This window comes from Gluconobacter sp. GP1 (genome assembly GCF_032913585.1).
Lineage (GTDB): Bacteria > Pseudomonadota > Alphaproteobacteria > Acetobacterales > Acetobacteraceae > Gluconobacter > Gluconobacter cerinus.
In genome coordinates this window covers 1-57671 of the sequence record NZ_JASGXC010000006.1, presented here as the reverse complement: position 1 = coordinate 57671, position 57671 = coordinate 1, and the positions used below count along the sequence as shown (strand labels likewise).

At 57.0% G+C, this 57671-nt stretch carries 48 protein-coding genes, 3 tRNA genes and 1 pseudogene (1 of these 52 running past the window's edge); 36 read left to right on the top strand and 16 right to left on the bottom strand.

Annotated elements, in window-relative coordinates; translation table 11 throughout:
• The 3 genes from R5H23_RS13485 to R5H23_RS13475 all read left to right on the top strand — a co-directional run.
• On the top strand, positions 1 to 554 hold the 3' portion of the coding sequence (locus R5H23_RS13485; protein ID WP_064274299.1) for a hypothetical protein. Its footprint begins 34 nt before the window's first position; only the last 554 of its 588 coding nucleotides appear in the window; its start codon lies off the left edge, out of view; it ends in the stop codon at positions 552 to 554.
• On the top strand, positions 551 to 1276 hold the full coding sequence (locus R5H23_RS13480; RefSeq protein ID WP_211501481.1) for an NADPH-dependent F420 reductase: 726 nt from the start codon (positions 551 to 553) through the stop codon (positions 1274 to 1276). The genes R5H23_RS13485 and R5H23_RS13480 overlap by 4 nt, the downstream gene beginning before the upstream one ends.
• A gap of 163 nt (positions 1277 to 1439) precedes the next feature.
• On the top strand, positions 1440 to 3524 hold the full coding sequence (locus R5H23_RS13475; protein WP_408874357.1) for a ComEC/Rec2 family competence protein: 2085 nt from the start codon (positions 1440 to 1442) through the stop codon (positions 3522 to 3524).
• A 6-nt stretch (positions 3525 to 3530) separates the two neighbouring features.
• Here the strand turns inward: R5H23_RS13475 and nth are convergent, their stop codons facing one another.
• Positions 3531 to 4211 carry an endonuclease III gene (gene nth, locus R5H23_RS13470; protein ID WP_215764454.1) on the bottom strand — a complete coding sequence of 227 codons (681 nt, stop codon included), beginning with the start codon at positions 4209 to 4211 and terminating at the stop codon, positions 3531 to 3533.
• Positions 4212 to 4332: 121 nt separating this feature from the next.
• Between nth and R5H23_RS13465 the strand changes: the two genes are divergently transcribed.
• The 3 genes from R5H23_RS13465 (at position 4333) to R5H23_RS13455 (ending at position 8355) form a co-directional block, all read left to right on the top strand.
• Positions 4333 to 6171, top strand: a complete 1839-nt coding sequence (locus R5H23_RS13465; protein WP_317215746.1) for an ABC transporter ATP-binding protein — start codon at positions 4333 to 4335, stop codon at positions 6169 to 6171.
• Positions 6172 to 6272: 101 nt separating this feature from the next.
• A complete protein-coding gene (locus R5H23_RS13460) occupies positions 6273 to 7658 on the top strand; it encodes an amidohydrolase family protein (protein WP_086633157.1) in 1386 nt (461 codons plus the stop codon).
• A gap of 235 nt (positions 7659 to 7893) precedes the next feature.
• Positions 7894 to 8355: a hypothetical protein gene (locus R5H23_RS13455; RefSeq protein WP_211503414.1), complete on the top strand. Its 462-nt coding sequence runs from the start codon at positions 7894 to 7896 to the stop codon at positions 8353 to 8355.
• On the opposite strand, the gene rdgB is transcribed toward R5H23_RS13455, so the two are convergent.
• Positions 8333 to 8932, bottom strand: a complete 600-nt coding sequence (gene rdgB, locus R5H23_RS13450) for an RdgB/HAM1 family non-canonical purine NTP pyrophosphatase (RefSeq protein WP_317215745.1) — start codon at positions 8930 to 8932, stop codon at positions 8333 to 8335. The genes R5H23_RS13455 and rdgB overlap by 23 nt on opposite strands.
• Positions 8932 to 9642, bottom strand: coding sequence for a ribonuclease PH (gene rph / locus R5H23_RS13445; RefSeq protein WP_317215744.1), 711 nt, complete (start codon positions 9640 to 9642; stop codon positions 8932 to 8934). Before rph ends, rdgB begins: the two co-directional genes overlap by 1 nt.
• Positions 9643 to 9725: 83 nt before the next feature.
• Between rph and hrcA the strand changes: the two genes are divergently transcribed.
• From hrcA to R5H23_RS13400, 9 genes are all read left to right on the top strand, one after another.
• A complete protein-coding gene (hrcA, locus tag R5H23_RS13440) occupies positions 9726 to 10796 on the top strand; it encodes a heat-inducible transcriptional repressor HrcA (RefSeq protein ID WP_046900246.1) in 1071 nt (356 codons plus the stop codon).
• Positions 10797 to 10858: 62 nt separating this feature from the next.
• A complete protein-coding gene (locus R5H23_RS13435; protein ID WP_086633116.1) occupies positions 10859 to 11749 on the top strand; it encodes an aldo/keto reductase in 891 nt (296 codons plus the stop codon).
• An 85-nt stretch (positions 11750 to 11834) separates the two neighbouring features.
• Entirely contained in the window at positions 11835 to 14453 is a 2619-nt protein-coding gene (locus R5H23_RS13430) for a PBP1A family penicillin-binding protein (RefSeq protein ID WP_317215743.1), read from the top strand.
• 39 nt (positions 14454 to 14492) lie between these two features.
• A protein-coding gene (prfB, locus tag R5H23_RS13425; RefSeq protein WP_099213300.1) for a peptide chain release factor 2 occupies positions 14493 to 15624 on the top strand; the annotation gives its coding sequence in 2 pieces (ribosomal slippage) (positions 14493 to 14561 and positions 14563 to 15624; 1131 coding nt in all).
• A 397-nt stretch (positions 15625 to 16021) separates the two neighbouring features.
• On the top strand, positions 16022 to 16687 hold the full coding sequence (locus tag R5H23_RS13420) for an energy transducer TonB (protein ID WP_046900242.1): 666 nt from the start codon (positions 16022 to 16024) through the stop codon (positions 16685 to 16687).
• Between the two features lie 141 nt (positions 16688 to 16828).
• Entirely contained in the window at positions 16829 to 17908 is a 1080-nt protein-coding gene (locus R5H23_RS13415) for a MotA/TolQ/ExbB proton channel family protein (protein ID WP_080951457.1), read from the top strand.
• 4 nt (positions 17909 to 17912) lie between these two features.
• Complete coding sequence (locus tag R5H23_RS13410; RefSeq protein ID WP_086633118.1) at positions 17913 to 18338, top strand: biopolymer transporter ExbD; 426 nt, start codon at positions 17913 to 17915, stop codon at positions 18336 to 18338.
• Between the two features lie 72 nt (positions 18339 to 18410).
• The gene (locus tag R5H23_RS13405; protein WP_046900240.1) at positions 18411 to 18845 is read left to right on the top strand and encodes a biopolymer transporter ExbD; all 435 of its coding nucleotides are present in this window, start codon (positions 18411 to 18413) and stop codon (positions 18843 to 18845) included.
• Between the two features lie 3 nt (positions 18846 to 18848).
• Positions 18849 to 20096: a hypothetical protein gene (locus R5H23_RS13400; RefSeq protein ID WP_317215742.1), complete on the top strand. Its 1248-nt coding sequence runs from the start codon at positions 18849 to 18851 to the stop codon at positions 20094 to 20096.
• A gap of 60 nt (positions 20097 to 20156) precedes the next feature.
• On the opposite strand, the gene flgH is transcribed toward R5H23_RS13400, so the two are convergent.
• The gene (gene flgH / locus R5H23_RS13395; protein WP_046900238.1) at positions 20157 to 20903 is read right to left on the bottom strand and encodes a flagellar basal body L-ring protein FlgH; all 747 of its coding nucleotides are present in this window, start codon (positions 20901 to 20903) and stop codon (positions 20157 to 20159) included.
• Between the two features lie 302 nt (positions 20904 to 21205).
• Between flgH and R5H23_RS13390 the strand changes: the two genes are divergently transcribed.
• From R5H23_RS13390 to R5H23_RS13380, 3 genes are all read left to right on the top strand, one after another.
• Positions 21206 to 22708: a carbohydrate porin gene (locus tag R5H23_RS13390; RefSeq protein ID WP_317215741.1), complete on the top strand. Its 1503-nt coding sequence runs from the start codon at positions 21206 to 21208 to the stop codon at positions 22706 to 22708.
• 78 nt (positions 22709 to 22786) lie between these two features.
• Positions 22787 to 22954 carry a hypothetical protein gene (locus tag R5H23_RS13385; RefSeq protein WP_167386170.1) on the top strand — a complete coding sequence of 56 codons (168 nt, stop codon included), beginning with the start codon at positions 22787 to 22789 and terminating at the stop codon, positions 22952 to 22954.
• Positions 22955 to 23159: 205 nt separating this feature from the next.
• Positions 23160 to 24065 (top strand): GDP-mannose 4,6-dehydratase, encoded by a 906-nt coding sequence (locus R5H23_RS13380; RefSeq protein WP_317215740.1) that lies wholly within the window; start codon positions 23160 to 23162, stop codon positions 24063 to 24065.
• 56 nt (positions 24066 to 24121) lie between these two features.
• On the opposite strand, the gene R5H23_RS13375 is transcribed toward R5H23_RS13380, so the two are convergent.
• Positions 24122 to 24766, bottom strand: a complete 645-nt coding sequence (locus R5H23_RS13375; RefSeq protein WP_211499079.1) for a D-sedoheptulose 7-phosphate isomerase — start codon at positions 24764 to 24766, stop codon at positions 24122 to 24124.
• Positions 24767 to 24973: 207 nt separating this feature from the next.
• Between R5H23_RS13375 and R5H23_RS13370 the strand changes: the two genes are divergently transcribed.
• Entirely contained in the window at positions 24974 to 26719 is a 1746-nt protein-coding gene (locus tag R5H23_RS13370) for an alpha-glucosidase (RefSeq protein WP_317215739.1), read from the top strand.
• A gap of 26 nt (positions 26720 to 26745) precedes the next feature.
• Here the strand turns inward: R5H23_RS13370 and nagA are convergent, their stop codons facing one another.
• From nagA to R5H23_RS13345, 5 genes are read right to left on the bottom strand one after another with little or no spacing between them, the layout of a single operon-like run.
• Positions 26746 to 27855 carry an N-acetylglucosamine-6-phosphate deacetylase gene (nagA, locus tag R5H23_RS13365; RefSeq protein WP_317215738.1) on the bottom strand — a complete coding sequence of 370 codons (1110 nt, stop codon included), beginning with the start codon at positions 27853 to 27855 and terminating at the stop codon, positions 26746 to 26748.
• On the bottom strand, positions 27852 to 29132 hold the full coding sequence (gene gluP / locus R5H23_RS13360; protein WP_317215737.1) for a glucose/galactose MFS transporter: 1281 nt from the start codon (positions 29130 to 29132) through the stop codon (positions 27852 to 27854). The genes nagA and gluP overlap by 4 nt, the downstream gene beginning before the upstream one ends.
• Positions 29129 to 30415, bottom strand: a complete 1287-nt coding sequence (locus R5H23_RS13355; protein ID WP_317215735.1) for a D-tagatose-bisphosphate aldolase, class II, non-catalytic subunit — start codon at positions 30413 to 30415, stop codon at positions 29129 to 29131. The genes gluP and R5H23_RS13355 overlap by 4 nt, the downstream gene beginning before the upstream one ends.
• A gap of 3 nt (positions 30416 to 30418) precedes the next feature.
• Positions 30419 to 31372: an SIS domain-containing protein gene (locus tag R5H23_RS13350; RefSeq protein ID WP_317215734.1), complete on the bottom strand. Its 954-nt coding sequence runs from the start codon at positions 31370 to 31372 to the stop codon at positions 30419 to 30421.
• Positions 31373 to 31383: 11 nt separating this feature from the next.
• Entirely contained in the window at positions 31384 to 32343 is a 960-nt protein-coding gene (locus R5H23_RS13345) for a BadF/BadG/BcrA/BcrD ATPase family protein (RefSeq protein ID WP_317215733.1), read from the bottom strand.
• Positions 32344 to 32403: 60 nt separating this feature from the next.
• Here R5H23_RS13345 and R5H23_RS13340 point away from each other — a divergent pair, with 60 nt between their 5' ends.
• The 4 genes from R5H23_RS13340 to R5H23_RS13325 are packed head-to-tail and all read left to right on the top strand — an operon-like array spanning position 32404 to position 35227.
• Positions 32404 to 33303, top strand: coding sequence for a DeoR/GlpR family DNA-binding transcription regulator (locus tag R5H23_RS13340; RefSeq protein ID WP_317215732.1), 900 nt, complete (start codon positions 32404 to 32406; stop codon positions 33301 to 33303).
• A gap of 1 nt (position 33304) precedes the next feature.
• A complete protein-coding gene (gene hpxZ / locus R5H23_RS13335) occupies positions 33305 to 33685 on the top strand; it encodes an oxalurate catabolism protein HpxZ (protein ID WP_064274221.1) in 381 nt (126 codons plus the stop codon).
• A 31-nt stretch (positions 33686 to 33716) separates the two neighbouring features.
• Positions 33717 to 33896, top strand: coding sequence for a DUF4089 domain-containing protein (locus tag R5H23_RS13330; protein WP_046900228.1), 180 nt, complete (start codon positions 33717 to 33719; stop codon positions 33894 to 33896).
• On the top strand, positions 33893 to 35227 hold the full coding sequence (locus R5H23_RS13325) for an AtzE family amidohydrolase (RefSeq protein ID WP_317215731.1): 1335 nt from the start codon (positions 33893 to 33895) through the stop codon (positions 35225 to 35227). The genes R5H23_RS13330 and R5H23_RS13325 overlap by 4 nt, the downstream gene beginning before the upstream one ends.
• A gap of 46 nt (positions 35228 to 35273) precedes the next feature.
• Here R5H23_RS13325 and R5H23_RS13320 read toward each other — a convergent pair whose 3' ends face one another.
• Both R5H23_RS13320 and R5H23_RS13315 read right to left on the bottom strand, forming a co-directional pair.
• The gene (locus R5H23_RS13320) at positions 35274 to 36839 is read right to left on the bottom strand and encodes a gamma-glutamyltransferase family protein (RefSeq protein ID WP_317215795.1); all 1566 of its coding nucleotides are present in this window, start codon (positions 36837 to 36839) and stop codon (positions 35274 to 35276) included.
• Between the two features lie 39 nt (positions 36840 to 36878).
• On the bottom strand, positions 36879 to 37760 hold the full coding sequence (locus R5H23_RS13315; RefSeq protein WP_099213289.1) for a LysR family transcriptional regulator: 882 nt from the start codon (positions 37758 to 37760) through the stop codon (positions 36879 to 36881).
• A gap of 101 nt (positions 37761 to 37861) precedes the next feature.
• On the opposite strand from R5H23_RS13315, the gene R5H23_RS13310 reads away from it, so the two are divergent.
• Complete coding sequence (locus tag R5H23_RS13310; protein WP_317215730.1) at positions 37862 to 39097, top strand: allantoate amidohydrolase; 1236 nt, start codon at positions 37862 to 37864, stop codon at positions 39095 to 39097.
• Entirely contained in the window at positions 39094 to 40320 is a 1227-nt protein-coding gene (locus tag R5H23_RS13305; RefSeq protein WP_211497141.1) for an alanine--glyoxylate aminotransferase family protein, read from the top strand. Before R5H23_RS13310 ends, R5H23_RS13305 begins: the two co-directional genes overlap by 4 nt.
• 49 nt (positions 40321 to 40369) lie before the next feature.
• Here R5H23_RS13305 and R5H23_RS13300 read toward each other — a convergent pair.
• Positions 40370 to 40537, bottom strand: a pseudogene (locus R5H23_RS13300) (plasmid stabilization protein); the annotation flags it as partial.
• A 174-nt stretch (positions 40538 to 40711) separates the two neighbouring features.
• Between R5H23_RS13300 and R5H23_RS13295 the strand changes: the two are divergent.
• The 4 genes from R5H23_RS13295 to R5H23_RS13280 all read left to right on the top strand — a co-directional run bounded on the left by R5H23_RS13295 (position 40712) and on the right by R5H23_RS13280 (position 44773).
• Positions 40712 to 40787 (top strand) — tRNA-Thr (locus tag R5H23_RS13295).
• A gap of 224 nt (positions 40788 to 41011) precedes the next feature.
• Positions 41012 to 42487, top strand: coding sequence for a paraquat-inducible protein A (locus R5H23_RS13290; protein WP_317215729.1), 1476 nt, complete (start codon positions 41012 to 41014; stop codon positions 42485 to 42487).
• Positions 42484 to 44154, top strand: coding sequence for an intermembrane transport protein PqiB (locus R5H23_RS13285; protein ID WP_046900221.1), 1671 nt, complete (start codon positions 42484 to 42486; stop codon positions 44152 to 44154). The genes R5H23_RS13290 and R5H23_RS13285 overlap by 4 nt, the downstream gene beginning before the upstream one ends.
• Positions 44155 to 44158: 4 nt before the next feature.
• On the top strand, positions 44159 to 44773 hold the full coding sequence (locus R5H23_RS13280) for a PqiC family protein (protein WP_317215728.1): 615 nt from the start codon (positions 44159 to 44161) through the stop codon (positions 44771 to 44773).
• A 74-nt stretch (positions 44774 to 44847) separates the two neighbouring features.
• Here R5H23_RS13280 and nusG read toward each other — a convergent pair whose 3' ends face one another.
• The 3 genes from nusG to R5H23_RS13265 form a co-directional block, all read right to left on the bottom strand.
• A complete protein-coding gene (gene nusG, locus R5H23_RS13275; protein ID WP_046900219.1) occupies positions 44848 to 45378 on the bottom strand; it encodes a transcription termination/antitermination protein NusG in 531 nt (176 codons plus the stop codon).
• A gap of 9 nt (positions 45379 to 45387) precedes the next feature.
• Complete coding sequence (gene secE / locus R5H23_RS13270; RefSeq protein WP_232309136.1) at positions 45388 to 45642, bottom strand: preprotein translocase subunit SecE; 255 nt, start codon at positions 45640 to 45642, stop codon at positions 45388 to 45390.
• Positions 45643 to 45704: 62 nt separating this feature from the next.
• Positions 45705 to 45781, bottom strand: a tRNA-Trp gene (locus R5H23_RS13265).
• A 174-nt stretch (positions 45782 to 45955) separates the two neighbouring features.
• Here R5H23_RS13265 and R5H23_RS13260 point away from each other — a divergent pair.
• The 7 genes from R5H23_RS13260 (at position 45956) to R5H23_RS13230 (ending at position 57582) form a co-directional block, all read left to right on the top strand.
• A tRNA-Gly gene (locus R5H23_RS13260) sits at positions 45956 to 46029 on the top strand.
• A gap of 504 nt (positions 46030 to 46533) precedes the next feature.
• Positions 46534 to 47106 (top strand): ATP synthase F1 subunit delta, encoded by a 573-nt coding sequence (gene atpH, locus R5H23_RS13255; RefSeq protein WP_064274294.1) that lies wholly within the window; start codon positions 46534 to 46536, stop codon positions 47104 to 47106.
• Positions 47106 to 48641 (top strand): F0F1 ATP synthase subunit alpha, encoded by a 1536-nt coding sequence (gene atpA / locus R5H23_RS13250; RefSeq protein WP_046900218.1) that lies wholly within the window; start codon positions 47106 to 47108, stop codon positions 48639 to 48641. Before atpH ends, atpA begins: the two co-directional genes overlap by 1 nt.
• A gap of 9 nt (positions 48642 to 48650) precedes the next feature.
• Positions 48651 to 49538 (top strand): F0F1 ATP synthase subunit gamma, encoded by an 888-nt coding sequence (locus R5H23_RS13245; RefSeq protein ID WP_046900217.1) that lies wholly within the window; start codon positions 48651 to 48653, stop codon positions 49536 to 49538.
• A 21-nt stretch (positions 49539 to 49559) separates the two neighbouring features.
• Positions 49560 to 51023, top strand: a complete 1464-nt coding sequence (atpD, locus tag R5H23_RS13240; RefSeq protein ID WP_099213283.1) for a F0F1 ATP synthase subunit beta — start codon at positions 49560 to 49562, stop codon at positions 51021 to 51023.
• Positions 51024 to 51028: 5 nt separating this feature from the next.
• Positions 51029 to 51445, top strand: coding sequence for an ATP synthase F1 subunit epsilon (gene atpC / locus R5H23_RS13235; protein WP_046900215.1), 417 nt, complete (start codon positions 51029 to 51031; stop codon positions 51443 to 51445).
• A gap of 125 nt (positions 51446 to 51570) precedes the next feature.
• Positions 51571 to 57582 (top strand): DUF4011 domain-containing protein, encoded by a 6012-nt coding sequence (locus tag R5H23_RS13230; RefSeq protein ID WP_317215725.1) that lies wholly within the window; start codon positions 51571 to 51573, stop codon positions 57580 to 57582.
• The last annotated feature ends 89 nt before the right edge of the window (positions 57583 to 57671 follow it).

Here is a 57671-nt window from a genome sequence, read left to right as displayed (position 1 = left end):
GGGTCGGGCTGACTCTGGGGAGTGGCCGCATCCGGAAGGCCGCTGCGTCTTCCGCACGGGTTGAGACCTTCATGCTCCGCTCCAATGGATGGGTGCCCAACAACCAGCATCTACCCGTCATTCTCTATCGGAATGTGCTCGAGAGCGGCGTGGGCCGTGAAGATGTCTATGAACACCTGTTCGGTCAGAACGGGTGGCCTGCGCGGTGGCGGAACGGGGTTTATTCCTTCCATCACTATCACAGTCTGGGCCATGAGGTTCTGGGGTTCTCTAACGGTTCTGCCCGATTGATTCTTGGTGGCCCTGAAGGGCGGGAAGTCGAAGTTCGCGGTGGCGATGTTGCACTGCTCCCGGCAGGAACCGGTCACTGTAACGTGGGCTCTACAGACGATTTCACAGTCATCGGGGCTTATCCGCCGAGCCAGTCTTTCGACATTCTGCGGAGCGCGCCGTCTGCGGAGCAACTGGCTCGGATCAACGCGCTCACTTTCCCTTCGATCGACCCCGTCCAGGGTAAGGGCGGTTCTCTGTCCCGAGAATGGCACCCTTCATGAAAAATTTTCCTCTCCGCAGACGCCCTTTCCTTGCCGCTGTTGCCGGACTGGCTGCCGTTGGCAGCGCAGCAATGGCCGAATCGAAGCGTGAACTCCCAAGAATCGGTATTATTGGTTCCGGGCAGGTTGGTAGAACGTTGGCAGCCCTGTGGGTACAGGCGGGTTACTGTGTCATGCTTTCCGCCCGTAATATAGCGGACGCCCAAGCTCTGGCGCAGACGCTCGGGCCCCTGGCGTCTGCTGGCACGCCGCTTCAGGCTGCTGCTTTCGGCAAAGTCGTGGTGCTTGCCGTGCCGTATGGCGCGATACCTGCTCTCGGGCGCGATCTGAACCGGACATTGACCGACAAGGTTATAATTGATCCTGCCAATCCCTATGTGGGCCGCGACGGATGGATTGCTGATGTTGCTCTCAGAGATGGCGCAGGCATCACCACGCAGCGATATTTTCCCTCTGCGCATGTCGTACGGGTTTTCAATTCCATCGACATGACCAGCCTGCGGGCCGAAGCACACCGGCCAGACCCACGTCTCGCCGTACCAATCGCGGGTGATGACACGGCGGCGGTGCTCAAGGTCAAGGATCTGGTTGAGGCTGCCGGTTTCGACCCTGTCGTGACGGGCGGGCTCGCCAGTGCTCGGCTCTTCCAGCCAGGAAGCGCGGGTTTCGAGCTGGAACGGGACGCTGCGGGCCTCAGAAGCGCGCTACACCTGCATAACTGACGGGCACCGGAATTACGGCAGAGCGTGATGGACTAAAATCCGTTACGCTCTGCCCGTGACCCGTCCGATATCTCCTGCCGATACTCTGTTGCTTGATGAGTTTGACACCTCTCCTGACGCGCCAGCCAGTGGTGGCTTCCGCCCGTCACTAATGGAGAGGATATTGGCAGAGCAGGGGCGGCGGCTGTTCTGCTGGCTCCCTGTCGCGGTTGCGTTGGGGGCCCTCACGTATCTGACACTCCGCTTCGAGCCTCCCCTTTGGCCTGCTTTCGGTATTTCGGGCTGCGTAGCGGTGGCCGTCTGGTTCTGGCGAAAGCGTCCAACCTTACTGTCTCTATTCCTGGTACTTTCAGGGTTTTTGATCGGCTTTCTGGACGCCTCATGGCAGACACGCCGACAGCCGCCCATGCCGTCTCTGCCAACGCGAGCCTCTGTCATCACAGGGCAGGTTATCGCGCTAGAGACACTGCCTCCCAGGCCAGGTAGCGATGAAGGCGGGAGACGGATTGTTCTGGCGCACGCGACGTTCGATACGCCTGTCGACGCAGGAATGGCGCCTCTCAAACGTACGTTGCGTTTGAAACTCCGTGATGATGATCCGGCATCCCCACTACCGGGCAGTACCGTCCAGATCAGGGCAATGTTGCGCTCTTCTTCGGCTCCGTCATGGCCGGGCGGTCGCGATCTGCAACGGGAAGCCTGGTTCTCTGGCTCAGCAGGGAGTGGGTATGCTTTGGGCACACTCCGGCACGTGGACAGTGCAGACACGACGGCAGGCCTGGAGGGACTGAGAGAAGCCATAGAAGCGCGCATCGAAAGCGTGCTCCCCGGCCAGACCGGCGCTATCGCCGCGACGTTGCTCGCAGGAGAGGCAGGCGGGATTGATGCCTCCACCCGTCAGGAATTCGCTGCCTCCGGGCTGGCGCATCTTCTGGCGGTCGCCGGACTGCATCTTGGGTTGGTCATGGCTGTCGTCACGGTTTCTGTTCGCGCGTTGCTGACCGCCTTCGAGCGTCTGGCTCTGTATTGGCCCTGTCGAGAAATCGCAGCAGTTTCAGGATTTTTTGCCGGTATTGGATATGTCCTGTTGACCGGTGCTCATCTGCCCAGCGTCCGCGCACTCGGTATGGCGACACTGGTCACGCTAGCTCTTGTTACAGGGCGGCGCGCACTGTCCATACGGTCACTTGCCCTGATTGCGCTCGTTATCCTGCTGGTTTCTCCGGTTTCTGTTCTGGACGTTTCTTTTCAGATGTCTTTTGCCGCCGTGATGGGGCTGATCGCCGGGTATGAAGTTCTGCGTGAACCGCTTGCACGACTTCGAGGCGAAGGTGGGGCAGGGCGCGTCATCCTGTCCCATCTGGCTGCCTTGTCCCTCACCAGCCTTCTTGCGGGGTTAGCGACCCTGCCGGTCAGCATGGCGCATTTTGGTGTCTTCCAGCCGTGGTTCGTGCTCGCCAACATGCTGGCCGTTCCTTTGGCCGCCGTCTGGATCATGCCCGCAGGTCTCCTGTCCCTGCTCCTGATGCCACTGCATGCCGCGGGTCTTCCGCTCATCGTCATGGGGTGGGGCATCCGGATTATTCAGATCATCGCGCACACAGTGGCGATATTCCCGTTTTCTTACGAACCTGTTCCAGCCATGCCAGGCTGGGGGCTTGCTGTCTTGCTTCTCGGGCTGTGCTGGTTGTGCCTCTGGAAGGGGTGGCCTCGCCTCGTTGGATTAGGGCCTATTGGTGTGGGAATTCTCTCCATCTGGATGGCGCCTCATCCGGACGTTCTGGTTTCCGCTGATGCAGGGTTGCTTGCCTTGAGGGACGACGGCGTTCTGATGGTTGGTCCTCATGGCAGTCTCGAAAACCTGGCGCTTCAGGACTGGGAACGGGCGCTGGCTCTGCCAACAGGCTCCCTGCCACCTGACTGCATGACGGGTCTCTGCCGTGTCTCACTTAAAGGCCAGACGGTGTTGCTGCGGGCCAAAGATAGCCTGGATGGTGTTCGTTTGCCGTCTGAGCAGGACTGTCAGGGAATTAGCCTGTTTGTGAGTGCATCTCCGGCCCGTAATGCCTGCCCCGGAGTTCCGTTTATTGATCGCTTTTCGGTCTGGAGAAATGGCGCCTATGCGGTCTATCTCCATCGAGGCGGTCCAGAACTTGTCGCGGACCGGAGCTGGCGTGGGAGTCGTCCCTGGGTGCCTGCCATAGGCTCCCACGGAATGCCCAATCTGCCCTTGGCTGAGGCAGAGTAGCTTCGATCAGGCAGCTTCTTTTGTGCGGGGTGGTGTGAGACGCTTGTCCGGATACAGACACCATTGTGTCGCCGGGCAGCGCCAGCATTCAGGCGCCCGGGCCTTACAAACATAACGCCCATGCAGGATCAGCCAGTGATGGGCTGGCCGCAGCATGTCTTTTGGGATGCGCGCCACCAGACCATCCTCAACCTGCCGGGTTGTTTTCCCCGGAGCCAGCCCGGTCCGGTTCCCGATGCGAAAAATATGCGTATCAACCGCCATGGTATCGGCGCCAAACGCGACATTCATCACCACGTTGGCCGTCTTCCGCCCGACGCCCGCCAGCGCCTCAAGAGACTTGCGATCAGCAGGGACTTCCCCGCCATGTCGTTCCAGAAGCTGCTCGCACAGCAGGGCCACGTTATGCGCCTTCGCGCGCCATAAGCCGATCGTCTTGATATATTGTGCGATCCCGGCTTCCCCAAGTTCCGCCATGCTTTTCGGATCAGGCGCGTGTTCAAACAGTCCTTTGGTTGCTTTGTTGACGGACTTGTCCGTGGCCTGAGCCGACAGAACCACGCTCACCAGAAGCTCAAACGTATTGCGGAAGATCAGCTCACTTTCCGCATCCGGGTTGGCTTCGGCCAGTGCTGTAATGAAAGCCTTGGCCGAGGCCTTGCTCATGGGTCTGGGGGCGTCTGTCATGGCTGAAACTCCGCGCGGGCTGTTGCGTCTGATCCGGACTGTCCGGCAAGATACGCGAAACATCTGAAAATTTCATGCCATCAGGCCGTTGTCCTTGAGGGACAAAACGGCGGAGCTCTTCGTGTCCGATACTTCTACGCAACTTACCGGCCAGAAACAGGAAGGCCGGAAAATCGACGTTTCCTTCACAGAAGTCCTGTCCTTTGTCTGCCGTCGCTGGCTGGCACATCCAGCGCTGCTGGCCTGGACACTGTCTGGTGTGGCGCTCGCCACACTGGCAGACGTCGTCACACCGATTCTGGCTGGTCGCCTCGTCTCGGATATTTCCAAACACGCTGCCGGGCCAACCATCCCGAAAACCGATGAGCTTCTGAGCCTGCGTAATGATGCGTTCCTCATGGTGGGAGGATTGATTGCGCTCGGCTTGATTGGGCTGTTCGGTCGTCGGTCGTCTTTTGTCGGGATTTCACATCTGACGCTGGCAATCATGCACAAGGTCCTCAATCAGGCCTTTGCCCGCGTGCAGCGATTCTCAACAGACTGGCACGCCAATACCTTTGCCGGGTCGACGGTTCGCCGCCTGACCCGAGGCATGTGGGCTATCGACACACTGGACGACACCTTACTGCTAATGATCGGGCCAGAGGTTCTGGTGCTCGGTGGCACTACGGCCGTCCTTATGTTCCGTTCTCCCCTGATGGGATCAGTCCTTGCGGTTTCGGTGGTGCTGTTTGCCTGGCTCTCAATTATCCTGACGCTTCGTTACGTTGCGCCCAGTGCCCGTGCATCCAATGAATGGGACACGAAAATGGGTGCAGCCATCGCGGATTCCGTCACCTGCAATCCGGTTGTCAAAGCGTTCGGCTCTGAAAAGCGGGAAGAGCAGCGGCTGGACACCATCGTCGAAGGCTGGCGCGGACGTACCCTGAGGACATGGCTGCGCGGCACCAATAGCGCCAATATTCAGGCGCTGGCCTCTCTCGTGATGCGGATGCTCATGATTGGGCTTGCCGTTATGCTGTGGTGGCAGGGCAAAGCCGGTCCGGGTGACGTCGCATACGTTCTGACAATGATGTTTCTTGTGCAGGGATACCTTAGGGATCTTGGCCAGCAGGTCAGTCAGGTGCAGCGTTCCGTCAATGAGATGGAAGAGCTGATCGCCATCTTCCGCCGGGATTCAGCTATTCAGGATGCACCAGACGCCCAGCCTGCACGGTTTACGAAGGGCGAAGTCCACTTCGATAACGTGACGTTCCAGTATCCGGGTCAGGACAAACCTCTTTATCAGGACCTCACAATCGATATCGCGCCGGGATCACGTGTGGCCCTCGTGGGGCCGAGTGGGTCTGGAAAGACGACCCTCACGAAGCTTCTGCAACGCCTGTATGATGTGAACAGTGGGCGCATCACGGTTGATGGGCAGGACATCGCGCATGTCACGCAGGATTCCCTGCGGTCGCATATTGCCATTGTTCCACAGGAACCCGTGCTGTTTCACCGGACGCTGGCTGAGAATATCGCCTATGCCCGGCCTTCGGCATCCATCGAAGACATCAAGGAAGCAGCGCGTCAGGCCAACGCAGCAGCCTTTATTGAGCGTCTGCCGGAAGGCTACAACACGATGGTCGGTGAACGTGGGGTCAAGCTCTCGGGCGGTGAGCGTCAGCGTGTCGCGATTGCCCGGGCATTCCTTGCAGATGCCCCCATTCTTATTTTCGATGAAGCAACATCCAGTCTGGATTCAGAATCTGAATCCCTGGTGCAGGAGGCAATGCGCCGCCTGATGCAGAACCGCACCGTCATCGTGGTGGCCCATCGCCTTTCCACGGTGATGGAGCTGGATCGGATTCTTGTCTTCAATCGGGGTGAGTTGAAGGAAGATGGCACTCATGCCGAGCTGGTGGCTCAGGAGGGCGGTATTTACCGTCGCCTGTTCGACCTTCAGTCTCTCGAAGGCTAAAAGTTCCAAGGGTCTTTTCACAATCGCGAGACTGTATTGGTCTTTTCCGCATGACAGAACGTTTCCCCTCAGCCTGAATGCTGCTGAGGGGAAATTCCATCATGACACTTCGTTCTGCTTTCGCTGGGCTTTTGCTGGCCGCTCCGGCGACGTTGATGGCCTGCACCGCGCAGGCAGAACCTGTAGCGTTCGATCATGCCCGCCTGATCGATGGAACAGGAGACCCTGTCCGTGAAAACGTTACAGTCGTCATTAACGATGGGCGAATTGTCTCTATCGGTGATCCGGCCCCATCAGGCGCCGAACATGTCGATCTCAGTGGCAAAACTCTGTTGCCCGCTCTGATCAGCGACCACAGCCATGTCGGTATCATCAAGGGAACGTCTGGCAGCAACGAGAACTATACCCGAGCCAATATTCTGGCGGCTCTGAAACAGTACAGTGATTATGGCGTCCTTACCGTGACTGCGCTGGGCCTGAACCGATCGCCGCTCTTCGATGATCTGCGGAGGGAGCAGCATGCGGGTAAAAATCCAGGCGCGGATCTGTTTGGCGTCGATCAGGGCATTGGTGCTCCCAATGGTGCACCGCCATCGGCCATGGTCAAAGGGTTAGGCCCGGATCAGGTTTATCGTCCGACCACGCCGCAGGAGGCACGTCAGGACGTAGACCGTATGGTTGCGGAGCACACGGATCTCGTGAAACTCTGGGTGGATGATTTCCGGAACGGTGTGCCGAATGGCAAGACGCTTCCGAAGATGTCTCCTGACATTTACCGGGCGGTCATAGACGAAGCCCATCAGCACAATACGCGCGTGGCGGTCCATATTCATGATCTGGATATTGCCAAAGCTGTCGTGGATGCTGGGGCCAATATCCTCGCGCATGGTGTGCGAGACCAGCCGGTTGATCAGGCTTTGATCGACGCCGTAAAGGCCCATGGTGTTTGGTACATCGCTACTCTGGGCTTGGACGAGGCGAATTACCTTTTTGCGGAGCATCCGGAGCTTCTGAATGTTCCCTTCGTTGCGGCTGCCATCGATCCTGCCCTGATGGCTCAGCTCTCAGATGCAGACTGGCGTAAACAGACACTTTCCAAGCCGCTTGTCGCGGCTTCGCACACCGCGCTTGCGATTAATCAGAAGAACCTTCTGACGCTTTATCGGGCAGGTGTGAAAGTGGGTTTTGGAACAGACTCAGGGGCTGCTCCAACGCGTTTGCCGGGGTTTGCGGAACATCGCGAACTTGCCTTGACCGTGGAAGCTGGCCTGACACCGCTTGAAGCCATTCATCTGGCGACTGGAAATGCCGCTGAACTGCTTGAGCTTGAAGATCGCGGCGTTCTGAAAACAGGGAAGCGGGCAGATCTTCTGATCGTTCGTGGCGCCCCAGACCAAAGCATCGCGGACATCGATCAGGTAGATCAGGTGTGGCAGCGGGGTATTCTCGTCAGTCACGGGCCTGTTGTTAGGCACCAGGGGCTCTGAAGGGAGTGCATCCTGACATTCATCATTTCGACAAAGTATCTATCGAACCGTTTTTCTCTGCAGAAGTCTGATTTTATACTGTTACCAGATCTGTTTATGACATAATATTTCTATGAAGCAGGCGGGAATGTAGTGTGGATGAGAGACTGCAGTCTGCTTCATGGAGCTGTCCATGGTCGGGAAAGTGCGTGCTCGACGATGGACAATAAAATCACTGCATACGGCAGGAAAACGCATGTCCTCTTTTGACTACCTTACAAATGATCCCGGCCTCCACCTTGCTTGTGATGATGGATATCTCATCCATCCAGCCCGCTGGCAGGGAAGTCATGCCCTTTTTATTCTTTCCACCCCCATAAAATCACTCTGGCTTCTCTCTCGCAGGCACAGTCAGTCTTGCCCCAGCGAAGAGCGCGGGGTCCTGATCCGGGACATCACTCTTTACGCCGTGAGAGGGGCTCACCGCCTCACATCACATCTTACATTTCCCGAAAGTATGGGATGGGCGTCGAGCGAAGGCGATGATGCTCGCTGGACAGAGGGGCGTGCTCACCTGGAGCTCGAAAATGTTCTGGGTAAGGAAACGGGCATGCTGTCTGTGGAGGTCTGTTCAAAAGGGCCCTATCACCTGGAACAGGAGAGTCCGCAGCTCTCCTGTTCGCCCAACGTAGAGTTCAGCCTTCCACACATTCAGTAAGGAAAAGGGTGAGCGCGCGGCCACGGTGACTGATCGCGTTTTTCTCGTGCTCGCCCATTTCTGCGAAGGTCCGGCTTTCGCCTTCTGGTGCAAACATCGGGTCATAGCCGTGACCATGATCCCCACGGGGAGGCCAGACTGTCTGGCCATGGCATTCCCCAACCACGGAATGTGTTTCGCCGTCTGGCCATGCCAGGCAGAGCGCCGCCACAAATGATGCTGCGTGGTTTGACGTTTCACCCATTTCGCGATGCACGCGCTCCATGGCAACGGTCATGTCTTTTGCAGGGCCGCCCCATCGTGCCGAATAAACGCCGGGCTGGCCGCCAAGTGCCGAGACACAAAAGCCGGAATCATCCGCCAGGGCCGGCAAACCAGATGCACGGGCCGCCGCCAGAGCCTTGATTTCAGCATTGCCCGTAAATGTGTCTGCCGTTTCGTCCGGTTCTGGCAGATTTAGCTCTCCTGCAGACACAACAGTGATGCCGCTTTCTGCAAGCAGGCTGGAGAATTCACGCAGTTTTCCGGCATTGTGGCTTGCCAGAACAATTTTTGACCCACGGGAAAGGCGGCGCATTACAATGTCTCCAGTGCGGAAGTCTGAGCTTTAAAGAGGGGGGCTGTGCCCAGCTTGGCCAGACGCAGCAGTTCAAAAAACTCAGTTTCCTGAAAGGGGGACGTTTCCGCCGTCCCCTGAATTTCGACGATGCCACCCTCTACGGTAAGAACAAAGTTTGTGTCGGCCTGCGCTGCACTGTCCTCAACGTAATCCAGGTCCAGCACGGCGCCAGCAGAGGTCAGGCCGCAGGAAACTGCCGCAATTTGTGCTGTCATGACTGAGGACAGATTGGCTTTTTTCAGAGCCATGGAGAGAGCAACCCAAGCGCCGGTAATGGAAGCGCAGCGTGTCCCGCCATCAGCGTTCAGGACATCACAGTCCAGCGTGATGGTCCGTTCTCCCAGCTTCTTCAGACTTACACAGGCCCGCAGGGATCTTGCAATCAGGCGCTGGATTTCCTGCGTCCGGCCAGACTGCTTGCCCTTAGAGGCTTCACGGTTGCCACGCTGATGGGTTGCGCGCGGAAGCATGCCATACTCGGCCGTAATCCAGCCCTGACCCTTGTTGCGCAAAAATGGCGGGACACGATTTTCGAGAGACGCCGTGCACAGAACTTCCGTTCCACCCACCCGGATAAGTGCTGAACCTTCCGCATGTCGGGCAAAGCCTGTTTCAATGGAAATGGCGCGACCTTCGTCACAGGCGCGTCCGGATGGGCGCTTTGTCATGCGAAAAAATCCTCTCTCAGAACCGAGCCCTGCCTCTACCGCGTTTGACGAGAAGCCTTCCAGCCCCGACATACAGTTTTACCATGATCAGACCTGACCCTTCCTTCTTCCGCATGCCGAACTCCTTTGCTTCCGGATTGGGAGAACGGGAAGCTGCGATCCTGCGGGAAATCGTTGAGGAATACGTTGAAACAGGGGAGCCAATCGGCAGTCGCACTCTGGCGCAGCGATTGAATCTGTCTCTGTCTCCCGCGACGATCCGCAACGTCATGGCAGATCTTGGCCGGGCCGGGCTGTTATTCAGCCCTCATGTGTCCGCAGGGCGTCTGCCGACCGAGAAGGGCGTTAAACTCTTCGTGGAAGGTCTTCTTCAATTCGGTGCCCTGACTGACGAAGATCGGGCCAGTATTGACAGCCGGCTGGAAATTCATGGCCGGTCCTATCAGGAGACCCTGGCGGAAGCATCGTCCATGCTGTCGGGTCTGTCATCCGCAGCAGGTCTGGTGCTGGCCCCTAAATCTGACGCGACGCTCAAACATATTGAGTTTGTTGCGCTCGGTCCGGGACGTGTTCTCGTGGTGCTGGTCAGTTCAGACGGCCAGGTGGAAAATCGCATCATCGAAACCCCGGCAGGACTGCCGCATTCTGCCCTTGTCGAGGCTGGAAACTATCTTAACGCCCACCTGGGGGATCTGACGCTTGGCACTCTGAAGGAGCGTGTCAGCAAGGAAATGGACGTCAACCGCCATGAACTTGATGCTCTGACCGCCAGCGTCATCGAAAGTGGTCTGGCCACGTGGGACGCTGATGGCGGAACGCTGTTCGTTCGGGGGCAGGGCAAGCTGCTGGCGGATATCACCGAGATCGAACGACTCACCACGATCCGTATGCTGTTCGATCACCTCGAAACGCAGGAGACCATGCTTCAGCTCCTGCAACTGGCAGACGCTTCGGAAGGTGTGCGAATCTATATCGGCAGTGAGAGCGGAATGTTTGGAATGTCGGGCGTGTCCATGATCGTCGCTCCAGCCCGCAATGAGGCTCAGAAAATCGTGGGCGCCATTGGTGTCATCGGGCCAACGCGCTTGAATTACGGGCGAATTGTACCCGTCGTGGATTACACGGCCCGGATGGTCGGGCGCCTGCTGGGATAGTGACTGCAACCCTTCCGCCGTTGCGCTGTTGAATCCTGCGTCCATCGGAAAGGAAAGAGTCCATGGCTACGATTGACGCAAAGAAATCCGGTACGTTTCTCATTGGTGGTGATCTCAAGGTCCACCGCCTCGGGTTTGGCGCGATGCGCATTACCGGCAAGGGCATCTGGGATGAACCTCCAGACCACGAAGAAGTGGTTCAGACCCTTGAAAGCCTCCCGAAGTTCGGGGTGGATTTTATTGATACAGCGGATTCCTACGGTCCGTTCGTTTCGGAAAATCTGATCCGTGAAGTGCTTTACCCTTACAAAAAGATGGTCATTGCGACGAAGGGCGGCCTGACACGGCATGGTCCAGACATCTGGAAGCCAGTCGGAAACCCGGACTATCTGAGGCAGTGCGTGTTGATGTCCATGCGACGGCTGGGCGTGGAGCACATTGATCTCTGGCAGCTGCATCGGATTGGACCAGACTGCCCGGCAGAGAAGCAGTTCGAGGCAATTGCGAAGTTCCGCGAAGAAGGGCTGATCCGCCACGTGGGTCTGTCGGAAGTAAGCGTAAAAGACATCAAGCTCGCGCAGAAATACTTCCCGGTCTCAACGGTTCAGAACCGCTTCAATCTTGTGGACCGTAAGTCCGAAGATGTTCTGGATTTCTGTACCAAGGAAAACATCGGCTTCATTCCCTGGGCGCCTCTGGCTGCCGGAGAACTGGCCAAGCCCGGTACGGACATGGACAAGATCGCGCATCGGCATCATGCAGATGCAGGGCAGATTGCTCTGGCGTGGCTTCTGAAAAGATCACCGGTCATGTTGCCCATTCCGGGTACCGGAAGCAGAGCTCATCTGGCCTCTAATGTTCGGGCAGCATCCCTGAATCTCAACGATGAAGAGTTTGCTACTCTGAATCGGCAGGGTGAAGAGGTGTGGAAGAAATCCGCCGCCGGATCATAACGATCACGAGCCGCCGTAAACTGTCACAAAATGACCCTTTTCAGTGGGGGCGACGAACGGCTCGTTTCAGTGCTATGCAGTTTGTATGACGCGCCGTTCCATTCGCTCCCGTAATCCGCAGGACCCCAGGGCCAGTGTGCCCCGCGGGCCCCGTTTCCGCCGTTTCCGTCAGTCTCTTGCCATCGTCGCCGGTGTCGGGCTGGTCGGTGTTGCGGGTGCGGGTATCTTGGGTTGGACCACCTACGCCAAACTCGTGGCTGATCTGCCAAGTGTGGACAGCCTGAGAGCCTATCAGCCCCCGACCGTCAGTCGCATCTATGCGTCTGATGATCGTCTGATGGCTCAGCTTGCCAATGAGCGGCGTATTTTCGTTCCGCTGGAAGCGATTCCGGATCGGGTAAAGCGCGCCTTCCTCGCAACGGAAGATCACAATTTCTACACCCATGGTGGTGTGGATGTGATGGCCATTGCCCGTGCAGGCGTAACGGACGTTTTCGCCCGCCATGGGCGCCGTGCTGTCGGTGCGTCCACCATTACGCAGCAGGTTGCGCGTGGGATGCTGCTTAACAGCAATGCCCGCACACTTGATCGTAAAATCAAGGAAGCCCTGCTTGCCGTAAAAATGGAGCAGGTGCTGTCCAAAGACAAGATTCTTGAGATCTATCTGAACTGGGCGGATCTGGGGAACGGCTCTTTTGGTGTCGCCGCCGCGGCCCAGACTTATTTCAACAAGCCTCTCGACCAGCTGAATGATGCAGAAGCCGCGTCACTGGCGGCCCTTCCGAAGTCCCCGACACACTACAATCCGTTCCTTCATCCTGACGCAGCCTTGATGCGCCGAAATCTTGTTCTGGATCTGATGGCTGATAACGGCGTCATTTCCCGCGAGCAGGCTCAGGAAGACAAGAAGGAGCCACTGGTCCCGCAGAAGAAGCAGCGGTTTGGACCTTTGCCGGATTCAGAATGGTTCGGGGCCGAGGTCCGGCGTCAGCTCATCAGCTTGTATGGTCAGGATCGCGCTCTTCAAGGCGGCCTTGAAGTTCATACCAGTCTGGATCAGCCCCTTCAGGTATCAGCGACGAAGCTGCTGCATGAAGGTCTGATGGATTACGATCGGAGCCGTGGCGGTTGGCGTGGCCCGGTCATTCATCTTGATGGCATTGACGCAGAAGGCTGGGAAGAAAGTCTCGATAAGGTCTCCGGTCCAGCCGGAATGCTAAGGGAGTGGCGTCTGGGCGTCATTCTTCCCGGCGGAACTCATGTCGGCTGGAATGAGGAAGGCCAAGCGAAGACTGGTCCTCTTCTGGCAACAGACATCGCATGGGCACGTCGGATGCACCCGCTTCGTGCTGGGGATGTCATCATGATTGAACCGCAGGAAAGTGGCTCCGTTGCCCTGCGTCAGATTCCGCAGGTTGAAGGCGCTGTCGTGACGATGGACGTCCATACAGGCCGTGTTCTGGCGATGGTTGGTGGATGGTCGTTCCACGAGAGTCAGTTCAACCGCGCAACGCAGGCGCTGCGTCAGCCGGGCTCTTCCTTCAAGCCGTTTGTGTATCTGGCGGCCATGGAGCAGGGTATTTCTCCGTCCGAGAAGTTTGATGACTCCCCTGTCTCATATGGCGACTGGCATCCCAAGAACTACGAACACGACAATTGGGGCCCGACCACTCTACACGATGCCCTGCGTGAAAGCCGGAACCTCGTGACAATCCGGGTGGCTGCCCATCTGGGCATGAAGGCCGTTGCAGATACTGCCATCAAGGCGGGGCTGGTGGATGAAATGCCGCATGTGTTGCCTGCTGCTCTTGGTGCCGTCGAGACAACGGTCCTCAAGGAAACAGCAGCCTACGCAACCATTGCAAACGGCGGTCATGTAGTGTCGCCGACTCTGGTGGATGACGTTCAGGATCGTCTGGGCAATATCATCTGGCGTGCGCCAGGTCTGGCGTTGGGAACAACGTTGCAGGCTCCCCCAGCTCCACCGGCGGCCGATCCTTCATCCCCCACGATTGCTCCAGTCACGCCTGAAGTTGGTGCAACGCCTACGCCGCCAGCAGCTCCCGTTGCCGGGAGCATTTCGGTTCCCTCCATTACAGACAGCCGTCCCGTGCTCGCCAGCGAAGCCAGCTCCTATCAGATCGTGGCCATGCTGAAAGACGTCATTGCGAACGGAACAGGTCGCATGGCAGGGGCTGGGATCGACCGTCCCATCGCGGGGAAGACCGGCACCAGTCAGGATTTCCATGATGCTTGGTTTGCTGGCTTTTCGCCGGATATCGTCACGATCGTCTGGGTCGGTTTCGATACGCCACAAACGCTCGGGCGGAACGCTGATGGTGCCCGCATTGCTGGTCCGATCTGGAACAAGATCATGAAGGTGGCGCTCGCCAACCGGCCGAAGCTGGATTTCCGTGTTCCGGCCGATATCACGCTGGCGTCCTACAACACCGGCCGTATCACTGCGACTGACGGCTTCAAGGCTGATCAGGTTCCGGGTGCGTCGGTGGCTCTGCATGGCTTCGGTGCTGGTACGGAAGCCCTGACAGCGGCAGATACCGGGGCGGATGCCGTTATTTCGGATTCCGAGAGCGATATGACAGACACCAGCGCGCCGAGTGTTGGGTCTTCCCCGAATGCCAAGCCTCAGGCCCAGAAACCTGCGGCATCGGATGGTGACATTGGTGTAGGCGGCCTGTACTGAGGGCAGCCAAACCACCTTTATATAAGTGGAGTATTTATAATGTCGGCTGAGACCGAAGCCCTCTCCGAACAGATCAAGCAGTCGGTGGCACTGCTGAGGAGGCATCTTTAACTGGGATGTCGCCACAACACGCCTCGCGGAACTGAACCACCGCGCGGAAGACCCAGACCTTTGGAATGATTCTGACGCTGCCCAGAAGCTGATGCGCGAGCGAACCATGCTCGCCAATCAGATTGAGGGCGTTGAACAGATCGAACAGGACGTTGAAGGCACGCTGGAACTTGTCGAGCTCGCAGAAATGGAGAACGACACGGACCTGGTGCAAGAAGCCATCGCGACGTTGCGTGGGCTGGCAGCCGACGTGCACAAGCGGGAAATCGAAAGCCTGTTGTCGGGCGAAGCAGACAGCAATGACTGCTACGTTGAAGTGAATGCCGGTGCAGGTGGAACGGAAGCCCAGGATTGGGCCGAGATGATCCTGCGCATGTACACCCGTTGGGCAGAACAGCACGGCTACAAGGTGACCTTCATTGAAAGCAGTGAAGGTGAGCAGGCGGGCATCAAGTCTGCCACCATCCAGATCAGTGGCCTCAACGCTTATGGCTGGATGAAAACGGAAGCTGGCGTGCATCGTCTCGTCCGCATCTCGCCCTTCGATGCTGCTGCCCGTCGTCAAACGTCCTTCGCGTCTGTCTGGGTGTATCCGGTGGTCGATGATTCCATTGAAGTGGAGATCAACGATTCGGATCTGCGTGTGGATACCTTCCGTGCTTCAGGCGCAGGCGGTCAGCATGTTAACAAGACCGATTCGGCCATTCGTATTACCCATATCCCGACAGGCATCGTTGTTGCTTGTCAGACGGACCGGTCACAGCACCGGAACCGCGCCAAAGCGATGGAAATGCTGAAGGCCCGGATGTACGAAGCGGAACTGCAGAAGCGTGAAGCTGCTGCTGCCCAGACGGAAGCTGCCAAGACGGATATCGGGTGGGGTCATCAGATCCGCTCTTACGTCCTGGCACCCTATCAGTTGGTCAAGGATCTGCGGACAGGCGTGGAAAAGGGAAATCCGGACGCTGTTCTGGACGGCGCCCTGGACGATTTCATGTCGGCTTCTCTGGCGCAGCGCGTTGGGGCAACACGATCGGAAGCCAGCGCCTCTGCTCAGTAAGAGTACTCTGGCGCATTAAAACGAAACTGGAAGGCCGGGGCGGCGTAATTAATACGCTGTCCCGGCCTTCTTGTTATAATTCTGTTACAGTTTTTGGAAATTTGATTTTCTGAAGGCAGAAAAAAAGCGGAAAAGTGTACTTTTTCGCCCGCTCTCCTGCGAATATTGGCGCCAGACGATCGAAAGATGAGAATTTTTCGTTTCGGGACAGGCAATAATCAGCTTGACACCATGGCCCGAAGGCTGCCCAATCAGCATATCGGGTATGTTCTCACGACATGAGACGAATCACACGTCCGTGAGGTGAGGGAACTCGATGCAAACACAAGGTCGAGATCTCGCACCGTACAGGTGTGGATCCATTGTCGGTGTCAGTGAGGGGTAAGAAGGTTTCGACATGAAGAGCTACGCCGCACAGCAGCGCAAGCCGACGGACTATATTGTCGCGATCGTCGTGGCCGTGCTGGCTATGGGCGCGGTAATCTATGCGCTCATGAGCGGTGCTGTGGGCAAACTCGTCCACGAAAAGCCGCCCATCAAGACGGAAGTGATCAAGGAGCAGCCTAAGCCGCCTCCGCCACCACCACCTCCGCCGCCGCCGCAGATGGAACAGCCGCCGCCGCCGTATATTCCGCCGCCGAAGATCAGTGTTCCGCCGCCACCCAAGGCGATCCAGCGGGTCACACACGCCAAGCCACCGCATCCGGTTCCGCCGAGCCCGACGCCTGCACCTGAGCCTGTTCCGGCTCCTCCGCAGGGTCCGCCAGCTCCGGCAGTGCCTGATCACACGGCTGGCGCGTCTCCGATCAACGGCGCCAAGCCGGAGTATCCGGAGGAAGCCCAGGAAGAGAACCGTGAAGGTAAAGTTACGGCTTCCTGCGACATTCTTCCGAACGGTCACACGGCAAACTGCGCGATTGTCAGCTCCACCGGTGGTCACGAGTTTGTGGAAAGTGCGCTCGACTTCCTTCGTCGAGCCCGGTACCAGCCCGCCGTCGTTAACGGCGCTCCGGTTACCGAGCATCACCACATTCTGCACGTTGACTTCACGATGGGCGACTAAGTGTCCGTCAGCCAGTAGTCCAATAAGATTGCCTCTTCGGATCAGGTGGTTCGGAGAGGTTCAGGAAAAGGGCCGGTCCCCATATGGCCGGCACCCCAGACAGCTCCTAAAACGGGCATCTCTAACGAGGATATGGAGTTCATGACCAGACTGTTCCGCCTTCCTGCTCTTGACGTTCCGACGAAGGCGCGCGCCGTCCGGGCCAGCGCCATGGCTCTGACGCTGGCCCTGGCTTCGGGTGCAATCGCACCGGCCGTCGCTTTCGCTCAGCCTGCACCGGCTGATCAGAGTGCTCCGGCTGCCGCTCCGGCCGACCCGTCGGCAGTGCCGCCGGCTCCGTCCTCGGACCCGTCTGCTGCACCTGCCGCTTCTGCACCGAATGATGCTGGCGCTCCGGCACCTGCCGCCGGTGATGCAGCTGCTCCTGCTGACCAGACGCCTGCTGCTGCTGCCACCCCTGGTGAAAGCGCAACAGCCGCTCCTGAAGCTCCGGCTCCGCAGGGTAACCCGTACGGTCTTGGCGCTCTGTGGGCCAATGGTGACGTGATCGCTCGTGGCGTTCTGATCATCATGGTTATCATGTCCGCTGGTACCTGGATCATCATGGTCATGAAGTTCCTGGAGCAGGGCCGTGTGTTCGCTGCTTCCAAGGAAGCTTCCCGTGAATTCTGGACGAAGCCGTCCGTTCAGGCTGGCGCTGCGTCCCTGAAGGCTTCTTCTCCGTTCCGTTACATCGCTGAAACCGGTATCGTTGCTGCAGAGCACCACGAAGGTTCCATGCGTGACGCGATCGACCTGCACTCCTGGACGGAAATGTCCATCGGCCGCTCCGTTGACACCATCAACACGCGTCTTCAGGGCGGCCTTGCGTTCCTCGGTACGGTGGGTTCCACTTCTCCGTTCGTCGGTCTGTTCGGTACGGTTTGGGGTATTTACCACGCTCTGACCGCCATCGGCATCGCAGGTCAGGCATCCATCGACAAGGTTGCTGGTCCGGTGGGTGAATCCCTCATCATGACGGCAATTGGTCTTGCAACCGCTGTTCCGGCCGTTCTGGGTTACAACCTGCTCGTTCGCCGTAACAAGGGCGCTATGGATCGCGTTCGTAACTTCGCTGCAGACGTCCAGTCTGTCCTGATCGGTGGCTTCCGTCACGGCGTGTCTCCGGAAGACGGCGGCATGTCAGCTCCGACCACCATCACCACCAGCCAGCGGGTCTGATACTATGGGAATGAACGTCGGAGGAGGCGGCGGTGACGACGAGGTGGTGTCGGCAATCAACACCACCCCCCTCGTCGACGTCATGCTGGTGCTGCTGATCATCTTTTTGATCACCATCCCAGTCGCCACGCATACTGTGAAGCTGAAGCTGCCGGTTGATGCAAATCAGCCGACCCAGACTAAGCCAAACAATGTTGTTCTGGCAGTGACTGCGAATGGCCAGGTTTTCTGGAACACCACCCTGGTCCCTACGCATCAGGATCTGCTGAACCGCCTCGTAGAGGTAGCCAAGCAGAAGCCTCAGCCACAGGTCCAGATCCGTGGTGACGGTGCTGCCAAGTATCTGGCAGTTGGCCAGGTGGTCGCTACAGCTCAGGAAGCTGGTATCGCTCACGTGGACTTCATCACCGAGCAGCCCCACACGAACTGAAGGTCTGCCGGGCCGTTATAGAAAAACGGTCCGGCAACCTCTTTCAAGTCACCCTTTTGGAGAACCGCCGTCATGGGCATGAGCGTCGGATCGGACAGCACGCACGAAGACGAAGGTATCGTCGATATCAACACCACGCCGTTGATCGACGTGATGCTGGTGCTGCTGATCATGCTGATCATCACCATCCCGCTGCAGACACATTCGGTGGCGATCGATCTGCCTCAGGGCAATCCTCCGCCGTCTACCGAACAGCCCAAGCTGGTGACTGTTAGCATCAACTACGACAACAGCATTTCGTGGAACAGCGAGCCGGTCAGCTCGGAAGCAGCACTCCAGGCCCATTTCCAGGCCGCTGCTGCTGAAGGGGATCAGCCTGAAGTCCACATTCATCCTGACCGTCTTGCCGATTATAAAACGGTTGCCCACGTCATGGCTGACGCTCAGCGTCTCGGCGTGACCAAGCTGGGTATCGTCGGTCTGGATCAGTTCATGGAAGGACAGTAATTCGTGTCTTTGTCCCTTAACCGCCGTCTGAGCGCCCGCTCCCTTCTGCTGGCTGGCGCTATTGGTGCAGCTCTTGTTGCTGGGCCCGCTGCCCATGCTGATGATGTGCTGGGCCAAGCTGTCGGCAAGGATCTTCAGCAGGCGCAGAGTGCTCTTGCCGCGAAGAGCTATGAAAAAGCCATGGCTGCGGTTGATGCCGCAGATGCGGTCAAGGGCAAGACGGATTACGAATCCTATACCATTGCCCAGATGCGTGCAGCGGTTGCCGCTCAGTCCGGTAACGTGGCTGCGGCAACTAAGGCGTATGATGTGCTTATCAACAGCTCTCGCACGCCGAAGGCTGCCAAGGGTCAAATGTTGATGGCTCAGGCCACCATGGCTTATGGCGCCAAAAACTATGCGGCTGCCATTCCGCCGACCGAGCGCTATCTGCATGAGCACGGGCCCGATCCGCGCATGCAGACCATGCTGATCCAGTGCTACTATCTTCAGGGTGACTGGAAGGGAACGGCCAAGGCTGCTCAGGAGCAGGTGGACGAGACGATCAAGGCAGGTAAGATTCCTGCCGAAAATCAGCTTCAGATGCTTGCCACGGCTTATACGAACCTGAAGGATGCGGACGCCAAAACGCACGCTTACGTTCTGCTGGCCAAGTATTATTCCAAGCCTGATTACTGGGCGATGCTGATCCATGATCTGGTCGCAAATCCTAATCTGGCACCGCCGCTGGTTTTCTATGTTGAGCGTCTTCGTCTGGCGACGGGTGTCCTGAAGGATCCGTCTGACTATCAGGATATGGGCGAGCGCGCTGTGCAGTTGGGTCTTCCCCAGCTTGCGCTGAACCTGCTCAATCAGGGTTACGCCAACAAGTCGCTGGGTAACGGTCCGACGGCTGCTGGCGATGCAAAGTTCCACGCATTCGTTGCACAGCGTGCTGCTGCCGATCGTGCACAGCTTGCACAGGCTACTGCTTCTGCTGCCACAGACCCTTCTGCCGGTCCTGCCCTGACAACGGGTTATAATCTCGTTCTGAACGGTCAGGCTGATCAGGGTCTTGCCCTGATGAAAACGGGCCTGGGCAAAAATCCACACTATCCAGATTTGGCTCAGGTCGAATTTGGCATGGCTCAGATGGATGCAGGCCATAAGGCTGATGCCATCAAAACCTTTGAATCCATTACTGGTAATGGTCCTGCAAAGGATGTTGCTGAGCTCTGGGCTCTCTTGTTGTCTCGTCCTGCCGCTCACTGAGCTGGATAAGAGCTACAAGTTCAAGGAAAACGCCGGGGTCATTCCCGGCGTTTTTTTTGTTTAAAAAGGCAGGACCGAGTCCATGACCTGCTGCCCGTAGCGCGGCGTCTGGATCTGGGTAATGGTCCCTCTGCCACCGTACGAAATGCGGGCTTCTGCCATTCTGTCGTGAGTAACAGTATTGTCGGCCGTAATGTCCTGTGGTCTGACAATGCCACTGACCCCGAGTTCGCGTAGCTCGCTGTTAACCCGGACTTCCTGTTTTCCCATCACGACAAAATTGCCGTTTGGAAGAACCTGAGTGATGGTTCCTGCCAGACGAAGCGTCACCGTTTCATTCCGGATGATCTTTCCTGTCGCGCTGCTATCGCTACTGCTGGCTGTGTTCAGACTGTCAGCGCCTGTGACCGCGCTGATCACCCGTCCTTTGATGCCAAACAGATTGGGAATCCCGAATTTTTCGTCTGCTGCCCGATTGGCCGTCGTGCCGTTATTGAAAGCAGCGTTATCGGTGATGTCCACAATGATCGTGACCAGATCTCCGACCTGAGAGGCGCGCTGGTCCTTGAAGAATGCACGGCTGCCACTTCGCCACAGGCTGGAAGCTTCTTGCGGCGGGGGACGCAGGGGCGGCATTGGCATTGTGACCGGACGATAGCTGGCTGCCAATGTGGGGTCGGTGATTGACGTCATGCGGGGTGGGCGACCTACCTCGGAGAGTTGGGCCAGCGAGTTACAGGCGGAGAGGGCGGGAATCAGCCCCAATAGCCCCAGGCAACGCACAGCATGACGAGATGGAAGCAGCATGTGTGGGGCAATTCCGTTTGTTATGAACAAAAAGACCCAAACATATATTTCGTAAAAAATGGGTTAACTCTGCCCCTGGACGGCCCCTTTAGCGCACTTTTCTCCGGTTTGTGAAAGTTACAATATCCATATTATCCCACGTCTAGGGTTCATGCCGTGCAAGGGGCAGCATTTGCAGGATGGAAGCTGATGTCGTCGTGTGCATAAACAGGGTGGGTTGAAGCGACATCAAGGAAAATTCATTTTTGAGCGGTGATAGTTCGATAAGCGATCACGTAAAAAGCGATACGGAAGAAAGCTGCATGGCCGTTGTGCGGCGTATGATCCGTGTTGCTGTTTCCGTATGTGTGCTGTCCTCGGCCGGTGGCGCCATGGCCGCCGAACCGGCGTCTGAAACGTCTTCGCCCGAAGGACGTACTGCGTCAGATCAGGCCAGTGGGGAAACAGAGGCTGCACCGTTGTCAGCAGGGGCTGCGGAGCTTTTGCCCAAAGCGTCGGCCTATGAAGACCTTGCTGGAAATCTGTCTGCTCCGCCTTCGCTTTTTCCTTTTGTGAATGATGCTCATGGTTGGTTGAGGCGCCATGGAACGATTGCCCAGTTCGACAATATGAACGAGATGATGGGCGCCGTGACGGCTCCGACCAAAGGGTATGGTTACAAGCAGGGCGCGTCTAATGCCGGACAGTATGCTCTGAATATTGTCACGGATTGGAACCGTCTGGCGAAGCTTCAGGGCTTTGCGACTCATGTGATTTTCATAGGACGCTACGGCACAACGGCTAACCGCATGTTTGGAGACTGGCTCGCTCACAGTCAGGAAACCTACGGTGGTGGCGGAAACGTCGTCGTGCATCTTGTGATGGCATATGGGGAGCAGCACCTGTTCCAGAACCGACTGGCAATCGCAGCGGGCCGTATGTCCCAGCTTTCGGATTTTGCCGCCGGTACTGTGTTTTGCTCCTTCGTGAACAATAGCTTCTGCGGTCGGCCCAAAGGTGCTTCTGACAGTGCCTATTATAGCTCTTATCCGGCGTCTGTCTGGGCGTTGCGTGTGAGAGGGCGTCCCTGGCGGCGGGATGTTTATGTCGAGACGGGTGTCTATTTTGCGGAAGAAGGCATTTATTCGGTCGCGCAGCACAGAACAGGGTTCAAGCTGAATGGCTCGAATATTGTTGGCGAAATCTTTCCCGTAGAAATCGGATGGCAGCCCATCTTCCGTCGCCCTTCCGGAGAGCTGGCGTATCCGGGCCATTACAAACTTGGCATAGCCGTGGAGACGATGGGGCGGTCTGAGAACTTTCTGGATACGTTGGGAAACCCGTATGCGGATAGCGGATATTCTGCTGCCCGACATAGCGGTTCATGGTCCACCTGGCTGATGGTGGACCAGCGGATCAAAGGCTCAAGAATTAACCCACAGGGCGGTGTCACGCTTATGGGGGGCGTTGTATTGAACGAGCCGCGGACTGCACTCAGGGATCGGCAGATCTATCTGGGAGCAACCTGGAAAGGCTTCTGGGCTGCCCGACCGTCAGACTCGATTGGACTGGCGGTCTCGTATGTTCATATCGCGTCAGGTGTGCAGAGAACTGAACGGATTCTTCTGGCTGCCGGCAAGTCTCTGCCTTATCGGGCGACGGGCTTGCAGACGCATCAGGAAGTTGCAGAGCTGAACTACACGTTCGCAATCGGCCGTGCGATGACGTTTGAGCCTGATTTCCAATATTACCATAACCCGAACGGGCAGGTGAACTTACGGGATGCCGTTATGATGGGCTTCAAGAGTCATATCGAAATCTTCTGAATTCGTTACGTGCAGGGAACCGGAAACGGCGCTGATCGTTTCTGATGGCTTCACCGTCTTTTCGGAGGATTACTCCACGTGCGTAAATCGATACTGCTTCTTCTGGCCCTTTCCGTGTCCTGCGTGACGTTGACGGCCTGCGAACACCACCGGACGTTCGGTGAAAAGGTGCGTGACACCGTTGATCCGCCGAAGGGCCCGATTGAACGCGCTGGCCGCTCTGTTGATCGTTCCCTCGGGAACTGATCCGGTACCCCTGCACAAGAGTTGCTCTCTTGCCCCGTGGCTGAATGTGGTCGAGAACGAAGGGATGGCGGAGCGGCCGTACCTTTGTTCGGTCCTAAGATCCGTCAGCATGGGAGAATGATCAATGCCGCCCGTTTCGGAAAATTCGCTTCTTACGTTGTCTAATTCCCGTGGTCCCTCAGGGCGACCAGTGTGAGTGCAGGCAATGCGAATTCTTCTGACGGGTGGTCTTGGGTTTGTCGGCACCCATCTCAAAACACGCCTTAAAGACCGGATGCCCGATCATGTTCTGATTGAAGGGCAATTGGATCTTCTGGATCGTGAGGCCGTAGAGCGTGTTGTGCAGGATACACGCCCTGACGCCTGCATTCATCTTGCGGCTGTGTCATCGGTTCTGGAAGCCAGTCAGGACACGCGGCGCGCCTGGCAGGTCAATCTTGATGGCACAATGAATCTGGCGGAGACGTTTCAAAAACACGCCCGTCACATCAGATTTGTGCATGTCTCCTCAGCGGAAATCTATGGCGCCTCTTTCGCAGAGGGCGTTCCTTTGACCGAAGCGGCGACCGTGGCGCCGTTGAATTCCTATGCTGCCAGTAAGGCGGCCGCAGACATGGCTGTAGGAATGATGGCGAAAGAAGGCCTGCATGCTGTAAGGATGCGGCCGTTTACACAGGCTGGAAGCGGCCAGGATGTGAATGCCATTCTACCCTTTCTGGCCTCTCAGGTCGCTCGGGTTGAGGCGCATCAGCAGACTAGCATTACGATCAACCATCCGGATGTCGGATATGACATTACAAACGTCCGGGACGCGTGTGACGCCTATATCGATGCCCTGACGTTAGAGGATGCTCCCGCGGATGGTACGATTTTGAACATCTGTAGTGGTGAGACCCGAACCGTACAGTCCATGCTGAATGATCTGCTGGAAATGGCGGGAGTTCACCCAGAAGTCCGTTTGGATTCTACTCATCCGACGCCGTCAGGATTGCAGAATATGGTGGGGGATCCTTCTGAAGCCCAACGTATTCTGGGATGGACAGCTCAGATTTCCTGGAAAAATACTCTTGAGGAAGTTCTGAACGACTGGCGTTGGCGTGTACGTTCCTGACCGTTCAAAATTTTGAGCCAGCAGGCAGAGACTGAAATCTGGCTGCTGGCTTGTGCTCAGTGCTGTTCCTGATCGGCGGACTGTGGGCACAGTGCCCGTTCAACCAAGGCGCAAACAATATGTGCGGCGGTAATATGCATCTGCTGGATCAGGGGTGTCCATGCGGAAGGAACGCGGAGCACGAAGTCGGCTTCGGGAATGTCCACGGATGTCTGGCCAGTAAAGACGACGGTTATAACACCCTGTGCGCGCGCAGCCTTGAGCGCCTCTATGATATTCGGCGAACGTCCGGACGTTGTAATGCCGAGGAAAACATCCCCTTTGCGCCCCAGAGCCAGAACCTGCCGGGAAAAGACGTGATCGAAGCCGTAGTCGTTCCCAATGGCCGTTAAGCTGGATGTATCGGTTGTCAGTGCAATAGCGGCTAGTGGCCGGCGGTCATACATCAGGCGTGCCGTGAATTCACCGGCAATGTGTTGGGCATCGGCGGCGCTTCCACCATTGCCTGCCACCAGAAGCTTTCGGTCATCCTGCAGAGCTGACATGATGGTCAGAGCAATTCCTGCCATCATCTCGGAACAGGCGTCATCCTTTGAGAACGCCACCATCGTTTCGGCTGACTGGTTAAGATAGTCCTGCATATAATTCCGCTCGGAAGCAGGAAGGTCATTCAGCAGGGTGGATGTCTGGATCGATGACATCAGGGTCAACAGCTCCTGGAATACGATATAAAAAACGGCGGTAATGCTTCTCGAGGCTCACCGGCATGACACAGAGACAGACTGGCTCAGGGCGCATCTGTCAAGCCGCTGATCTATAAAGCAGTCTCGCTAACTTGTGCGCTAAAGATTGAAACGCTTTTTGTGTGTGGCTCGTTGCAGGCCTGTATCCGTGAGGAGATAGACCCGATGTCACAGCCATCCTCCAGCAATTCGAGTACTCCCTTCCTGACTGCCCTTCGCGCAAGTGAAGCCAATACGCCTGACAGGAGGCGCTGGTGGAAGGAAGCCGTGGTCTATCAGGTTTACACACGTTCATTCTGTGACAGCGACGGAGACGGCATTGGTGATCTTCCGGGCCTCATCAGCCGGTTGGATTACCTGAAATCTCTGGGTGTACAGGTGATCTGGCTGGCCCCGCACTATGACAGCCCGAATGTTGATAACGGGTATGACATCCGGGATTACCGCAAAGTCGATCCCCTTCAGGGGACGATGGAAGACTTTGACCGGCTGGTAGAAGGCTTGAATGCCCGTGGGATGAAACTCATTGTGGATATCGTGGCTAACCACACAAGTGATCAACATGCCTGGTTTCGCCAAAGCCGTGCCAGCCGGGAAAACCCCTATCGCGATTTCTATATCTGGAGGGATGGGCGGGATGGCAGACCGCCCAATAATTATCTGTCCATCTTTGGTGGAAGCGCATGGCAGAAAGATGAAACAACAGGGCAGTATTATCTGCACTATTTTGCTCGTGAACAGCCTGATCTGAACTGGGGAAATCCTGCAGTCCGGAAAGAAATGTACGAGATGATGCGTTTCTGGCTGGACCGGGGCGTTGCAGGCTTCCGGCTGGACGCGATCTGCTTTCTGTCCAAATTACCTGATCTCAGAGACCTGACGCTGGCTGAGATGGAGAGCCTTGAGCACGTCTATGTCACCGGCCCCAAAGTGCACGATTATCTACAGGACATGCATCGGGAGGTTTTTGCAGGCCGGGACCTTCTGACAGTTGGGGAAGCTTTTGGTGTGCCCTTCGATGAGACCCCGGCTTTTGTAGAGGAAAGCCGAGGGGAAATGACGATGGTCTTCCACTTCGAAATTGTTCGCCTTGGTCGCCATGATTGGCAGGTGCAGGATTGGACGATCAAGGATCTCAAAGCGGTTTTAAGAGGGGAAGATACATCGTCTGGACCAGAAGGCTGGCTGACATCCTTTCTGGAAAACCATGATAACCCACGATCTGTCTCATGGTTTGGGGATCCGTCGCCCAAAGGGCACGGCCCATCAGCCAAGGCTCTGGCAACAATGCTCCTGATGCGACGTGGGACGCCCTATATCTATCAGGGGCAGGAAATTGGCATGACGAATATCCGGTTCGATGGGATCGAGGATTTCGAGGACATCAACGCCAGAGGCATTTGGGACAATACTGTTGGCATTGGCAAAATGTCCGCAAAAGAGGTCTTGTCCAGCCTGTCAAAGATCAGCCGGGATAATGCACGAACACCCATGCAATGGGATGGAACGTCGCGTGCCGGGTTTACGACTGGTGTGCCGTGGTTTCGGATCAATCCAAATCATACGGACATCAATGTGGCTCAGCAGGAAGCTGACCCCGGGTCCATTCTGAACTATTACCGCCGCTTGATTGAGCTGCGCGCTACGCATCAGGCGCTGATTTACGGTACATTTGAAGATGTTGATCCAGACCATCCTTCGGTCATTGCGTTTACGCGTACGCTAGAGGACGAGCAGTTTCTTGTTCTGATCAATATGTGTGGGGAAAAGGAACACTATATTCTGCCGCATGGTCTGAAAATATCTGAGGTTCTGATCGACAGGGCATCAGCTCAGGCAGCGGACGTGCTACCTGAGCTGATGCCCTGGCAGGCAGGCGTTTATCGACTTGCACCACCAGCAGACATCTGAAGAGACGTCTGGCCAGTCAGCGGGCCTCAAAAAGTTCTTTGCCCACCAACCCAGACTTCCGCGATTTGCAGCGTGTCATCCAGAACGGTGAAATCGGCCAGAAGGTCGGGAGTGATTGTGCCCCGATCATGAAGGCCAAGATAAGTCGCTGCATTGGTGCTAACGAGCCGTGCAGCCTCCGGAAGTGATTTTCCGGCCTGCACGGCGTTGCGCACAGCCTGGTCAAGGGTCAGGACACTTCCTGCCAGAGAGCCGCCGGGAAGGCGGACAACGCCATCTTGGATCAGGACGTCCTGGCCGCCCAGACTGCTGGGGCCTTCCGGTTCACCTGTTCCCCGCATGGCATCTGTCACGAACAGGAGGCGGTCCCCCATAACGCGTGAGGCCAGACGAAAGCTGGCGGGGTGCACGTGGTAGGTATCGAAGATCATTTCCGCATACGCGGTGTCGCTGCACATGAGTGCCGTTACAGGGCCGGGCTTGCGCCCCTCAATCGCAGACATGGCATTGAAAAGATGGGTCGCACCAACGGTTCCGCCAGCTCCACAGACAAGGCAGATGGCGCGTTCGGCGCCTTCATAATCTGTGGTGGTATGGCCAAGACTGACCCTTACGCCAGCCGCTGCAAAACTGCGCATGGCACTTTCTGCATGGTCCAGTTCGGGAGCAAGCGTGACGACGCGGACACACCCGGTTTCGACAGCCTCCTGAACCCGGTCAGGGGAGGGCGGAATGGCAAAGGGAGGCTGCGCACCCAGCTTGTGAGGACTCACAAACGGCCCTTCCAAATGGGCTCCATGAATGCGCGGACCGTTTTCCACCCCGCGTTCACAGACTTCCGCGACGGCTCTCAGGGCATTCATTACGTCATTCCAGGGTGCCGTAATGGTTGTCGGGAGAATGGTCGTCGTGCCGTGAGACATGTGGAACCGGGACAGTGTTTCAATGGCTTCTACACCGTCCATGGTGTCGGCCCCACCGCCACCGTGAACATGTCCATCAATGAAGCCTGGAAGAATGTAACGGTTGCCAGCGTTTTTCAGCGGCTCAAGATCGTGGATATGGGTGCCGAAGGTCACGCGACCGGGGACGATCCGGTCCCGGAGTACGAGATTTCCATCGAGATGAGAAGTCATTGTTTCTGGTCCAGTGGGAGAAGGCCCGTCTGTCCGTAGCGGCGAGCGTAGAAAAGAACTGCGAGATAGGATGGCAGGACGAGGAGGGCGAACATGGCCTGAAACCCGACATAAGGCTTTAGCAGGACATAGATCTGCGGAATGATCGCACCACCGCTATACGCCATGACAATCAGGGCCGAAGCCAGTGGGGTCCAGGGGCCGGCGCCCCGAATGGCAATCGGGAAGATCGTCGGCATGATCATGGAGTTTGTGGCGCCCAGCAGAGCGACGCAGAGCACCGAGGCGTAACCATGCGTCAGGAAGGCCGCAATGGTTAGGATGCAGCCGCCAATACAGGAGAATTCAAGAAAGCGTTCCTGTGTGATGATGCGTGGAACAACGACGAACCCGGCCACATAACCCGCCAGCATTCCGGCGAGGGTCAGGGACGTGAAGAACTTGGTCTGACTCAGCGGAAGGCCAAAGCCTTGCCCGTATGTTCCGATGGCGTCGCCCGCCATGACTTCGATGCCGACATAGATGAACATGGCCGCAATACCGAAGACGAGATGCGGCCGGAAAATCTTCTCGCTGTTTCCGCTCACGCTAGGAAGTGGTGGGGCCTGAAGTTCCGGCAGGGGGAAAAAGATCACGCCCACGGCAGCGACCAGAAGAACGACAGCCATGCTCATATAGGGCGCATAAATGGCATGGACGAAGCTGTTTAGAATGGCGTCTCGTGCTTCTGGCGTTGCAGCGAGCTGCGCTTTCTCCGCGACATTTCCGATATCGCCCATGACGACTGTGGCCAAGACGATAGGCGCCAGAATGCCGGCGAATTTATTGCAGACACCCATGATGGCGATACGCTGGGCGGCCCGTTCGGACGGACCAAGCAGGCTGACCAGTGGGTTGATGACGACCTGCATCAGTGCAAGCCCTGAACCCAGCACCAGAAGCCCAGCCAGTGCGCCGCCATAAATGCGCATGGAGACAAATTGCCCGAAGAGGGCCACGCCTGCCGCACATAAAACCAGTGCTCCAGACAGACCGCGACGCAGACCCAGTGAACGGGCGACAAACGATGCGGGAATGGAGAACAGGAAATACGACAGGTAGAAGACCAGAGGCACCAGAAAAGCGCTGACGTCTCCCAGTGAGAACGCAACCCGGACAAACGAGATCAGCGGCCCGTTTAGCCAGGTCACAAAACCCATCATGAAGAAGATGGCGGCGGCAACACCAAGTGGACCAAGGCCGTATGAGCCAGTCAGGCTGTCCGGGGAACGGTTCATGTCACTTCGGCTCCACAGGCCTGATCGTACAGGCCAAGAACTGTGTCGATTGCGGAAAGAATAACTGCGCGCGGATGCCGTGGAAGCAGTCCGTCGCGGATTTTTTCGTACTGCACAGGCAGGAACTGGCTCAGAAGCGGATCTGGCAGCCCTGTTTCCTCAAGTTGGCGCAGAAGCGTTTCAACGGCGGCTTCCGCATCCGGCTGCGGCCAGTAATAGCGGATGCGGTCGCTGTACGCATAGTGACGGAGAATGGCGAGCTTGCTCTCTGTGCCTTCGTAATGGCCACGCCACTGCGCGGGCTGCTGCGTCATGATCCGTTCCATGACCGCCCGCAGGCTTTCCTGCTGCGGCAGAAGGACAGAGCGGATGCCGTCCAGCCCATAAAGGGCTTCACGCAGGGCAAAAGTCAGGCCGGGACCGACTTTCAGAAGCAGAAAGCCGTCTTCCACAAGCGCGCGCAGGGCGGGGAGGGGCTGATAATCAGTCGAATGGGCCTCAAAGATTTGGCCCGGCATCTGGTTCAGTGTGGCCGAGAGGGACTGCGCGCGTGGCCGGTCGTAAATCACGACATCTTCCACACCGAATTCTACGCCCGGCTGAACGACAAGCCCGATCACACGGCTCCAGACGTCGTCGCCCAGAACCCGGCGGAACAGCGTTTCGTGAACCTGAAGTGTTGCAGTGGCAGCGTCCGGAGAGGTTGGCTCCAGATGATCCAGAGCCTCAGCCGTACCACCTGGAACAGGGACTTCCGTTCCAATGATATAGACGGCCTGACCGGGAGCCGCGCTTTCGGCGCGCTGTGCAAGGGCGCAGGCGCGCTCGGCAACGGTTTCATCGGAAAGCGCAACCGGTTCGCCCGCGCAGCCCATGCTGGCATCGAGATGCAGTTTGACGAAACCCGCTTTTGCGAAGGCTTCGATCATGGTCAGGGCCTTGTCCATGGCTTCCTGCGGGGGCAGGGATTTCCATGGATTGGGGCCAAGATGGTCGCCGCCCAGCAGAACAAGATGCGCCGGGCAGCCGACCTTAGCGGCAATTCCAAGCACAAGATCCCGGAAATCTGCCGGGGTCATGCCAGTATAACCCCCATCCTGATTGACCTGATTGCAGGTCGCCTCGATCAGAACATGCCTCTTGGTCCGGGCAGCGCGTTGAAGCGCCGCCTCCAGTATCAATGGGTGTGCGGAACAGACAGAGGTCAGTCCTTGACGTTGGGCTTTCGGAACGTCTGGATCGTGCGTCTGGAGAACGAGGTTCAGGAACGGAGAAAGGCTCATGAATCAGGCGATCGTCACAACTTTGGTCAGATGACGAGGGGCCAGAGTATCCAATCCCTTCGAGCGCGCGACATATTCGCCGAAAAGCTGAAGCACTGGCAGAACGACCAACGGGCGAACATCTGCGTCTTCCTTAACGGAAAGAGAGACGGTGCCGGGGCCACCAATGCCGAGAACGCGTGCGCCCTTGCCGATCAGATCCTTGGCAAGAATGCTTTCTTCTTCCAGCGTGTCTGGGTGGTACAGGAAGACGACGAGCGAACTGTCATCAATCAGGCTGATCGGGCCGTGACGGTATTCCAGAGGATGATGCGCTTCCGTCTGGCTGAGGCTCATTTCCTGAAGTTTCAGGGAGCCTTCGCGGGCAACACCATAAAGCGCACCAGCGCCCAGGAACACGAAATGGGAACGCCCTTCGATCAGAGCCTTGAGCTGCGGATCTGCGGCGTTAAGGAGTTCCTCGGCAGCCTTTGTTGTGTCCGGCGTGACGGAAATACCCGCATAACGCAGACCCATCAGCAGCATCAGACTGGCCGACGCTGTCATGACGATGCCTTCTTCCGCATGGGTTTCGGCCAAGACGGTTTCGTCTGCGTTCTTCTCGAGACTGGTCTCTTCCGCGCAGGTGAAAGCCGTAACGTGTAGACCGTTCTTTCGGCTTTCGATGGCAGCGGCAACCGTCTCAGTCGACTCTCCGCTGCGTGAAAGAGCTAGAATGTTTGGGCGGATTGAGGACGGTACATAATCCTGCGGGCGGCGTGTCCACTCGTTGCCTGCAACAGCACGCGAAAACACACTGTTGGCGTTCAGGCTTGCCGCGATTGAATCCGCAATATGAACGGATGTTCCACATCCCACGACGACCGTGAAGGTCTCCGGGTCCGGATGCACATCCTGCATGTCTACCTGGTTCCAGAGGGGAAACTGTTCGCGAATACCGCGCTCAGTAGCGTTCATAAGAAAACCTTTCAGGCCCCTGAGCCTACGGTGTCGAGGGTACGGGAGAGGGATTGAATCCAATGTGTATCTGCGGCCCATCCAGCCTGGCGGGCAGCAGAAATGAGGCCTCCGCCAATGGGAGGGAGAAGAGGCGGGCGAGGCGCTCCGCATTGTTTTGCGATGGCATTTCGCAGGTACGCGCTTTGAAGCGTACCGCCCGCATAGCTCCAGGGAAGGTCTAATCCCGGCATTTTTCTACGCGCCGCAATGATATGCGTGGCCAGATCAGATGCAGCCTGATCCAGAAGAGCCATGGCCGTGACACAACCGTCTTCAGCAAGGGCAGACACATGGCGGGCGAGAGCTGCAACGGCAGAGCGAGGATGCTCAAGGGTGCCATACCACTCCAGAAGAGCAGGTGTGCAGAGTTCCGGGCTGGATGGCAGGCCCATGGCTGCAGTGAAGGGCGCCAGGAAGCAGGCGTCCTGCGTGTTCCGACCATCGAGAATGTGCGTCAGAAGTGCCAGGGCGTTTCGGCCGATCTGGTAGGCGCTGCCTTCATCGCCAAATAGGCTGCCCCATCCGCCGACCCGGCAATGCTTGCCCGCAGCATCGGACGCCCACGCCATGGAGCCTGTGCCAGACAGAAGAAGAATGCCGGGCTGCCCCCCAAATGCGGCTGAACAAGCCATGTCCACATCATTTGTGAGGGAATATGGAATGTCTCTGAGATTTTCGGAGACAGCGTTTTTTTGCCGGGCGCAAAGCGTTTCACTTTCGCCGTATCCGGCCAGTCCAAGTCCGACAGACTGGGTCTCGACAGGGAGCGCCTGCAAAAGGCCTGTCAGCCTCTCGCGCCAGAGGGGTTGGTCAAAAGGGTTTGTTCCGCCTGTCTGCCGGCTGGCGGCGACTGTTCCATCCTGACGAAGGACAACAAGGAGAGTCTTGCTGCCCCCGCCGTCAATCGCTGCGATACAGGGTTCAGTCACGGCCAAGCTTTCTTGCGGGTAGTAGGATCCTGTCTCGATCTGACTAGCCAGAGGCCAGTCATGTCAAGTCATCTTTCTGAGCGAAACGTTCCGATTTCGATCATTTTATGCGTGCTTTTTGAAAAATATGGGTATGCTCCGGCGCACCGTGTCATGGCTCAGTGGGGAGAGCGTCTTTTGGCTTCTGACCGGCTGGCTCAGATCCGGCATTACCTTTACCTGAACGGAATGAGTGGTGTCCACGAGTTGGCCAGACAGGTAGATGCCTCTCTTGCGACGATCCGGCGGGATCTTCAGTTGCTTGAAGAGCAGGGCATTGTCATCCGGACACGCGGCTGTGCGTCCCTGACTGCTTCCATCGATCGAGAGGTTGCGTTTGAGGCGCGGGAAAACCACGCACTCGAACACAAGCGAGCCATTGCGGATCTGGCTTTTTGTCGGATCGAGCGAGGATCAAAGGTTTTCTTTGATGCCGGGACAACCGTTCTGCAGCTCGCGCGGCGTCTGCGCATTTCGCCCATGCCACTGACGGTCTTTTCCAACAACATTATGGTCTCGGAAATGCTGAGCGGTGTTGAAGGTGTCGAGACGATTCTTCTTGGTGGCAGAGTGAGGCATACCAATCGTAGTCTGGTTGGACTTTTGGCCGAGCAGGCACTGGAGAAACTTTGGTTCGATCAGGTATTTCTCGGCGCCAGTGCTGTGCAGCCAGACGCGACGATTTCGACGCCTGATGAGGAAGAGGCCAGGCTCAACGCGCTTATGATGAAGCGGACGGAGACGTGCTTTCTTCTTGTGGATAGTACAAAATTTGCGCGCCACTCCACTTACAGTGTCGGTTTCCTGGATCAGGTTTCCTGTATTTTTACAGATACCGATCTTGATGCCCGACAGGTTCAGTCTCTGCGAGACGAGGGGCATGACGTCGTGCTCGCGGGGCATGCAGAAGGAAAGATATAGGATGCTGAACGAGCCCAAAATTCTGGCTGAGGTTTCAGGCCTGGCTGATCTTTATGAAAAAGCGTTGGGTGAAAATGATCTTCAGACCCTGGATGACCTCTTTTATGCGGGGCCGGAGACAGTCCGGTACGGGGTTGGTGAAAATCTTTATGGTATCGAAGAAATCAGGGAATTCCGGAAGCAGCGTCCAGGAGGCTCTCCGCCACGGGATGTGCTGAAACGCGTCATCACGGTGATTGGTCAGGATGCTGCCGTGGTTGATCTGGAGTTTCAACGCCGGGGTGGTTCCAAAATCGGCCGTCAGAGTCAGACATGGTTTCGTACGCAGAATGGCTGGAAGATTCTGGCTGCGCATGTTTCCCTGATGGCCGACATATCCTGAAGACTGACTCTGAAGAGGCGACGGCAGCAGCATGAATCTTTCGGAAGATAAAGAAATCGAGGTTCTCGCAACGGCGAATGGCCTTGTGATACCCGCTGAATTTCATAAGGGCGTTCGGATGAACCTCGACCTTCTGCGTTCCTATGCGACCCTGATCGAGGGAATGGAACTGTCAGACAGGCTTGAACCTGCGTTCGAGTACGAACCATGAGCGGGCTTGAATTTCGCACGCTGGACATTGCTGCGCGTGTTCGAAGCGGCGAGTTATCTGCAACAGACGTAACCAAAGCTGTTTTTGCAGACATCGCCGAGCGGGATGGAGCATTGAATTGCGTCACGCGTCCCCTCACGGATCGGGCATTTGCCGCTGCCGCTGCAGTTGATTCTGCTGTTGCGGAAGGCCGTGATCCTGGCGCGTTGGCGGGTGTTCCATTCGGGATCAAGGATCTGTTTGATGTGGCCGGTCAGGTTACGACAGCGGGTTCGAAGGTGCTGGCAAATGATCCGCCTGCGACGCGGGATGCCGCACTCGTGGCGCGATTGATGGACGCTGGAGCCATCCCTGTAGCACTGACAAACATGGACGAGTTCGCTTACGGCTTCGCGACGGACAATGCCCACCATGGCGTTACACGCAACCCTCATGCGCCGGATCATCTGGCAGGTGGTTCGTCTGGTGGATCGGCGGCTGGGGTGGCGGCGCGCCTATTTTCGCTTGGTCTGGGGTCCGATACCAACGGGTCCATCCGTGTTCCAGCCTCTTTGTGTGGTGTTTGGGGGCTTCGGGGAACGCAGGGGCGTTTTCCAATTGAGGGTAGCTACCCGTTTGTTGCCAGCCTCGACACAGTTGGGCCTTTCGCAGACAGTGCGGGCGGCCTGAGAGCGTGTTTTGAGGCATTGGTACGAACGGAAAACGCACCTGTTGATGTTGGTGGCTTGAAAGTGGCTCGCCTGGGTGGATGGTTTGCGGAGAATATGTCCGCTTCCATGCAGGAGGCAGTAGACGCACTGGCGGCCCGGCTTGGTGCCAAAAACAGGGTGGAACTGCCTGAAGTTGCGCGGGCGAGAGCGTCTGCTTTCGTGATCAGTGCCTCGGAAGGAGCAGCACTTCATCTGCATCGTCTGCGCACACAGGCGAAAGATTACGATCCGTCAGTACGTGATCGTCTGCTTGCTGGCGCCCTTTTGCCGGCTTCCCTGATTTTTCAGGCGCACCGTCTGAGAAACTGGTTCCGCGCACGGATGCATGAGGCTTTTGCTGATGCAGATATCCTGCTGGCGCCTGCTGTGGTGGGTGAGGCACCGCGCTTTGATCAGCCGTTGATCGAGGTAGGGGGTAAAATGGTCTCTGCGCGTGCCAATCTGGGGCTTTATACGCAACCGCTGACGTTGGCAGGCTTCCCGGTTTTGACGGTCCCGATGAAAACGGCAGGACTGCCGTTGGGAGCCCAGCTTATTGCGCGCCCGGGCAGGGAAGATCTGCTGCTGGCTCTGGGAGAATCCCTTGAGCGGGATGGAACTGCCGAAGCTCGATTGGTCTGAGCATGAGAAGGAGGCGCTTTTACAGGAGCGCCTCCTTCCCTTTAAGTTACCAGGCCGCCACGGACCCATCGCTGCGTGGGTCCGTGGCCCCTTCGAGGCGACCATTCGCGTGCCTTACGATGGCTCCGGCATGTCCCATGATGGATGACATGCCATGAAGCTGCTCAATCACATGTCCTGCATCCTGAAGGGCCTGAACTACGGTCGGATCAAATCCAGGCTCTAGTTTTAGCGACGTGCTTTCCTGCCCCCATGTGCGACCCAGGAGCCAGCGGGGACGGCAAATTGCTTCCTGTAGTGGGACGCCATGTCGGGCATAGCGGCTGAAAACGGCGGCCTGTGTCTGGGGTTGGCCTTCACCCCCCATGGTTCCGTAAACCATGACGCGTCCATCATTGAGGCGCGCAGCGGCGGGGTTCAGGGTGTGGAAAGGCTTTGAGCCGGGAAGCAGGCAGTTCCAGCCAGAGGGTTTCAGGCGGAATGAAGATCCACGGTTCTGCCAGAACAGACCGCTTTGCGGCAGCATTACACCGGAGCCAAACTCGAAATAGAGGCTCTGGATCATGCTGACCGCTACACCGTTGCTATCAATGGCACCCATCCATGTCGTGTCGCCCCACTGGGTTTCTTCCGTCCAGGGGAATGCTTCTGTCATGGAAATGCGGGCGGCCATTTCGTCGAGCGCTGACGGGTCTTGCAGAAGGGCGCGAATATCCTCTTCCGCAGTTGAGCGGCCATCGATTTCGCGATTTCGGTAACGAAAAGCCTGCTTCGTGGCCTCGATCAGTCCGTGAAGGTGTTCATAACTTTCTGGCGCGTCGCATTGGGGAAGACGATCTTCCAGCGCGAGGATCAGCAGAGAGGCTGCACCCTGTGTTGGGGGTGCCATATTATAGAGCGTCCCCATCGAGGTCTGAACATCCAGCGGCGCTTTGACTTCAGCGCGATGAGACAGGAAGTCGTCCAGACGCAGGGGGCTGCCAGCGGCTTCAAGATCGGCCGCCATGCCTTTTGCCAGATCGCCCTCATAAAAACTTCGCAGACCGTGACGTGCGAGGCTTCGGAGTGTAGCCGCCAGAATAGGGGAGGTCTGAATTTCCCCTTCCTGCCAGGGAATATCGTCAGGGATGCAGAAAGACCGAAAAGCCTCGTTTCCGCAAAGCTCTGCCTGCTTTTCCTTCAGAAGTGCGGCTTCGCTCTCCGAAACGACGCGTCCGGTGCTGGCATAATGGATGGCATCGCGCAGGAGGCGATCTAGCGGGAGGGAAGGTTGTTGCTTGGCACTTTCTTTCAGGGCTGCTTCCCATCCAGAGACCGTTCCGGCGACGGTATTGGCCGCCAGACCGCCGCGCCAAGGGATGACGCTGTGGCCAGCCTGAGCATACAGATCCAGCGTGGCATTTCTGGCCAGCCGTCCGCAGGCATCAATCGCAATGGTCTGCCCGTTGGGGTAGGAAATCAGCCAGAACGAATCTCCCCCGAGGCCTGTCATGTGGGGGTAGACCGCAGCCAGTGCGGCCGCTGTTGCTACAATGGCTTCAATAGCTGTCCCGCCATCCTTCAGGACGTCCAGTCCAGCCTGACTTGCGAGGTGATGGGGGGATGTCACCATCCCGCGGAGAGAATTGGGCGTCTGCATGGAAAATACCCGTCAGGCAGGAGGGGAAGATTGGAGGCGGGAGATATGGTCACACAAAGTCTGGATCAGCAGCTCTTCTGGCCCCTGAGCCGTCTGGTGACGTGTGGCCGCAATAAAATCGACATTCGGGATGCGCGGCAGGGAGGGTATTTCGCAAAGGGAAAGCCCATCAGACTCTCGCAGAAACCCTGGCTGCGCCGTAATGCCGTATCCTGCACGGACGGCGGCCAGAATTGCGCTCAGATTGCCGCTGGTGAAGGCGATGTGCCACGGGAGTTCGGCACGGTTCAGAGCTTCGATTGCAAGGCGCCGGGTGACGCTACCTTCCGGGAACGTCACCAGTGGAATGGACTGACCGTCTGAGAAAGGTATTTGCGCCGGGCCGAACCACCGCAACTCCTCGGTCCAGAGCTTCTGGCCGTGCGTCTCGGAAGAGCGACGCATCCCGCAAAGCAGGTCAATTTCGTCATTGTCCAGAAGGCGCGTCAGGGATGCACTGAGCCCGATAGTCATTGTGATCTGAAGAGAGGGATGTGCCGCGCGAAAAACGCCCAGAATTTCGGGGAAACGCGTTAACAGGAGGTCTTCCGTCACACCCAGCCGGATGGTTCCACGTGGTGTACCGTCCCGGAAGTAGGCAAACAGACTATCTTCAACCTGCAGAAGACGCTGGCCTAATGAGACGAGGGCCGTGCCATTTTCTGTCAGGCGTACAGCTTTTGTGCTGCGTGCCAGCAGCCGGGTGCTCAATTGCTCTTCCAGCCGGCTGACATGCTGACTGATCGTGGACTGACTGACACCCAGCATCTGCGCTGCAGACGTGAAATGCAGAGTTTCCGCAACCGCCAGAAACGACTGCAGATGCATGGGATCAAGATGGGTTTGATCTTTCATGCGAATATGTGAGGTGAGTTTTATCACGAGGTCAACTTGATCTGGTCCCGTTATGAGCGCAAACTTTATTCAAGATTGTACGTCCTTCTGGCGGAGACAAAATGACAGCCCACGGAGCCCGTGCCGTTCAACGGTGCCGCATTCTCGTTGAACCTCCATTCAGCGAGACGGCTGGTAGCCTTTTCCGTTTCTGGCTCGGAACATCCTATCGACATACCCTCGCTCAGGTCCAGATCTGGATGGAAGAGGCCGGTATGGATGTGCGGACCGATGCCGTGGGCAATCTGGTTGGTCGCTATGAAGGGACAGATCCGAAGGCGCCGGTTCTTATGATTGGCTCTCATCTTGATACCGTGCGGAATGGGGGAGCCTTTGACGGCAACCTCGGGGTGATGCTGGGAATCGAGCTGGTTGCAGCCTTGAAGGATCAGGGCACGCGCCTTCCATTTCCAATCGAGGTTATTGGGTTTGGTGACGAGGAAGGGTCCCGGTTTCCTGTTCCCATGATCTGCTCCCGAACAATGACGGGGGAGATCAGTGCCGTTCCTCAGGGCGTAACGGATTCTCAAGGCATGACGGTTGCCGACGCGATGCTGGCATATGGCCTGGACCCGTCGCAGCTAAAGAATGCAACGCGCCGACCAGAGGATATTCTGGCCTTTATCGAACCGCATATCGAACAGGGCCCTTGTCTGGAAGCTGCGGATGAGCCCTTGGGCGTCGTGACCGCGATCGCTGCCCAGACCCGTCAGCGCGTCATGGTCAAGGGGCAGGCCGATCATGCTGGTACTACGCCGATGACTCTACGTCGCGATGCGCTAGCCGGGGCTGCGGAGATGATGCTGGCAGTAGAAAAGCGTGGGTTGAACGGGGCCGGAAATCTCGTGGCAACGGTTGGGCAAATAGAAGTGACGCCCAACACGTCGAATGTCATTCCCGGCGATGTCTGGTTTTCACTGGATATGCGCGCAGGCTCCAATGAGGTGCGTGACGCACTGGCTGAAGACATCCGGTCTGATATTCGCGACATTGCGAACCGGCGTGGACTGGATGTCTCCTTTACGGCTCCACAGCAACTGGCAGCGGCAGCGTGCTCTCCGGGGATCATTGAACGATTTGCTTCGGCTGTTGAAACGGTAACAGGGCGCTCTGCCCCTCGGCTTCTCAGCGGTGCCGGGCACGACAGCATGGCTATGGCGGGCTTCTGCCCGATGGGTATGCTGTTTATTCGCAGCCCGGGTGGTCTGAGCCATCATCCAGATGAAACAGTGCTTGTGGAAGACGTTGAACTCGCCCATCGCACCCTGCTTGCTTGCGTCAAGGAATTTCAGTCATGACTTCATCTTTTGCTCAAATTGATCCGCCATCGCGCCTGCTGATGGGCGCAGGGCCTGCCAATGTGCACCCACGCATTCTACGGGCCATGGCAACGGACGTCATTGGCCAGATGGACCCCGAAATGACGGCTTACATGGATGAAACCATGGCGCTGTACCGGGAAGTCTTCCAGACAAAAAACCACTGGACGCTGCTGATCAACGGTTCCGCCCGTTCGGCCATTGAGGCTGCTCTGGTTTCGCTGGTTTCTCCGGGCATGAAGGTGCTTATTCCGCGGATCGGGCGCTTTGGCCTTCTGCTGACGGAAATTGTTCATCGGTGCGGCGGTATTCCCTGCACTGTGGATGTGGAGTGGGGGCAGGTTGTTGATCCGGCCGCCATTGAAGCTGCCATCATCGAACACAAGCCTGGCCTTGTGGCGACCGTGCATGGCGATACGTCCACCACAACTGCCCAGCCACTCGCTGAAATCGGGGCCATCTGCCGCCGTCATAACGTCCTTCTCTACGTCGATGCGACTGCTACGCTGGGCGGAATGGAGTTCAAGACGGACGCCTGGAACATCGATGTCGCAACTGCCGGGCTTCAGAAATGCCTTGGTGGACCGCCGGGATCTGCACCGATCACGCTATCGGATCGTGCTGTAGAAGCCATCCTGCGTCGGCGGCATGACGAAGCCGGTATTGCGACAGGCCAGCCGCAGGGTGAGGGGCCGGTGATTCAGTCGAATTACTTCGATCTGGCGATGCTCATGAATTACTGGTCTCCGGCACGGATGAACCATCACACTGAAGCGACGTCCATGCTTTATGCGTCCCGCGAGGCTGCTCGGATCGTGGTTGAGGAAGGTGTGGATGCACGTGTTGCCCGTCACACGCGCGCCGGACGGGCCATGGTGGCGGGTCTGCGGGCGATGGGGCTGCGCGTCTATGGCGACGACGCTACGCGGATGACCAATGTGACTGGCGTATGGGTTCCTGAAGGGGTTGATAACGCCCGGGTTCGCGAGCTGATGCGCAAGGACTTTGAAATCGAGATCGTCTCGTCTTTCGGTCCACTGACAGGCAAGATCTGGCGTATTGGCGCGATGGGTGTGAATGCGCAGAAGCACAAGGTTCTGTTGACCCTTGCGGCCTTTGAAGCCGTTCTCGCAGGTGAGGGCGTCAAGCTACCCCGTGGGGCCGGAGTAGATGCGGCGCGTGCTGCCTGGGATGCTGCCTGAAGTCTTTCGCAGTCAGATCAGGCCGGATTTAACTTTTCGGATGATTTTTCCGGCCTGACCCACTTTTCTTGCCACCGCCACTCTCCTTGTTGACGGTTGCCCAGGCACGGCTCTCAGCTTCTTTCTTAGGGACGCCGTGTTTTTCATAGTTTTCTTCGATGTGCTCAGCCTGGCGTTTCTGTTTGTCTGTGTAGGCTGATTTGTCTCCACGTGGCATGGTCTGTCCTCCTGAAAACAAGGTCTGAAGCGGCATTACGCTTTAAGAACCGTCAGGTTTTGCCAGTAAGATGGCCGGATGTGGTATTTTCATAGAATGTAAGACAGTTTTCTTTCATTAAGGGCTTGCCAAGCTCAAAGCCGTTAGTTAGAAAGCGCCCACCTCGATGGATGCGCCGGTGTAGCTCAGCTGGTAGAGCACGTCATTCGTAATGATGGGGTCGGGAGTTCGAATCTCTTCTCCGGCACCATCGAGGTATTTTCCTCAAAATAGATCAGGCTATCAGGCATACAGTTCCAGTATGCAGGCGGACTTTGATGTCTGGTTTTTGTCAGATTATTGCCAGAAAATTTTCTGGCTCTGGGCAAATGCTGTAAAATGGGTCTACCATTCGGCATCAGATCCTGATGCGTGGGCCACGTTGTGCTGGCTGCACTGTCTTATGGCGGCTCCATGCGTTAGGTTAGGAGCGTCATGACTGACCGTTTTCACAAACGCCTCTGGCAAAATGCCGTCAACCTGTCCCGGACACCGCAGCGCCCACGTGCGTCGTTGCATGTTGTGGAAGGTTTGCACGAATGCTCCGTCTGTGGGCTGTTCCAGAGGGTTCCTGAACTCAAGCCTGGGTTTCTGGCAGAGTGCGAACGCTGCGGTGCGCAAATTGCACGCCGTCGGAAGACCTCCGTCATTGGTGCGCCTGCTGCTTTCTGTGTGGCCTCCGCGGCGCTCTACATTGCTCTCCTGATCAGTCCACTCATGACGCTAAACGTCTATGGACGAGAGAACACCGTCGCTTTGATGTCTGGCCCTATTGAGCTATCGCATCAGAGCTACAACACCATGTCTTTCCTAGTCGGACTGACAACTTTGGTCATGCCAGGCATTGTCATCGCCTTGATGGGGGCTGTGCTGTATGGCGCGTCCCGCCCCCACATGCCTGACTGGACCCCGAGACTTCTGACCTGGTACGATCGCCTTCGTGGCTGGTCCATGGTGGAAGTCTATGTTCTGGGCGTTCTGGTTGCCTATACCAAGCTCGTGGATCTTGCCCTCGTCGATCTGCAACCCGGAGTGTACCTGCTGGGTGGCCTGATGCTGACGATGGCCGCAATGGATTCCACGTTTGATGACGATCTGATCTGGAACAATCGCGACTTGCGAAAAAGGGTGGACGGACATCGCGGGCGCATTCTGGATGTTGCTCATCTGGATGCTCACGAAGACGCGCTTCCTCCTGTTGAGCACATGCTGTCCTGTCACGCCTGCGGACTGGTGGTCGCTTTTGATCATCCTGTTTTGCAGGAGGCAGATATGGGCGATTGTCCGCGGTGCGATCAGATTTTGCGCCGACGTAAAAGACAAAGCCTTGCATCTGCCAGCTGTCTCCTGATCGCTGGCGTTATTTTCTACATTCCGGCCAATATGCTGCCTGTCATGACTTACACCAAGGTGGGGTCAGGCGCGCCGAGTACCATTATCAGCGGCGTGATTGAGTTGTGGCAGGCTGGTATGGTGCCTTTGGCCCTGCTGGTTCTTTTTGCCAGCATTACCGTGCCGGTTCTGAAAATTCTGGCCTTGAGTTTCATGATCATCAGCACGAAGCTGAGGTCCCGGTGGCAGTTGCCGCTGCTTGGGAAACTCTACCGCATGGTGGACATTATCGGGCGTTGGTCGATGATCGACGTCTTCATGATCTCTATTCTTTGTGCGGTGGTCCATTTTGCGTTTCTGGCGAATGTGACTGCCGATCCCGGCATGATCTGTTTTGCTCTGGTCGTGATCTTGACCATTTTTGCCGTGGAGCTGTTTGATCCTCGAGCAATGTGGGATGCAGCCGGCCTGAACAGTTCTGTGGCCGCTGACACAACAAGGCGTAGCCTTTCTGATGGCCGGCCAACCGATGGCCCGGCCCCTTCTTCTGATACCTCTATGGAGCCTGAAAGCGCGTGAGCGATTCCCGAAATAATCGCGGGCAGCAGCCGGCCTTTCCGGAGGAAGCTCCGGTACGCCGGACCCGCTTCTCCCTGATTCTGCTGATTCCAGTTCTGGCTATTCTGATTTCTGGTTGGCTGGCCTGGAAGCATTTTGCCACGCGTGGGCCCGAGATCACGATTACCTTTGATACTGCAGATGGCCTCACTCCTGGCCAGACGCAGGTCAAGAACAAGGCCGTGACGCTAGGTACAGTGCAGGACATTACTCTGAGCCGTGACATGCGTCATGTGAGCGTCAAGGTTCAGATGAATGCGAATAGCGCTCATATTCTGACAGACAGCACGCGTTTCTGGGTTGTGCGGCCACGTATTAACGGTGCCAGCATCACCGGACTCGATACGTTGATTTCCGGGGCTTATATCGCGATTGATCCTGGAACCTCTGGGGAGCATTACCAGACTGAATTCCGCGGTCTTGAAGCAGCACCGGGCGTCCGCTCTGACCAGCCTGGAACAACATTCTGGCTCGTGTCACCGGCTCTCGGTTCATTGGGTGAGGGCGCTCCCGTTTTCTTCCGGGATGTCCCTGTTGGTGATGTGCTGGGCTATACGATGCCGCCGGGGGGTGAAGGCCCGATTGTTGTGCAGGTCTTCATCAAGGCGCCATATGATCATTACCTGCGTACAGACAGTCGCTTCTGGAATGTCTCAGGAATTCAGGTTGGTCTGGGTGCCGGTGGTCTGAAGGTTCAGATGCAGTCGCTGCAAGCGCTGTTCTCTGGTGGTGTGGCGTTTGGGCTACCGGATAATCGGAACGCCGTGAATGCGCCTGTTGCCCCTGCAAACTCGGTTTTCAAGCTCTACACAAGCCAAGCCGATGCAGAAAGTGCCCGCTACCATCAGCGCCTCCGTGTTGTGACGTATATCGATACATCCGTGAAGGGGCTTGCGGCTGGAAGTCAGGTCAGTCTGTTCGGCCTGCAGGTTGGAACAGTGACATCTGTAAAGTTGCAGATGCCTTCTCCGCAGGCGCACCCGAAGGTCCGGGTAGAAATGCAGATCGAGCCTGAGCGCATGATGCCTGAATGGAGCGAAAGCCAGCTTGCGCGTGCCAAGGAGTATCTTGCCGCGTTCGTGGCCAATGGCCTGCGTGCTTCCGTCCAAAGTGCCAGCTTCCTGACGGGTGAATCGCTGATCGGGCTACAGTTCGTGAAGAATGCACCACCTGTGACCATGACGTATGAGGGTGACGTCGCTGTGCTCCCCAGTCAGCCAGGTGGCATGGATGGGATTATGGAGTCTGTTTCCACCATCACGGACAAGATTGCAGCGATGCCGCTCACGCAGATTGGTGAGCACGTCAATGACCTGATCGCGCATGCGGATGGCCGTTTGAACAGCCGCGAAGTGACGCAGTCTCTGGTTGCGTTGCGTAATTCGCTCCAAAACCTGGATGCGTTGAGCAAGAATGCCAATCAGCATCTTCCAGAGCTTATGACGGCCCTGCAGGGAACCTTGACCAATGCTCAGACTCTTCTTGGGTCCTACGGCGGAGATACAGATTTTCAGCGTAGCCTTCAGGGCATGATTACACAGATGACTCAGATGGCGCGTTCGCTCCGCTTCTTGACGGACTATCTGGGACATCATCCATCAGCACTTATTACCGGTCGTAGGAACTGATCCCATGGCAAAATATTCGTTTCTTCGTGTGCGCCTGTTGTCCATGGGATGCATGTTTGGTCTGTCAGTCTCACTGGTGGCCTGTAGCAGCGATCCCAAGCTGTACACGCTGGCATCTGTATCCGGGATGGTTCAATCGGGCGGTCCTGTTGTCGTGGAAGTCCGGACGCCTGTTGTTCCTTCTCGCCTCGATCGGGATACTATTGTTCGCCAGAATCGCGATTACCAGACGACATTGGCGACTGGCGATAGCTGGAGCGAAGCGCTTCCAGACATGATAGCCCAGACATTGACGACTGATCTGTCGCAGCGTCTTCCGGGGACAACTGTCGTGTCGCAGGGAGATGCGGTAACTACGACACCCTCTGCTTATGTAGAAGTGACAATCCGGAATTTCGAAGCCGATGCGGCTGGCCATGCGCTTATCACTGGTGCTGTATCCGTTCATCCTGCCCAGAAGATGATTGGCCCGGTTTTGACTGAAGCGTTTGCCTGGCAATCTCCTGAGAGTGCGCAGCTTAATACCGGTAAGCTGGTGGCGTCTCTCAGTCAGGGGCTGTCCGTTCTCGCGGATCATGCGGCTTCCCGGCTGCGATCACTTCCCTCTACAAGCCGGTAAGAGGGACTACCCTAGGCAATAAAAAAGGCTCCCAATGGGAGCCTTTTTTATTCATACCGTCTCAGCAGAAGAGATTAGAGCTTCTCAACCTGCGTGAAGTCCAGGTCCACCGGGGTCGAACGACCGAAGATGGAAACACTGACCTTGAGGCGCTGACGTTCTTCGTCGACTTCTTCGATCATGCCCGTAAAGGACGTGAACGGTCCGTCTGCAACGCGAATCTGCTCGCCGATCTCGAAGGTGAGGGCAGAACGTGGACGTTCCACACCTTCCTGAGCCTGTTTCATGATCCGGTCTGCTTCTGCAGCCGTAATCGGGGTTGGGCGATTGCGCGTTCCCAGAAAGCCAGTGACCTTGGGGGTGTCCTTGACGAGATGCCATGCATCATCCGTCAGTTCCATCTTCACAAGAACGTAGCCGGGGAAGAACTTGCGCTCTGAATTGACCTTACGGCCCCGGCGCATTTCCGTCACGTCTTCAGATGGGACAAGAATCTGCTCGAAATGGTCAGATAAGCCCTTCTGTGCAGCCTGCTCCTGAATATGGCTCGCGATCTTTTTCTCGAACCCGGAATAGACATGCACAACATACCAACGTTTTGCCATGCTGCGGACCTAGCCTCCAACGCCAAACAGCTCGCGGACGCCCAGGCCAATGACCTGATCCACGATGAAGAAGAAGATGCAGGTCACGGTAACCATGGCAAGCACCGCACCCGTCGTAATGAGGGTGTTACGACGTGTAGGCCACGTAACCCGCTTGGCTTCGTTGCGCACGTCTTTGATGTACGTGCCCAGATTGAAGCCGGATCCGTTTTTATGAGGCGCCGTCTTACGCGACTCGTCTTTCGGGGTAGTGACCGACACCATCGTCCTCGAATCAAATGAAAATCCGCGTCCCGGTGCCGGAAAAGCTATCCGGTAAAGCGGGGTGGCAGGGGCGGAGGGTCTCGAACCCACAACCTTCGGTTTTGGAGACCGACGCTCTAGCCAATTGAGCTACGCCCCTATCATCGGGGGTACCACAAAGACTGTGATACACCAACGACAGTGGGGCGGAAAAGATAATGTTCAGGGATGAAAGTCAAGTACCCATAAGCATCTAGGTTCATATTTTTCATTTCTGGCATTCCCCCTCTTGCGAGGATGCTGAGGAATGGAGTATGACACCGGCAACCTAAGGGCGGGCGTAGCATAGTGGTAATGCAGTAGCCTTCCAAGCTTCTGAGGAGGGTTCGATTCCCTTCGCCCGCTCCAGTAGGTTCCCCAAAAAATCTGATCCAAGCTACTAACAAAGCTGGCTACGTCTATTGCCGTTTTTGCTCTGGCAGGCGTCCGGCCGCAGTTCCTGTGAACTGAATTGTATACTCCGCAACTCTCTTGCTCGATGCCGGCATTTTATCGCTGCCTGAAGACAGTCCTCAATGATGGTAAGGCAATTCCGCAAAATTGTAGAAATTCTGAGCTCTCCCTGACAGCAGCAGGCTGGCATGCGCGCTACTGTTTTTTTGGGAATGAAGAATTTGCCCGCAAAGAGCAGTGTTGCGCCGAAAAATTTTGTTGTGCGGTAAGGTTGTAGCTCTGCCTCGGTTGCACTGGATCATGGGGACGTGCTAGAGGCGGCGCCAAGTGGAGGACCGGGTTCAGACGAATCCTGCGTAGGGTCGTGTGTGCCTGAATCCCAACGGATTTGGAAGCAAGGGACCGGATAAGCCGGTTCCGGCCGCATCCTGCGGCGGAAAAGTGAGACGGAACACGCGTGTGACGGTGACACAGGTGCCGCAGATGGGCCCCACAGGTGGCTTGGCTCAACGCTATGCCCGAGCGCTTTATGATTATGCCTCAGAGCAGGGAGCGCTCTCTGATGTGCTGGCTCAGGTTCGGGGACTTCGCGATGCGATTTCCCAGAGTGCTGACCTGCGGACGTTCCTTGCGGACTCCCGCCTTGATGCGCATCGCTCAAGCAAGGTAGCTGGTGCCCTGACCGAGAAACTCGGTTTTGGAGATGCCGTCCGTCGCTTCGTCGGCGTGATTGCTGCTAACCACCGTCTTGCTGATCTCGCTTCTATTCTGGACGGCGTGCTGGCCCTTGATGCGAGCCTCCGCGGCGAAACCGTTGCAGAAATCCGCTCCGCTCAGCCTCTTACTGACATGCAGCGCAGCCAGCTTCAGGGCCGTCTGGCCGAAGCAGGTTACAGCCGCGTGTCCATGATCGAACGTACAGATGCCTCCCTGATTGGCGGCATGACTGTGCGTGTCGGTTCTACATTGTTTGATACTTCGATCGCCGGGCGCCTGACTCGCCTGCAGAACGCCATGAAGGGAGCCGCGTGATGGATATCCGTCCCGCTGAGATTTCGGACATCCTCAAGCAGCAGATCGCGTCTTTCGACAAGGTCGAGACCGTTTCCGAGACGGGCACGGTCCTGTCGATTGGTGACGGCATTGCTCGTGTTTACGGCCTGACAAACGTCATGGCTGGCGAAATGGTCGAGTTTGAAGGCTCTGGCCTCAAGGGCATGGCGCTGAACCTCGAAGCCGACAACGTTGGTATCGTGATTTTCGGTGATGGCGACGAAATCCGTGAAGGTGACACGGTTCTTCGCACGAAGTCCGTTGTTGAAGTTCCGGTTGGCAAGGGGCTCCTTGGTCGCGTTGTTGACGGCCTTGGTAACCCGATCGACGGTCGTGGCCCGCTGACGGACGTGGAATATCGCCGCGCCGAAGTGAAGGCGCCAGGCATCATGCCACGTCAATCGGTTAGCGAACCGATGCAGACGGGTATCAAGGCCATTGACGCTCTCGTTCCGATCGGGCGTGGCCAGCGTGAGCTGATCATTGGTGACCGCCAGACCGGTAAGACGGCGATCCTGGTTGACACCATTGTGGCCCAGAAGCCTGTCAATGCCGAAGGCGACCCGAAGAAGTCTCTTTACTGCATTTATGTTGCAGTTGGTCAGAAGCGCTCCACGGTTGCAAACCTTGTTCGTACGCTGACGGAGCAGGGCGCGATGGAGTATTCCATCGTTGTTGCTGCCACGGCTTCTGATGCTGCACCAATGCAGTACCTGGCTCCCTACACGGCTTGCGCCATGGGTGAGTACTTCCGTGACAACGGCATGCATGCTCTGGCTTGCTACGATGACCTGTCGAAGCAGGCTGTTGCATACCGTCAGATGTCACTGCTGCTGCGCCGTCCGCCGGCACGTGAAGCTTTCCCGGGTGACGTGTTCTATCTGCACTCCCGTCTTCTCGAGCGTGCAGCCAAGATGTCTGATGCCAACGGCGGCGGTTCTCTGACGGCTCTGCCGGTTATTGAGACGCAGGCTGGTGACACGGCTGCATACATCCCGACCAACGTGATTTCCATCACCGACGGTCAGATCTTCCTTGAGACGGACCTGTTCTACAAGGGTATCCGTCCGGCCGTGAACGTTGGTGGTTCTGTGTCCCGTGTGGGCTCGGCTGCTCAGATCAAGGCGATGAAGCAGGTTGCTGGCAAGATCAAGCTTGAGCTGGCTCAGTATCGTGAAATGGCTGCGTTCTCGCAGTTCGCTTCCGATCTGGATGCTGCAACGCGCAAGCAGCTTGATCGTGGTGCACGTCTGGTCGAGCTGCTGAAGCAGCCTGAGACGTCCCCGCTTCCGGTTGAAGAGCAGGTTGTTGTTCTTTTCGCTGGTACCCGTGGATATGTTGATCCGATCGCCGTGGATAAGGTTGTGGCCTACGAGGCTGCACTTCTGACGGAAATGCGTGGCGCTGGCGCTGGCATTCTGACAGCCATCCGCAACGATCGCCAGATCAAGCCGGAGACGGAAGGCAAGCTCAAGGAGCTGCTCGAAGCTTTCGGTAAGCGCTTTGCAGCCTGAGGATAGTCCATGGCTTCGCTGAAGGAACTGCGCGGTCGGATCACGGGCGTCAAATCGACGCGCAAGATCACGAACGCCATGAAAATGGTCGCAGCATCCAAGCTGCGACGCGCCCAGTCCCAGGCTGAGGCGGCTCGTCCCTACGCCGAGGCCATGGGCCGCATGATGGCGGAACTGGCAGCGGCAAGCCGCGGCGCTGATGCGTCCAGCCTGCCGACGCTGCTGGGCGGTACGGGTAAGGATCAGGTCCATCTTGTTGTGGTCCTGACGTCTGATCGTGGTCTGGCGGGTGGCTTTAACGCCAACATCGTTCGGAGTGCGCGTCAGCTGATCCGCACGCTGCGGGATGAGGGTCGGACAGTGCGTCTTCTGCCGGTTGGCCGTAAAGGTGCCGATATTCTTGCAAAGGAATATCCGGATCTGGTGGTTGAGCGCGTGGCAGGGACGGAGGGCCGTGACGTCGGTTTCGACAAGGCTGAGTATGTGGGCAAGAAAATTGTCGCCATGCTTGAAGCCGGCGAGATTGATCGCTGCACGCTGATTTACAACCGCTTCGTCAACGCGATGACGCAGATTGCCATCCAGCTTCCGCTGGTGCCTCTGTCCGTCGCGGAAAATGACAACGCGGCGCCTGCCGAGGCTGCCCAATACGAATTCGAGCCCGATGAGGCTACGCTCCTGGCCAATCTTCTGCCACGCAATCTTCAGGTGCAGATTTTTTCTGCCCTGCTGGAGAGTGCAGCAGGTGAGCAAGGTGCACGGATGACGGCTATGGACAACGCGAGCCGGAATGCCAGCAAGGCAATCGACCGTCTGTCCCAGAAGTACAACCGTACGCGCCAGGCCAACATTACCAATGAACTGATCGAGATCATCTCCGGCGCAGAAGCCGTTTGAGATCACGCAGGAGACGAACCGATGTCTGAGACTCTTAACCCTTCTGCCCCGGCTGCAAATAACGTCGTCGGCCGTGTCACGCAGGTGCGTGGCCCGGTTGTTGACGTGCAGTTCGAAGGCGATCTTCCGTTTATCCTGAACGCCCTTCATGTTCAGAACGGCGATCACACGCTTGTTCTGGAAGTTGCACAGGAAATCGGTGAGCGTCAGGTCCGCTGCATTGCCATGGACACGACGGACGGCCTGAGCCGTGGCGCGGAAGTCCGTGACACTGGCAAGCAGATCATGGTTCCGGTTGGCCCGGCTACACTTGGTCGTATCCTGAACGTCATTGGCGAAGCCATTGACGAACGTGGTCCGATCGTTAGCGACAAGTATTTCCCGATCCATCGTAAGGCTCCGTCCTTCGAGGAGCAGGCTGCTGCGTCCGAAATCCTCGTAACAGGCATCAAGGTCGTTGACCTTCTTTGCCCGTACCTGAAGGGCGGCAAGATCGGCCTGTTCGGTGGCGCAGGCGTTGGCAAGACCGTTATTATTCAGGAACTCATCAATAACATCGCGAAGGCACACGGTGGCGTGTCCGTGTTCGCAGGTGTGGGTGAGCGTACCCGTGAAGGTAACGACCTGTATTTCGAAATGCAGGACGCTGGCGTTATCAAGATCGCTGAAGACGGTTCCACGGAAGGCTCCAAGGTTGCTCTGGTCTATGGCCAGATGAACGAGCCGCCGGGAGCACGTGCCCGTGTTGCTCTGACGGGTCTGTCACTCGCAGAATATTTCCGTGACGAAGAAGGTCAGGACGTTCTGTTCTTCGTGGACAACATCTTCCGCTTCACGCAGGCTGGTTCGGAAGTGTCCGCTCTGCTGGGCCGTATTCCTTCCGCCGTGGGCTATCAGCCGACGCTGGCAACGGAAATGGGTGCCCTTCAGGAGCGCATCACGTCCACCAAGAAGGGCTCCATCACGTCCGTTCAGGCTGTGTATGTCCCTGCTGACGATCTGACCGATCCGGCACCTGCTGCGACCTTTGCTCACCTTGATGCCACGACGGTTCTGAACCGTTCGATCGCAGAAATGGGCATCTACCCAGCTGTTGACCCGCTGGACTCCACGTCCCGCTCGCTCGATCCGAAGATCGTCGGTCAGGAACATTACGACATCGCTCGTAAGGTTCAGCAGACGCTTCAGACCTACAAGGGTCTGCAGGACATCATCGCGATCCTGGGCATGGATGAGCTGTCTGAAGAAGACAAGAAGATCGTTGGCCGCGCACGTCGCATCCAGCGCTTCCTGTCCCAGCCGTTCCATGTGGCTGAAGTGTTCACAGGCGCACCTGGCAAGCTGGTTGCTCTGGAAGACACGATCCGTTCCTTCAAGGCTGTTGTAAACGGTGAATACGATCACCTGCCAGAAGGCGCGTTCTACATGGTCGGCGACATTGACGAGGCCATCGCCAAGGCCGAGAAGATGAAGCAGGAGGCCTGATCCTGATGCCCCTACGCATCGAGATCGTCAGCCCGGAAAAGCGCCTTGTTGACCGTCAGGTCGACATGGCGGTGGTCCCGGGCATGGAGGGCGATATTGCAGCCATGCCGGACCGTGCGCCGCTGATGCTTCAGCTGCGTGGTGGCGTTGTGGCCCTGTATGAAGGCGACAAGATCGTCGACCGTTATTTCGTGGGCGGTGGTTTCGCAGATATGGGCGCAGAACACTGCACCATTCTGGCAGATTCTGCTCAGCTCATGAGCGAGCTGTCTGCGGATGATGCCCGTGATCGTCTGCGTGATCTGGAAACCACATGGGCCCAGATCGAGCCGAACGATACTGATGCGCATGACCGTCTCAGCCGTGAAATCCAGAGCGTTCGCGCTGAACTGGAAGCTGTTGAAGGTCCTGCTTCAGTCTGAGGCTGAACGCAGCATCTATGAAAACAGAAAGAACCCACCCGGTCAGTTGACTGGGTGGGTTTTTCTTTGTCTGCAAGCTTCCTGTATGCTGCCGTCCAGACTTTACCAAGTGATGGTGGCGCGTAATGACGGACTCTTCCCCTGACACTGAAATTATGTCCGAGGGCGTTGATCTCGCCTCTGTAGAGGCAATCGAATGTGCTGGGGATGTAGTAGACGCAGAGCGGGAAGAAGGCGCGACATCTGAACCAATTGCAGAAGATATCGTCGAGCTGACGGTTGTCGTTCGGGAGAGCGTCAGTAGTGCGCTCTGGGAAAACAGCGTCCCAGTTTTGCTGGAGCTTGCGGTTCGTAATCTTGCAAATCGGGATCTCTCAGATGTCGAGATTACGCTGCATTCCAAGCCCGGTGTGCTCCGAACAACCTCCTGGCGGCTTCAGTCTCTCGGAATGGGACAGTTTCGGACGTTAGAGCGCCTCGATGTGGAACTGGATGGCGCCTATCTCGCCTCGCTGAGTGAAGCAACGCGCGCTGAAGTTCATTTTACAGTTTCGGAGATACAGCCCGATGGTGCGCGGGTGACGCTTCTCGAACGCGTTCTTCCTCTGACTGTCCGCTGCCGGAGCGAATGGGGCGGATTACAGGGGCTGCCTGATCTGCTTGCTGCTTTTGTTCTGCCTAATGATCCAGCTGTCGCAAAAATTCTTCGTTCAGCTTCTCTTCTTCTACAGGAGGCCGGCCACAGTGGCTCTTTGGAGGGATACCAAGGTGGTCGAAAGCGGGCGTGGGAACAGGCACAGGCGATCTGGTGCGCAATCGCTGGCTTAAACATTACATATGTCAGTCCCCCGGCCTCTTTTGTGGAGGCTGGCCAGAGGGTGCGTCTTCCCACTCAGATTGTGGAAGACCGACTGGCGACTTGCCTGGATACAGCCTTACTGTTTGCGTCCTGTCTTGAGGCTGTTGGCTTGCGGCCATTACTGATCATGCTCAAAGGTCATGCGTTTGCTGGTCTATGGCTATCTCGGGAGCAGTCTGGAACCTCAGTCATTCAGGATCTGCCTGGATTGCGGAACAGGGTAGCCCTTGATGATGTCTGTGTGTTCGAGACAACGCTTGTAACTGCAGCGTCTTGCCCGGATTTCGCAAAAGCCTGTGAGCGTGGGCTTGCCCAGCTTCAGGATGACGGTGAAGACTCGAAATTTGAAGAGGTCATAGACGTCCACCGCGCCCGACTGCGTCGCATTCGGCCGTTGTCATCGCTTGTGCCTAATACTGATCCGGCCGAGAGCGATGACGTGGAGACCTCTGCCACGCCTCAGCTAAAAGCAGCGCCTGATCTTCGGGAAGAACTCGGAGACCATGAAAACGAAGAGACACCGGAATCCCGTTTGGATCGCTGGTGTAAGCGGCTACTGGATATTTCAGGCCGAAGCCGCCTTCTGAACCTGCCACGCTCTGAGAAGCAGATCATCGAGATCTGCTGTGCAGATCCGGGAAGGTTGGAAGACCGTCTGGCAGAAATGCGGGGAGGGGAACGGAAACCAGCGCTCAGGCTTCGAGCTCGTCCCGAACTGATGGATGGGTCTGACCCGAGGAGTGCTGCGCTCCATCAGCAGCGTCATCATGACGATCAGCACAGGGCTATTGCCGCAGAGGCTCTGGAGCACGGTGAGCTACTGGTTGCCCGGGATGAAGCTGGCTTACAGTCTGCTCTTACAGAAATCTATCGCAAGGCGCGTGCGGCCGCGCAGGAGGGAGGGGCAAACACACTTTTCCTGACTCTGGGAGAGCTTGTGTGGGAACCTCGGGGGCGGGATCGCAAGGCGAGAGCTCCCTTGATTTTGGTCCCCGTTATTCTGGAACGTAGCAGCATCAACGCTCCGTTCCGGTTGCGCGCGCATACCGATGAAAGTCGGGTGAATGGCAGTCTGCTGGAAGTTCTTCGACAGGATTTCGCCATGCGGTTTCCTGAACTGGAAGGAGAGCTTCCTCAGGATGAGGCTGGTTTGGACGTTGCGCGCATCTTTGACATTTTCCGCGCAAAAATCCGCCAGCTCCCGCAATGGGAAGTTCAGGAACGTGTCAGCCTGACGACCCTCTCTTTCGCCAAGTTCCTCATGTGGAAGGATTTGCAGGAAAGACGGGACGCGCTGCGTATTAACCCGGTTGCCAGTCGTCTTCTGGATGGGGTTTCAGAGGCTGATGGTACCGGAAGTGCTTTTCCTACGGCCTTGTTCGAGGAACAGAAATCGCTGGATAACGTTCTGGACGAGGCTTCCCTGCTTTGTCCTATGGAAGCTGACTCGTCCCAATTGACCGCCGTAGCCCGGGCGGCGGCAGGTGAAAATTTTGTCCTGATCGGTCCGCCTGGAACCGGAAAAAGTCAGACGATTGCCAATATCATCGCTGATACGCTGGGCCGGGGTAAGACGGTCCTGTTCGTCGCAGAAAAGAGAACTGCGCTGGAAGTCGTGCGGAATCGTTTGCGTTCTGTAGGGCTGAGTGAGTTCTGTTTGGATCTGTTTTCGCCTCAGGCGGGGCGTGGCGCAGTGCTGGAACAGTTTCAGCAGGTTCAACTGGTCAGGGAAGAGTTTTCAACAGCGGAATGGACGTCGGCGCAAAGCCGTCTGATGGCCGTCCGCCAGGATCTGAATGCCTATGTGCAGGATCTGCATAAGCGGTGGAACAATGGATGGACTCCCTATCAGGCCATAGGCGTGGTTCTGGAGGCCGATCGTAACGGCACTTACCCGCTTGCTCTGAAATGGTCAGCTCCAGACGTCCATGCTGAAACAGACTGGGAGTCGCTCAAGAATGCGGCCAGTCTGTTAGCGGGGCTTTATGAGCGCTTCGGGCGGCATGCTCTGTCGCCTCAGTTGTTGGGAATAGAGCAGGAAGAGTGGACGTCTCGCTGGCAGGATCAGATTCTTCAGCAGAGTCAGGCTTTGAGAGGGCAGCTCGATGCGTTGTCTCAAGCAACGGATGATCTGTGCAGCGTACTGGGTTTGACTGGCACTGACCGATCATTGGCTCAACTCCATCGACTCCAGTCGTTCTGTGGTCTGTTGTATCGACCGGAAGCGGCCTGGGGAGCGTGGGCCCTTTCCGAAGATGCGCAGGACAAGGCTCAGGTTGTTCTTGCAGAAAAAGAACGGATTGCACGTCATTGCACTCTGGAGCAGGGGCTGGCTGTGCGTTGGAGTGATGCGAAAGCACTCCCGTTGGAAGACTTGCATCGTGAGTGGAAGGACTCCGAAGACAAATGGCTTCTTTCGCGCAGGAGTGCTCAGAAAGCTGTACGCCGCCGACTTGAAGCGAGTGCGAAAAGCGTCTTACCGGACGACTTGAGTGATGAGCTGTCCTGGCTTCTGGAGCTGTCTGCGCTGGAACGCGACCTGAAGGGAGCCCCTCATAGAGAGGTTGTCGGTTCTCTCTGGAGTGATGTGACGACCGATTTTGGCAAGATCGAAGCCGCTCTGCTCTGGGGAGCTGAGATTCGCGCCGCATTGGCAAGCTGTGTCTCGGATCTCGCAGGATTGCTCTCTGTGAGACGGCATATCCGGGAGCTGCTGACAGAAGGGCGTGATCTTCTTGCAGAGAGTGGTCCGGTAGGTCTGAAAATTGCGGGGTTCAGGAAGGCACTTTCGGCTGCTGAGGAAAGCCTGAGCCTTTTGGCTGACCTGGCGGGAAGTCCTCTTCTTGCAATCGAGCCAGATGGCGAAGACTGGCTGCTGCGTTTGTCTCAACATCTGACTGGCTGGCTTGAGCAGGGTAAAAATCTGCGGGACTGGTGTGCGTGGCGAAAGGCCTGTCATACAGCTGAGCGTCTGGGATTGGGTCCGTTAGTAGAGGCGCTTGTGGCAGAGCGCGTGGCTCCGAAAGAGCTTCAATCCGTTCTGACTGCCGCTTATGCCCGATGGTGGTTGGCAGCAGCCGTTGATGAGCAGCCACGACTGCGCGGTTTCGTTGCCGCAGCACATGAAGAACAGATCGAGCGCTTCAAGACGTGGGATGGTGATGCTGCCAGTCTGGCAGGGCGTCTGATCCGGGCAAGGCTCTCAGGTAATATTCCCGCTCAGGACGTGCGCCGACAGGACTCACAGTATGTGATGATTCATCGTGAAGCGCAGAAAAAAGCCCGGCATATGCCGATTCGTCAGTTGGCTGCTGCTGCACCACGGGCGGTGAGAGCGCTTACGCCCTGCTTCATGATGAGCCCTCTTTCCGTAGCGCAATATCTTCCCCCAGATAGTGAGCCGTTCGATCTGGTCATTTTCGATGAAGCCTCGCAGATCCCCACATGGGATGCCATTGGGGCCATCGGACGTGGCCGACAGGTGATCGTGGTCGGAGACCCCAAGCAGCTACCGCCGACCAGCTTCTTTGCGCGAAGTGAGAATGAGGACGACGACGGTGAACTCTGCGATATGGAGTCCATTCTCGATGAATGTCGTGCGGCAGGTGTGCCGGAAATTACGCTGAAATGGCACTATCGCAGCAGGCACGAGAGCCTGATCGCGTTTTCCAACAGTCAGTATTATGGCGGCGACCTCATCACGTTCCCCTCGAACGTGACGCAGGATCGAGCTGTTTCTTTTCAGTTTGTGGAGGGGGGCAACTACCAGAGAGGTGGCAGTAGAACCAATCCCGCAGAAGCCAGAGCCGTTGCGGATGCTGTTGTAAGGCATTTGAAGACTGACGGAGAGAAATCCGTTGGCGTCGTGACGTTCAACGGAGAACAGCAGACACTGATTACTGATCTGCTGGAAAAGGCCCAGATGGAGGATTCCTCGCTGGTGCCGTTCTTCAGCGAAGAGTGCCTGGAACCCGTCCTGATTCGAAATCTGGAAAATGTGCAGGGAGAAGAGCGGGACGTGATGTTCTTTTCCCTCACCTATGCGCCGGAGCTAAAAGGGGCGCCTTACGTTTCGTTTGGGCCGTTGAATCGTGCGGGCGGTGAAAGACGCCTCAACGTCGCTGTGACGCGGGCGCGTGAAAAACTGGTTGTTTTTGGTTCCCTGCGCGCTGAACAGATCGATCCGTCCAGAAGCTCTGCAGAAGGTGTATTGCATCTTCGGAAGTTTCTGACTTTTGCAGAGCACGGTGCAGGTGCACTTGCCGGTTTGCATCAAGGGTCAGTCGGAGAAGAAGAAAGCCGCTTTGAACTCGAAGTCTCGGCGCTGTTGCGTCAACGTGGATGGGATGTTCGTCCCCAGATAGGTGTCTCCCGCTTTCGGATTGATCTTGGCGTGGTGGACCCGGACATGCCCGGAAGCTTTCTTGCGGGCGTCGAGTGCGATGGCGCAACTTACCATCGCAGTGCCACCGCGCGTGATCGCGACAGACTGCGTCAGGCCGTTCTGGAAAATCTTGGCTGGGTGATTTTCCGTGTTTGGTCGACTGACTGGTGGCTGAATGCGAACCGCGAGGTGGAACGTCTGGATCAAGCCCTGAAGCTGAGATTGGAAGCCGTAAGAGAAAGTCGGCTTAGTCTTCCGGTCGAGGAGCCAGATACTGAGGTCCAGGAAGTGCCGGAGACTGAAAGCGCTTTCGTAGAAGAGCCATCTCTCTACGCGGGGTTTGTCCCTCATGACACGAGCGCTGCTGTGCCTGCTCCCTATATTCCGGAGGACGATAGTGAAGAGGCATTATCGGCACAGCCAGATGCGGCGCGTTTCACAGATGATGACTATCTGCCGGTTCTGCAGTCTCTGATTCAGCAGGCTCTCTGCGAGAAGGGGGTTCTGCATGAAACGGCCCTGATCCAGAAAATCGCGAGACAACATGGTTTCGCGCGGGCGGGACGACAGATCCGGGAGCGAGTTCTCACAGCCATCCCTGATGGCGTGGGAAAAACTACCGAAGACGCTGGAACGTTCTTTTGGGAAACAGAAGACGTTGTCTGCGATCCTGAGACCGTCTTGAAGCGAGACACTGGAGAGAGTGTTGATCCTGCTCAGGTTCCGACGTCGGTTCTAATGGCTTTGGCCAAGGAGCAGCAGGACAAAGGGCTTGGAGAAGAAGAGGGTATCGGAGAGATGCGAAAAGCCTGCGGATTAGGGCGTATCGGGGCGGCGAGCAGGCTGCGTTTCCACGACGCATGGCTTTCTGCGGCGGCAAACATAAAAAACTAAGGAAAAAGGGACGCCAGATGATTTTTCTGGCGTTTTTTTTGATTTTTTTAGTTTTGCTTTGTGAATGGAAAGTGTGTGTAAGGGTGAAA

Bases quoted from the DNA above. Each gene is read 5' to 3' on its own strand.
- R5H23_RS13480 (WP_211501481.1), top strand. From the start codon at position 551: ATGAAAAATTTTCCTCTCCGCAGACGCCCTTTCCTTGCCGCTGTTGCC.
- nth (WP_215764454.1), bottom strand. From the start codon at position 4,211: ATGACAGACGCCCCCAGACCCATGAGCAAGGCCTCGGCCAAGGCTTTC.
- R5H23_RS13460 (WP_086633157.1), top strand. From the start codon at position 6,273: ATGACACTTCGTTCTGCTTTCGCTGGGCTTTTGCTGGCCGCTCCGGCG.
- R5H23_RS13455 (WP_211503414.1), top strand. From the start codon at position 7,894: ATGTCCTCTTTTGACTACCTTACAAATGATCCCGGCCTCCACCTTGCT.
- rdgB (WP_317215745.1), bottom strand. From the start codon at position 8,932: ATGCGCCGCCTTTCCCGTGGGTCAAAAATTGTTCTGGCAAGCCACAAT.
- rph (WP_317215744.1), bottom strand. From the start codon at position 9,642: ATGACAAAGCGCCCATCCGGACGCGCCTGTGACGAAGGTCGCGCCATT.
- hrcA (WP_046900246.1), top strand. From the start codon at position 9,726: ATGATCAGACCTGACCCTTCCTTCTTCCGCATGCCGAACTCCTTTGCT.
- R5H23_RS13435 (WP_086633116.1), top strand. From the start codon at position 10,859: ATGGCTACGATTGACGCAAAGAAATCCGGTACGTTTCTCATTGGTGGT.
- R5H23_RS13430 (WP_317215743.1), top strand. From the start codon at position 11,835: ATGACGCGCCGTTCCATTCGCTCCCGTAATCCGCAGGACCCCAGGGCC.
- R5H23_RS13420 (WP_046900242.1), top strand. From the start codon at position 16,022: ATGAAGAGCTACGCCGCACAGCAGCGCAAGCCGACGGACTATATTGTC.
- R5H23_RS13415 (WP_080951457.1), top strand. From the start codon at position 16,829: ATGACCAGACTGTTCCGCCTTCCTGCTCTTGACGTTCCGACGAAGGCG.
- R5H23_RS13410 (WP_086633118.1), top strand. From the start codon at position 17,913: ATGGGAATGAACGTCGGAGGAGGCGGCGGTGACGACGAGGTGGTGTCG.
- R5H23_RS13405 (WP_046900240.1), top strand. From the start codon at position 18,411: ATGGGCATGAGCGTCGGATCGGACAGCACGCACGAAGACGAAGGTATC.
- flgH (WP_046900238.1), bottom strand. From the start codon at position 20,903: ATGCTGCTTCCATCTCGTCATGCTGTGCGTTGCCTGGGGCTATTGGGG.
- R5H23_RS13390 (WP_317215741.1), top strand. From the start codon at position 21,206: ATGGCCGTTGTGCGGCGTATGATCCGTGTTGCTGTTTCCGTATGTGTG.
- R5H23_RS13380 (WP_317215740.1), top strand. From the start codon at position 23,160: ATGCGAATTCTTCTGACGGGTGGTCTTGGGTTTGTCGGCACCCATCTC.
- R5H23_RS13375 (WP_211499079.1), bottom strand. From the start codon at position 24,766: ATGTCATCGATCCAGACATCCACCCTGCTGAATGACCTTCCTGCTTCC.
- R5H23_RS13370 (WP_317215739.1), top strand. From the start codon at position 24,974: ATGTCACAGCCATCCTCCAGCAATTCGAGTACTCCCTTCCTGACTGCC.
- nagA (WP_317215738.1), bottom strand. From the start codon at position 27,855: ATGACTTCTCATCTCGATGGAAATCTCGTACTCCGGGACCGGATCGTC.
- gluP (WP_317215737.1), bottom strand. From the start codon at position 29,132: ATGAACCGTTCCCCGGACAGCCTGACTGGCTCATACGGCCTTGGTCCA.
- R5H23_RS13355 (WP_317215735.1), bottom strand. From the start codon at position 30,415: ATGAGCCTTTCTCCGTTCCTGAACCTCGTTCTCCAGACGCACGATCCA.
- R5H23_RS13350 (WP_317215734.1), bottom strand. From the start codon at position 31,372: ATGAACGCTACTGAGCGCGGTATTCGCGAACAGTTTCCCCTCTGGAAC.
- R5H23_RS13340 (WP_317215732.1), top strand. From the start codon at position 32,404: ATGTCAAGTCATCTTTCTGAGCGAAACGTTCCGATTTCGATCATTTTA.
- hpxZ (WP_064274221.1), top strand. From the start codon at position 33,305: ATGCTGAACGAGCCCAAAATTCTGGCTGAGGTTTCAGGCCTGGCTGAT.
- R5H23_RS13330 (WP_046900228.1), top strand. From the start codon at position 33,717: ATGAATCTTTCGGAAGATAAAGAAATCGAGGTTCTCGCAACGGCGAAT.
- R5H23_RS13325 (WP_317215731.1), top strand. From the start codon at position 33,893: ATGAGCGGGCTTGAATTTCGCACGCTGGACATTGCTGCGCGTGTTCGA.
- R5H23_RS13320 (WP_317215795.1), bottom strand. From the start codon at position 36,839: ATGGTGACATCCCCCCATCACCTCGCAAGTCAGGCTGGACTGGACGTC.
- R5H23_RS13315 (WP_099213289.1), bottom strand. From the start codon at position 37,760: ATGAAAGATCAAACCCATCTTGATCCCATGCATCTGCAGTCGTTTCTG.
- R5H23_RS13310 (WP_317215730.1), top strand. From the start codon at position 37,862: ATGACAGCCCACGGAGCCCGTGCCGTTCAACGGTGCCGCATTCTCGTT.
- R5H23_RS13305 (WP_211497141.1), top strand. From the start codon at position 39,094: ATGACTTCATCTTTTGCTCAAATTGATCCGCCATCGCGCCTGCTGATG.
- R5H23_RS13290 (WP_317215729.1), top strand. From the start codon at position 41,012: ATGACTGACCGTTTTCACAAACGCCTCTGGCAAAATGCCGTCAACCTG.
- R5H23_RS13280 (WP_317215728.1), top strand. From the start codon at position 44,159: ATGGCAAAATATTCGTTTCTTCGTGTGCGCCTGTTGTCCATGGGATGC.
- nusG (WP_046900219.1), bottom strand. From the start codon at position 45,378: ATGGCAAAACGTTGGTATGTTGTGCATGTCTATTCCGGGTTCGAGAAA.
- secE (WP_232309136.1), bottom strand. From the start codon at position 45,642: ATGGTGTCGGTCACTACCCCGAAAGACGAGTCGCGTAAGACGGCGCCT.
- atpA (WP_046900218.1), top strand. From the start codon at position 47,106: ATGGATATCCGTCCCGCTGAGATTTCGGACATCCTCAAGCAGCAGATC.
- R5H23_RS13245 (WP_046900217.1), top strand. From the start codon at position 48,651: ATGGCTTCGCTGAAGGAACTGCGCGGTCGGATCACGGGCGTCAAATCG.
- atpD (WP_099213283.1), top strand. From the start codon at position 49,560: ATGTCTGAGACTCTTAACCCTTCTGCCCCGGCTGCAAATAACGTCGTC.
- atpC (WP_046900215.1), top strand. From the start codon at position 51,029: ATGCCCCTACGCATCGAGATCGTCAGCCCGGAAAAGCGCCTTGTTGAC.
- R5H23_RS13230 (WP_317215725.1), top strand. From the start codon at position 51,571: ATGACGGACTCTTCCCCTGACACTGAAATTATGTCCGAGGGCGTTGAT.